Genomic DNA, 53,527 nt, shown 5'->3' with positions numbered 1-53,527 from the left:
GGAGAATGGTGGAAGCGTATTCTTCGCCGGAGTCGAACCCGTATCTTTTGGCACGCGCGGAAAGTTTCTCTCTAAGATCCGAATCGACATCAATCTCCATATTCGTGCAATATCTCCGCTGCTAATAAATATTGTTTTGATCGTCCCCTTCGCTCCGTCTTCCGTGTCATTGGTCGTCGGATTGATACTGCGGAGCGGTTACACTGGCCCGCTGCTGCAAGTCAATAAATGCCAAAGCGATCCCAACCCACATCCATCCAGCCTTCCCAAACCCAACGAGGAAGTTCGCTTCGACGACGACGGCTGTCATCGAAGTTAGAAGCGCGAGCGCGAGCAGCCTGTGTTCGATTAACTTCGAACCCGATATCAATCTTACAAGGAATCCGCAGGTGGTAGTAATAACACCGATAACAAATACAATCGCCGGGATCCCCGCACCAACCCCGATTATAAGGAATGCATTATGTGGGAGACGATTTCGGAAGAAGTGTTGCCGAATATTTCCCCATCCGACCCCAGTTAAGATGTTTTCTGATATCAGCCTATACGAGACTTTGAGCTGGCTGAGACGGTGAGCGAGCGATCCACCCCCGCTCTCAAGGCCGGTAAATAGGTGAAAGACGAAAGCAATGGCCAGCGGAAGCAAGACGATTCCAGCGAGTCGAAGCAGGGCTATCGGCGTTCGAGCTGAGCTATTTCTCAGCGGATACAGGTAGAATGCCACGTACACCATCGCTAACAGCGCTCCCCATGTACTACGGGACTGCAGAATAAACACAACATAAAAGAGAATCACTGCTACGCCCACGAAAGGGAGATATTGCCCGCTTCGTTTCGATGTGAAAACAACGTACGGTAACGAGCCAAGGGTGAACATTCCAATCTCGCCATGTGACAACTCTATCCCCGAAGTACGCGTAAACGGAATAATGTAGGAAGCAATCGACCGCGACGGCAGGAACTCGCCACCGAAGAAAACCCCCGTAAGCGAACTCACGATACCAATAACACTAATGGCCAGACTAGAGAGAAAAACTGCCGATAGAACAGTATGTAGCCGCTTCCAGGAGTCGACGTACAGGAGCAGCGAGACAACCAGCATGAGGTACCCCACCTGTGTTATGATCCGGCGATATGAGCCACCGTTGATGGCTTGCACGAGAACATTATACAATAGAAATGTGATAAATAGGATGACAACCAAATAAAGCAACGAGAGCCGCGAAATTTCTGCCCGCAGCAGTTGTCGAATTGTGAGGGCTGTGATTGTCATTAGGATAAGAATGTTTGTGGGGCTGACAAATACTATACCAGTCGGAATCGCGTACCCGGCGAATGGGAGAGAGAAAACCATACACAGCACCAGAAGATCTACTGTGTCGAAATCTTCAGTAAATAACTCAGTCTTCTTCGACGTTTCCATCGTGTTGGTCTTATTTTTCTTGAGTCAGAGGGTCACATGAACGTTTTGATATCACTGACAAATTGGCCTGTTTGATAGCTGTATCATTTGTTGGGTTCTGTAGAAACATCGATTAAAATTGTATTTAATTCAACGAAGATTGGGGTAGAGAACTGATAATGAAAACACACTGTTTATTGCTGGTATAACTGATAATTCCGAACCGCGCTCGGCCGTCACGGCCTTATATTCCGGCATAGAAGGTATATAGATATTGGAATGCCGTTAGATGCTTCTGTCGGTAAATAAAACGACGGTAACTTTCGCTCTCAAACAATTTCACTCAAACTGAGCGCGAAACGGTCGAAATCAGTATAGGCAAATATCCAAAATGCTTAATTAAACGCGGTCATCCAGTGGCAGGTCTTTTGATTGGAGTACTATGAACCAACGGGTATGCATGCGCATACCAATTGATTTTTTAATTTCCTGCGGCTGTTTCCCTAAATACTCAACAAGAGGCCGGCGCAAAGATCTGAGCGATGCTGAATCGTGGAGTTGAGGATATATTTCTAATTCGAGACCCGCCATATGCGCAAATAATTCATATTCTTCCACTGAATAGATCAATTCGTTTTGTTCCGGCGTCTCCGCCTGCCGTTCCTCGCGAGGAATGTTGTTATCCAGCGTGATCGACCACGGCCCTAGTAATCGGTTCGGACTCAGGAGGGGGTAAAGCGTCGGTTCGCGTTGAAGCAGGACATAACCATCATCTTTCACAACGCGCGATACCTCGTGGAGTAACTCGATTGGATGGTACGTGTGATGAAATGCTGAATCAAACACCACTATATCAAATTCGTTGGCACCAAAGCCCTCTAAGTTTAGGAAATCACCGATATAAAAATCGATTAAATTAAGATCTGCGTTGACGTACTCAAGTACCGGTGGTGCCACAGAGCGTAACCAATTTTCAGACAGTTCAACGGCACAAACACGGTCTACTTTATCCATTTGAGATAAGTGACCAGATAGCCAACAATGTCCAGCGCCAAGTTCGAGAATATCGCCTTCAATTGGGCCAACCCAATGTTCAAAATATTCTAGGGTGCGATAAGATTTATTCTTATCAACCCATTCTTTGACTTCTTTGAGGTTCTCTTTATCAGCAGATTCCCACGTCGCCTCTTCGTTTTTAGACAATTCTGTCTTAGAGAGATAAGATATATCCAAATCTTCATCACTTAAGCTACCACTCATTATCGTAACTGATTGATGCCACCAAGTAAATGCGTTACGTTATTGATGGATAATGGTCGATTCAGGTGGCCAACGGTAAAACTCCAGCAGAGGGGCTGAACTGAACAGAACTATTGACTACAACTTCCCGATTTGACAACGGTCTGGATTGTTCGTTCTCCGCTTGTTGCACTATTCGGCCAATTCTCGAAACAGCTGAAACGGTTAGAATTCAATCCCACACTCGCTAGCTCTGCATGCTGTCATCATTGTGTTTCAGTGTTGACTGATTAGTGAGGGCTCCCGCGTTCTCATACGCCAGCAGTGAGATCAATCATTATTTAATTCTTAGACCGACGATACTGCACCATGTCAACGACCGCCTGTTTCTACATCGGATCTGCAACCGCATTTAATGTTGGCTTGACGACAAGGAATATCGGTCTGATGATGCACGACGATCTAGACCTCCACCTCGTCGGTACTGCGGTCAACGAACTCGACGCTGACGTACGCGAACTGTTCTCGGTCCACGGGACAGCGTACGATTCGACCCGAATTGGTGGGATGCGAGCCCTCCACTCCTATCTCCGTACACACGGTCCGGATGTACTGACACATGTCGTACAGCCGCCGATTCATGGGACTATCGGGGCGACACTCGCCAGCCTGTACGATGTTCCCTTCGCATACCGCTACAGCGGCGACAGGTTCTTTGAATACCGAGTCGCGTCCGACCTACAGTCCATCAAATTCTTCGCGGTCAACAACATGCTTGGACGTCTCCCCATCGCCCTCTCTACGAAGTACGTTACTCTTGGCCCGGCCGGGACTAATCGGTTGATGTCCCTCTTTCTCGGACCGAACGAACGCGAGGTGGCCGAACTCCCGACGCCGGTGAATCTAGACCGGTTTTCCAACGTCGGGACGGAGTCGCCGTATGGTGTCGAGGGGCCTATTGCCGTATCAATCGGCAGAATAACCGATTTGAAGGGGGCCAAGTTTATCGAAGCGACCCTCCCGCGTCTGCTTACTCGCCGACCGGACCTACATGTAGTGTTTATCGGTAGCAAACGAGATGCAATTGGTGTCCCGCCAGCGCTGGAGCATCGGGTTTCTTTCACAGGCCCAATCGCTCCAGCAGCGGTCCCGAGATATTTGACATTCGCTAATGTACTGATCCACCCATCTCTTACCGAGGGCCTCCCCAGAGTCCTACTTGAGTCGCTCGCTTCGGGCACACCGGTCGTTGCTCGAGACGTCGGTGACGTGGCATCAGTTACCGAGAACACGTTCACGACGGCGGACGAGTTTCTCGATTTAGTTTCGCAGTTCGAGTCACTCCCGGTTGATGACGTCGAAAAGTTCTCAACTGATGTGTTGCGCCATAGATACGTCGAATTCTTCAGTTCGTTTGCCTGATCGCTCGGCCGAAGTCAGCCATGGTCAGCACATCGATTTCACCCTGCTCCTGTCGTGCTCCAGCATAAGCGATAAACCGCTCAACGATGTCCCGCTGGTGAGCGTTCGAGAGGTCCCAAAGGTGAGACCAGACGTGCAGCGTGGCGTCCGACCGGATTGCCCTATCGACGCCGCGGTAGAGCCGTCTGAGGTGCCACCGTTTTCGAAGTGAGACCGGGATCAGCCTGAACACGGGGTGCGGATCGATCTGCCCCATTGGCAGGTTCGGACACCCGAGCGAGATGTACGGCGTGCTCGGTGTGACGGCAGTCCCATCACAGACGCGTCCGTCACTCGGCTGGTAAGGGGACAAAGCGTTGTGATACAGGCGCCGACCTGCATTCATCTGGATTAGCCGACACGGTTCGGGAGTGCGAACCGTGTCGATACCGTTCTGTTTGAGCACACGCTCCGGTGCTGAACTGTGACGCGGCGGGACGAATGCCCGCGACCACGGGATGCCGAACTCGTCGTGGGCGTCCTGAGCACGTCGCAGTTCCCAGTCGACCGTTTCCGATGTCACCTCTCCACACGGCGTGTGCGAAAATGTGTGCGTGCACACGTCGTGGGGAACCGGACTCGAACAGATTGCATTGATCATGTCCGGTGCATAGAAGAGAGGGTCGGATTCCACGTCCGTCCCCGGATCAGCTTCGAACCACCCGTCACCAGGACGCCCCTCATGATTGCCACCGCACGTATCAAGCAAAAGGTGTCCGACGACATCAAACGTAATGGGGACCTCGGCAGATTCACACCAGTCTAAGAGACTACTCAGCGTCCTTGTTTCGGTGCGTCGGTCTTCACTAAGGTGGTCATACTCGTTGAGGTCATGTTTTGCCCATCCGAGTTCCACTTCGAGGCTGATAACGACGCTTCCCGTCAATCTCACGCCACCTCGCTACTCTGTTGCTTCGTCCGTAGCGATTCCATGGTCTCCAGTATCGCTCTCGTCGATGACTCGATAGAATACTTTTCGAGGGCCACCTCATCGTACGTTTCGAGTGGTTTCCATTCCGTTTCTCGAATTATTTCAGGGAGTTCGTCGACCGTTCCTGCGTGAAGGCGTGGGTAGTCAGTTTCTGGAATTGTCCCGACCGGCGTCGCGAACACATGCTTCCCCAGCGTGAGGCCTTCGTACACAACTGTCGGATGTGATTCGAAATCAGACGTGAGCAATACGGCATCCGTCGCTGCGACAGTTTCGAGTGCCAAATCGTGCTCCAACACCCCGGTAAAGCGAATGCGGTCGGAAAGCCCACGCTGTTCGACCGTATTCTCGAGCTGATCGAACATCGGTCCGTCGCCGACGACCACAAGTTTGTATCGGTCGGGAAGAGCGGCGACGATATCAAGGGCCGTGTCGGGGTTCTTTAGAGGGACGAGCCTGCCTACGAAGCTGAGAACGATGTCGTCGCTGTCGAATCCCCATTCGTGTCGGAATACTGCTCTGTCGCTTGACTCGTCAGCCACGCGGATTGCTTCTGCGTTCACGATACCGGGTGTCGTTTCGACGTTGTTTCCCGCCGTTCGGATGACGTTCGCAACGCGGGAGGCCTGACAGTAGACGAAGTCCCCCAGCCAGAATCTGAAGTTGAGACGCTCAAGAAAAAATTTCGGCGTCCACTGGAACTCGGATCTCGCGGACGGTGTTCCACCGACAAAATTCACGACCGGAACGTCTTGGAACCGCGAGAGCACCTTCGCAACCCAATGTAAGGAGAGGGAGCTCACGTATATCCCGTCGACATCATTTCGAATAGACCAGCGGTACGCATAAAAGAACGTGTACAGCGAAAACGCGAGCCGGTACAACACCGCGTGCGGTTCATACCCCTCTGCTGATGCTGGCTTCGCACGCATCGGTCGATGGATCTTCACTCCATCAACCTGGCTTAAACATCGCGTCTCGCTCGTCTTCGCCGTGAACACTGTGACGTCGTGCCCGTCTTGTGCGGCGATCTGGCAGATTCTCCACTGTAATAACGCACCCCCGTTGATTGCGGGATAGAAGTCCTCAGCAAATACAGCGAGTTGCATACTGGTGATTCGATGTTTTGGAAATATATGTCTGTCCATGCGATACTGGTCCCTCTCACTGGAGATTTACAGTGTGGCAAGGGTGTCATCCCCGGGTTTCGAACCGGTGCCCGACAATCAGCCGTTTAGGGGTCGCAAAGGAGGTCCAGTAGAAATCGCTATCACAAACCTCATAATCCGCTCCAGCAAAGTCTCTCCCACCTTGGCTCGTATTCTGGTACTTTGTTCTCGGCTTCCGTATCCGCTCACTGGGGGTGCGAAGCTCCGGATGTTTTACACGGCTCGTGAACTCGCCCGGGAGCACGATGTCGAATTACTCGTCATCGATCAAGAGCCGATCGACGAATCGGCTGTCGAGGCGCTCAGATCGGAGTTTGAGGCCATCCACCTCTTCACTTATCCACACTACAAATTCTATTTTAATACGCTACCGGGGCTCATCTCTTCGAAGCCGCTTCAAACGCATTATTATAGATTCGATGAGGTCGATGCCTGGCTCGACGATCACGCGCACAGGTACGATCTGCTCCACTGTAACCACGTTCGGACGACCGAGTACGCGTTCGGTCAGTCACCACCAGTGACCGCGGACCTCGTAGACGCGATATCTCGGACCTATCGCGAAGCCTCGAAGGACGCGACTGGATTTTGGCGCGCGATCTATCCGGTCGAATGGCGGCGGCTCAGGGAGTACGAGCGGTCCGTCGCGGATTCCTTTGACCACTCGTTCATTATCACGGAGGCCGACCGCGACTTTGTCACCGGTCGGCAGTCTTTTCCGTCGCTCTCTGTCCTCCCGAATGGCGTGAAGCCAGACCTCGTCGGACGAGGCTCCAGCGAATTCAGGACTGCACCCAACGATCCAAGGATTGTCTTTCTCGGGAAGATGGATTACTTCCCGAACGAAGACGCCGCGTTGTATTTTATAGAGGAAGTTTTTCCGACCATTCGGTCCAAGTACCCTACTGCCGAGTTCCAAGTCGTTGGAACGGATCCAAGCGACCGAGTCGCATCAGCAGACGCACGCCCGGGCGTGACGGTAACAGGGTTCGTGGACGACCCTGCAGAGTATCTTGATCGCGCTGACATCGTCGTCGCGCCGATGCGACACGGAGCCGGACTCCAGAACAAAGTCCTTGAGGCGATGGCGCTGGGGCGACCCGTCGTCGCTACCCCACTCGCAAGGGAAGGAATCAACGCGCTGGACGGGAAGCATATCGTCATTTCAGACAACGCGACGGAATTCGCCAGCGCCATCGATCAGCTACTATCCGACACTGATAAACGCCATGCTATCGGCACCGCCGCCAGAACACTGGTTGAGCAGCGGTACATATGGCCCCAAATCGGCTCTGAGTTGCGCGATCGCATCTCGGCCACCCTCGATAATCACGCCGGTACGGAGTGAGCGAGCTAAGCGAGTACACTTTGGCATAACGTTTTGCAATCATTAATTACAGCCTTCGATCTGCCATTTCAAGTATTTGAACCCGGCTGCAGACAGCAGTCATGAACTAATGGTTCTGGAAGAATCAGTCAAGTCGCTTTCAGACGCAGCGGACGCTGAGTATTTCAACCCCGGCCAACTTGTTCCGAATGGAACTCGCTGCTCAAATCTGTCAACGGCGGGTCCTTTGCCGGCGAATATGAGATTGGGAGACATAACAGCATGCACCACTTCGAGAGCTACGTCAGAATCGCCATTTTGAACGACCCATTCCATTGAGGTCGATGAGACAGCTGACAACTTGGAGTGCCGATTAACATTTTAATGCATTACATAGTCTTCACGCATTCGGCTAATTACGGAAGATTTTATTTAGGAAACGACGAGCTGAATATCCACGTCACGCTCTTGTAATCGAACTCAATTACGCGTAATAACTTCACGGTGAGCACGAAGGGTCTTGAAGATCGTCCGGAATATCATATTCGTTGTCATCGGTTATCAGCACCCCTGTCCCTCCTCACTTCAATCGCCTCCCACGGAGCGGGCACCGCTGGCTGCAGCGCAAGATTCCTCAGCATATGAACCAATCATTTTATTAAGTTCTGAGGATGAGAGCCCGCGGACTGATAAGGACCTACAGTGAGTCACAGTCGACGAGTACAGGGTCTACGTGTGCCAAACCGCTATTTCGGCGACGAGCGGCATCAATGGCGTCACGTGTGCTACTCAACTAAGATTACTTCTCTGAGCGGGAAGAATGAAGCCGAAACAGCCGCTCAGCAGTATTGATAAAATAAAGAAAGGTAGCTTCCGCGGCTCTATCCAAACATCTGGCGCATCATCGGATGCATCTCCATGAGCTGCTCTTCGGCGATCTCCTCGTACAGCTTGTACGTAATGGAGACCGTCAGTAGCAGCCCGGTACCGGAGACGCCGCCGATGGTACCCAGCATGTTGGCCATCACGGCGAGCAACCCAACCAAGGCGCCGCCGATGACAGTCACTTGCGGGATATACCGCTCGAGGACCTTTTCGATGACGCCGACGTTCTGTCGGAAGCCGGGGATCTGCATCCCGGAGTTGTGGATCTGCTTGGCCGTTGCTTCCGGGCCCATGTCGGTGGTTTCGACCCAGAACACGGCGAAGACTGCGCCGCCGACCAGCATGACGAACAGGTCGATTCCAACGCGGGTCAGGATCTGCCAGACCGGCTGAGCAGTCCCTTCCAGCCACCACATCCAGTCGCCACGGCTCTGGATGGGGGCGAGGAAGTAGAACAGGCCGCCGGTCGGCTGGCCGTTGGCGTACGTGCCAAGGAACGCTGGCATCGAACCCAGCTGGGCGTTCAGGATACGGCCCAGGAACTGGATGTTCGCCTGCAGTGCCCGGACGAGGATCATCGGCAGGACGCTCGCGTAGATGAGCTTGACCGGGAAGCGGCCACGGGCTCCTTTCACGCGGGCGTTCGACAGCGGGATCTCCACGCGGACCGATTCAGCGTAGACGACCACTGCGAAGATGAGGACCGTCGTGAACAGTCCCAGCAGTTCGCCCTGCAGCAACACGGTCTGGAGGCCATCAGCGGCCAGCACTGGCCCGGTGCCGCGCTCGCCGGTGATGAACAGGTACCAGGTGTAGATTATCCCTTCGTTGTTGCCGATAAACGGCGTCGTCAGGATGCCACCGATGAGTCGCTGGCTCACGCCGGCGACAATGAACAGGCCGATACCGGAGCCGACGCCCCATTTGGAGATGACCTCGTCCATGAACAGGATGAGGACACCGCCGACGAACATCTGGGCGAAGATGAGCCACTGGACACCGGCCGTACCGATACCCAGTGAGTTCGCGACCGCCGTGTCAGCCGGGAGGAAGCCGCCGGCAAACACCATCGGGAGCCCGGTAAGACAGATCATCACGAGTACCAGCAGCTTCTGGAGCCCCTGATAGAGGATCTGGTCTCGCGGGTCGTCTTGGGTGTTCAGCCCGAGCAGGTCCGCCCCACCGAGGAGCTGTAACACGATGGACGCCGTAACGATCGGACCGATACCCAGCTGCATGATGCTCCCCTGGCCGGAGGCCAGAATCGAGGAGAAGCGCCCGAACACCTGTTGACTGGCGTCGATGTCCAGCCCGAACAGCTTCACGTTCGTCAGGAAGAAATACAGCAGGAGTACGCCTCCTGTCCAGGTGAGCTTGCGCTTGAACGGAACGTGTCCGTCCGGCCGCTGGACTGCGGGCATCCGGACAAGCAGTGGTTCGGCGGTGTCCTTCCAGCTCATCGTTCGTTATTCCTCGTCCGCGTCCGCGTCTTCGTCTGTCTCGGCCTCGGCCTGGCGCTCCTGGCCGAGGTCGGTCAGTTCGACGCTCCCGCCTGCGGCTTCGACTTTCTCGCGAGCGCCCTCGGAGAAGTCGTCGGCGATGAGCGTGAGTTCGTGGCGAACCTGGCCGGCACCGAGTACCTTCACGTAATCGGCGTCGTCGGCGTCTTCGACCACATCACGGACATCGACGCGGAAGCCACCGTCTTCGACTTCGGCGACGTCGTCGGCGGCCAGCAGCGTCACGTTCTCGTCGATCTCGCGAACGTCGATAGTGGCGGCCTCTTCCTGCACCTTCTGCGGGCGCTTGAAGCCGCTCTTGCCGAGCGGTTCGTGGTTGTGGAACTCGTGCTTGTCACGGCCTGCGGCACCGCGACCACCGCGGTGGCCGGCACCACGTCGGTTCTTGTGCGAGCCGCCGCCGTGCGTGCGCGAGCCGCGCTGTCGTTTCTTTTTGCTCGTCATTATCGCATCGCCTCCAGGAGTTCGTCGATTCCCTCGGTGTCGTGTTTCCCGAGCTGCCCGCCCTCCTTGACGGGGTGTTTGACGCCGTCGTGGCCGCCACGGGGCGGGTGCAGACGGAGCGTCGGGGACAGTCCCTGCTCGCGTAGCGTCGTCTCCTCGGAGAGGAGCGCGAACGCGAGCCCGGAGATGTCGTCGTAGTCCGTGTTCTCGGCGACCCACTCGTCGTCCACGTCGGCGTCGCCCTCGAGCGGCTCGGCGCGCGTCGCCAGGACTGTCTCCAGCGTCTCCTGGCTCGGCTCACCGAAGGCGACGAAGTCGTTGACCTTCGTCACCATGCCGCGGTAGGCGTCCGTCTCGGGGACGAGCGTGCAGTGGTTCACGTGGTGGATGTTGAGCATCTCCAGCGTGTCCTGGATGTCGGTGTGCATGTTGACTTCGCCACGGAGCTGGACGAGCGCGTGCATCACTCGATCACCTCTCGTTTCTCGAAGGTCCGTTCGGGGACGCGCGCCTCGGCCGTGTTCTGCAGGGCGTTGAACGTCGCCTTCGCGAAGTTGACCGTGGTGCGCGTGTTCCCGCTACTGCGTGTCCAGATGTCTTCGATACCGGCGAGTTCGAGCACCTTGCGGACGGTCTCTCCGCCCGCGAGGCCCAGCCCGCGCGGGGCCGGCTGCAGCTCGACTTCGACGCTCCCGGCCTTGCCCTCGGTGCGCAGCGCGACCGTGTGCGGACGGCCACAGCCACACTCCCAGGACCCGCAGCCGCGGGAGACGTCGATGATGTTCAGCTTTGCGATGTCGATGGCTTTCTGGATGGCACCGCCGACCTGGTCGTCACGCCCCTCGGCGTAGCCGATGAGGCCGTCGCGGTTGCCAACGGCGACCACGCAGCGGAACTTAACGCGGCGGCCGGAGTCTGTCATCCGCTGGACCATGTTGATGTCCAGCACTTCGTCTTCCAGGTCGGGAACGAGCTGGTCGACGACTTCCGATTCTTTCAGCGGGAGCCCGGAGTTCAGCGCCTCCTGCATGGAGTCGATTTCGCCCTCGACGACCTGCTTGCCGAGGCGTGTCCGTGGCTCCCATCCGTTGTTAGCACTCATAGTTCGATGTCACCGTCCAGTAGGGTCTCTCGGAGCTCGTCGAAGTGCTCCGGGAGGTCTGCAGCGTCGAAGTCACCGCTGTACAGCGGCTCCTCGAGCTGCTCGTCGTACTCGGCGATGTGGGCACCGCGCGTGCGCTGCCAGTCGGCGAGTACGTCGTCGTTGTGCGGAATGTCCAGGCCGGCGTCGATTGCGCCTTCCTGTATTGCGAATACTTTGCTTCCGGGGGTCGGGCTGTTGAGTCCGATGTCGAGCACTGCCTCCTCGATGCCCGCTTCCTGCGCGCGAAGCCCGGCGAGCAGACCGGTGAGGTAGGCCGAGGGCATGTTGCCCGTCGGGGCCTCCCAGCCGTACTCGGCGAGGTCGCTCGAGTGAGCGGACGCGAGAGTGTCGTCGCCGTTGGGGCCAAGCGTCACCAGCTGCGCCCTGACGTGTTTATTGCTCTTTCGAGCAACGAGACGTGGCTTACCGGATTTCAACAGGCGCAACCGCTGATGGTAATCGGTTCTGGCCTCGCGGCGTCGCCGCATCGGTACTTTGTATCGTGGTCCTGTCGCCATTATGCGTCACCGTGGTTTGCGTCGATGTAACGTTCGAGATCGGCAACGCTATCGAACTCGCCACCGCCGGCCTTGTCGTACAGGTCGCGGTACTGCGAACTCGAAAGCGTTCCCTCGTCACGCAGTTCGCGCAGCTTCGTCCGCTGTGCGCGGATGCGTGACTCCCAGTCCTCCTTGGAGTTCTGCCGTGCGCCTGCCTTGCCCTTCCGGGAACCGGCTCCCTTCTGGTGGCCGTACGCACGCTTCTTCTGGCGCTCCCGGGCGCGTCCGCGGGAGTTGCCTTTCTTGTCTTTCGCCTGAATGGCGCCCTCATCGACCAGTTCGCGAACGTCCTCGCGGGTAATCGCATCGGCGATGTCGCCCTGTCGCTCGGGGTCGAACCAGACGCGGTTCTTCCCGACGTCGAGGACGTCCGACGCGAGTCGCTTCTGTGCGGAGAGGTCTGTCATCACTCACTCACCTCGACTTCGACGTAGGTGGGGTTGAGCACGCGGATGCCCGCGTCCTCGGCTTCCTCTTCGATTCGCTCGCGCTTGCGAGCGCCGACCTTCGAGGCAATACGGACGGCTTCCGTGTCCCCGTCGACGCCTTCGAGGTCGTCCACGTTGTGCACGCGGACCTCCTCGAAGCCCGAGGGGTGCTTGCCGCGAACCGCGGTCGGCGAGCGGAAGCCCGCCTCGACCGTGTCGCCCTTGCCCTTGATGCCGCGGCGCTGCTTCGAGAGCTGGCCGCGGGGCTTGCGCCACGAGGTCGAGACGCGCTTTTTCTTGTGGTGGTCCTGGCGGTTGAACTGCGGCTTGCCGACCCGGTGTCGCTGGGTCAGGAGCCGCGCGTCCTCGTCGGAGAGGTCCGGCGTCTTGTCGGTGAGCCCGCGGGCCTGGAGTTCCGTCTCCACGTCCTCGTCGGGCGCTTCCTCGCCGCCTTCCTCTTCGACTTCGGCTTCGGTCTCGGACTCGACTTCGAGTCCGCCGACGTCGGCCTTGATTCGGGCCGCCAGCGCGTTCCCGATACCGCTGACATCGGCGAGCGCGGACTGGTCGGCACCGCGAACGTCTTCGACCGATTCGAAGCCGGCCTCGCGGAGCGACTCCGCCTTGGACGGGCCGACGCCGCTGATGTCAGTCAGTTCGGTGTACTCTTCCTCTGCTTCGACGTCTTCTTCGTTATCCGCCATCAGGCGTCACCTCGGTTCGGTTTGCGGGTGATGTACACCCCGTCCTGGAACACGCGCACGTCCTTGTCGTTGATGCGCGTGAGCTGCTCGATGTCCGCGGCGGTCTGGCCGACGGCTTCGATGTCGGGACCGCTGATGGTCAGCTCCTCACCGTCGATTTCGACGTCCGTGTCGCCGTGGATCGTCGTGCGGCGGGGGGCCTTCTCGCCCAGGAAGTTCTCGATGACGACTTCGTCACCCTCGACGTCGACCTGCATCGGGAAGTGAGAGTAAAAGACCTCCATACCGTACTCCCAGCCCTCGGTCACGCCGTGGAACATGTTCTCGATGTGGCTCTGGAAGGTACCGATCGTCGACATCGTCTTGGCGTTGTCCTCATCGGATTCGATGACGACCGTGTCGCCGTCGACGGACACGTCGATGTCAGGGTACCAGAGCCGACGCGTGACGCTGCCGTTGTCCCCCTCGACGGTGATGTCAAGGTGGTCCTGCTCGGCGTCCACGTCCTCCGGAATCTCCAGTTCTACTCGTGGCATTGTTAGTATACGTACGCGATGACTTGGCCACCGACGCCCTGCTCACGAGCCTCGTAGTGGCTCATGATGCCGTGGCTGGTCGTAACGACGAGGGTCCCGTAGTCACGGGCCGGGAGGAACCGCTTCTCCCATTTCTCGAACTCGTCTGCGCCCGCAGAGTAGCGGGGCTTGACCGGGCCACACTCGTTGATGGCTCCTTTCAGTTCGACTTCGAACTCGCCGGCTTTGCCGTCGTCGACGAAACTGAATCCGTCGATGTACCCGCGGTCGTAGAAGACCTCGAGGACGCTGCCGATCTCGTTCGAAGCGGGCGATACTGTCTGCTCTAGGTGCCCGACGCTTTCGGCGTTGTTAAGCGCCGACAGTGCGTTGGCAAATGGGTCGTTCCCTGTCATTGTTAGCTGTACTTCCTGAAGCCCATGCCTCGCGAAATCTCGCGGAAGCACTGGCGGCACAGCCAGATGTCGTACTTGCCGACGAGTCCCTGTTCGCGACCGCAGCGCTGACAGGACTCGAGCTGGCCAGTTCGCTCACTGGATGCCGTCTCGGAATCGGGCTCGTCTGTGGTTTCACTTTCGCTCATTCGCTCACCTCCACGTCGTAGGTCGACTCGATGAAGGCGACGGCGTCCGCCGGGTTGAGTCGATGCTTCGTCGGAATCGAGCGTGACGCCTTGTCGCGCTTTGCGACGCGGTAGCCGGGGCGGACGAGGTTGACCGTCACGTCCAGCCCGTAGATTCCGATGCTCGGGTCGTACTCCTGGCTCGGGAACTCGGTGTGTTCCTCGACGCCGAAGCTGAAGTTGCCGGTGTCGTCGAACTGGCTCGTCGCCAGTTCGGCCAGCGGCAGCGCCGTCTGGAGGAACTCTTCAGCCATCTCATCGCGGAGGGTGACCTTCGCACCGATGGGATCGCCCTCGCGGATGTCGAACTCGCCGACAGTCCGCTTGGCCTTCGTTCGTACCGGCGTCTGCCCGGTGATTTCCCCGAGGATGTCCTCTGCGTTGGCGAGGTCACGGCCACCGTGGCCGATACCCATGTGAACGACGACCTTCTCGATACGCGGTTCGCGCATCTCGTGGAAGTCGCCGCCGGACTCACTCTCGGAGCTCATTCGTCATCACCTGTGAAGTTCTCGTCGATGACGACGACGTACTCTTCGACCGTCTCGAAGCCTTCGTCGCCATCCTGCGAGACTATCACGTTGTTCTGTGCCGAACCCGGCGTCACCTGAATCTCCTCGATTTCGCCGACTTCGCCCGCGTGGGCGCCGTCGACGGCGGTGACGAGCGCGCCCTCTTCGTACTCGAAGTGGGCGACGATTTCACCGTCCTCGTTGCCGACGACGATGGAGTCGCCAGCGTCGTAGGTCTGGGCGTCCTCGACGACGAGCGTCTCACCGTCGTGGAGGCCCAGCTGAACGTCGCCACCGGAGACGTGGGTCTTGGTGACGATTTTACCGAGCTTGGACTCGGCCGCGTCCGGGTCGATTGCGGTCAGCGCCAGCCGACCACCCTCGCCGGGGAACACGCGGTAGTACTCCTCGCGCTCGGTGAAGGCCAGGATGTCGAACATCCCGACGGGGCGTTCCTCGTCGGAGATGGCCTTCCCGTTGATGAGGACGTTGTCCTCGTTGAGGGCGTAGCGGGCTTCTTTGCGGTTGTCGGCGTAGCCGAGCACGTCCCGAAGAACGATGAGTAGGGGAACCCCGTCCTCACCGTGCGGGCCGGCGCCGGCTTTCACCGTAAACGTCGCGGTCTTGCGCTCTACGGGCCAACTGTTGGGCACCGAGAGTCGCTTCTGGTGGTTACTCATGCGGAATCATCCTCCGATTCGAGACGCGCCTCGCGCTTCTCGTCTTCGAGGTCCAGGTCCGTCACGCGGACGTTCGAGGTGTCAAGCGGTCGCGGGACTTCCTCGCCGTCCGTCTTCTCGAGCGTGACGTCTTCGACGTGGATGACGGCCTTGTCGAGGTCCACCTTGAGGACTTCGCCTTCCTCGCCGGCGAAGTCGCCGCGGAGCACCTCAACGGTGTCACCAGCGTTGACGCGGACGTTCCGCTGGCCGTACTCCTCGCGGAGGTCGGCCGAAAGCGTCGCCCGGACCTGCTTGTGCCGCTCGTGAAGCGGGGCACGTCGTTGACTCTTGCGTTGTTTGTCTGGTTGCTTGCTCATGGTTCTATACGATCATCGTCGCTGCTGATGCCACACTGCCGAATCGCTGTGCGACTTCCCGTGCGATGGGACCTTTCAGCTCGGTCCCGCGCGGGTCCTCGTTCTCGTCGACGATGACAGCCGCGTTGTCTTCGAACTTGACGCGGGTGCCGTCGGGTCGACGGATCGGCTTTCGCTGGCGGACGACGACGGCTTCGAGCACCTGACGACGCATTTCGGGCGTCCCCTTGGTGACCGAGACCGTGATCTTGTCGCCCAGCCCAGCTTTGGGGTGGCGGTTCTTCGTTCCCGAGTAGCCGTGGACGGAAATGACCTTGAGTTCGCGCGCTCCCGTGTTGTCCGCACACGTGATGAGCGAGCCCTTCTCGAGGCCTTGCGTGACGTCAGCACCGAGTGCTTCCATCAGGCATCACCGTCCTGTTCGTCGTTCGCGGCCTCGTCCGAGCCCGCGCTAACGACGACGTGGCTTTTCGTTTTCGAGAGCGGTCGACACTCTGCTATCGTGACCGTGTCACCGACCGCGAGATCGAGACAATCGGGTGCGTGAGCCGGAACGCGGCTCCGCCGCTTCATAAAGCGGTCGTATTTCGGCACCTTCACGTCGTACTCGCGCTCGACGACAACGGTCTTCTCCATGTCAGTGGAGGCTACCTCGCCGTTCAGTGTCTGTCCGCGCACGGAGAGCTCTCCGTGGAACGGGCAGTTCTGATCGGCACAGGTCTCCTCCGGTTCCTGTACGTTCAGTCCTAGCGCCATAGTGAATCTCCTGTGTTCTCTGTGCGACGAGCGGGACGCGCGACGAGTCGGCCCCCGTCGACCCGGACTCGCTGTCCGTCGACGGCGAACGAAAAGGTCGCGCTGTCCTTCGGCACGTGCCACACCCGGTCGGCCCCCTCGACCGTCAGCATCTGTGTCGTCTCCATGACGACAGTTCCGCTGATACCGACAGCGTCCGGATTGGACGCTGCGACGACCTCGCAGTCGAGGCCGACGAGTTCGTGTCGTGGGAGCGTCTCGGGTGTCAGTGGCATTATTCGTTCTCCTGCAGGTCGCCTTCTTCGCCCTGAATCGTCTTGATGCGGGCGATGGCCTTCCGCAGCTCCTTGATGCGACCGGGGTTTTCCGGCGCACCACCCGCGGCCTGCACGGCCCGGGCGTTCAGCAGTTCGGTCTTCAGGTCGTCGAGTTCCGCCTCGCGCTCGGCGGGCGTCATGTCCCGAATCTCCTGGACGTGGAGGACGGTCATTCGTCGTCAGCCTCCTCGTCCATTTCGTCCATCAGCTCTTCGGCTTCCGCCTCGACGTCCTCGTCGAGTTCCTCGTCGACAGCGTCTTCGAGTTCGTCGACGTCGACGTCCTCGACATCGTCGTCAGTCGGGACCTCGACGTCTTCCTCGACGATTTCCTCGTCGACGAACTCCTCGTCAGCCTCGGACTCGTCGTCGGCCCCGGTGGCCACGTCTTCGTCGAGTTCCTCGGCCGTCTCGCTGTCTTCAGGCTCGCCTTCGAGGAGTTCCTCGACGGACTCGCCGTCGGTGTCGGCCACGTAGTCCTCGACGTCGACATCCTCGTAGATCTCGAAGTCGTCGGGGAGCTCCGCGTCCGGCGGGATGATCTTGACTCGGACCCCGATGGTACCGAGCTTCATCACGGCGACGCCGACACCGCTGTCGACGATCTCCTCTGCGGGTTCGCCGTTGTGCTTGACGTAGCCGCGGTTGAACTTCTCCACGCGCGAGCGTGCACCCGTGACCTTCCCGGAGAGGACGATCTCTGCACCGAGTGCGCCCGACTCCATGATGCGGTCGATGGTGGTGTGGCCCGCTTTGCGGAAGTACCAGCCACGCTCGAGTGCGTTGGCCAGTCGGTCCGCGACGATGCGGGCGTTGAGGTCCGGCTCGTCGACTTCCTGCACGTCGACTTGCGGGTCGTCGAGGTTGAATCGGTCCTCGAGTTCCGTCGTGATCTTCCGGATGTTCTTCCCGCCCTTGCCGATGACCATCCCTGGCTTCTCGGCTTTGAGCACGATCTGGGTTCCCATCGGCGTCTTGGCGACGTCCATGCCGCCGTAGCCAGCGCGACCGAGTTCTTCTGCGAAGAACTCGTCTATCTGGGTCCGCTGAAGTCCGTCCTCGATGAACTGTTGTTCGTCGGCCATTAGTCTTCGACCTCCGGCTCTTCGAGGATGAGTTCGACGTCGACCTGCGGGCTGTTCCACGCCGAGGCACGCCCCATCGCGCGGGGCTTGCGACCCTGCTGCTCGCCGACCTTGTGGGCGGCGACGTGCGTGATCGTCATGGCCTCACCGTCGAAGCCCTGGTGGTCGGCGTTGCCGACCGCGTTCTCGAGCAGGTCGAGGAAGGCCTTGCTGGCCTTCTCCGGGTATCGTCCGGCGTCCCAGCCGTCGACCTTGCTTTTGTGGCCGACGCCCGAGTTGTGCTGTTTGAACGGAACGGGCTGGTCGCCCTCGATAACCGCCTCGAGGTAGTCGACAGCCTCGCCGGCCGTTTTGCCCTTGATTTCGCGGGCGATGGCCTTGCTGTGCTTGAAGCTCATCTGCCGCTCCCGGAGCATCGCTTTGGCCGTCGTGTCCGGGTCGGCTTCGACTGAGTAACTGATTCCCATGATTATTTGAGCGGTACGAACTTCGAGGAGCGTGTCGCTCCGATACCGGCCTGACCGTGTTCGACACTACTCCGGGTGAGCTGGAACTCACCGAGGTAGTGGCCGAGCATCTCGGGCTCGACTTTGACACGCTCGAAGTTCTGGCCGTCGTGGACGGCGAAGGTCAGCCCGACCATCTCCGGCAGCACCGGCATGTCGCGCAGGTGCGTCCGGATCGGGTCGTTGGCTGTCTCCTCTTCGCCGGCCTCGCGGGCCTTTTCGAGGAGCTTGTGTTTCTCCTCGGTCAGGCCGCGTACGATACTTCGCCGCTGTCGAGCGGGGAGCAGTTCCGCGACTTCCTCGAGCTCCATCTCCTGCAGCTCGTCGAGCGTGTGGCCGCGGAAGGAGAACTCTCCTTCGTGGCCGATTTGATATTCTGAGCTCATTCGTTGCCACCTCGACCAGTTCGCTTCGAGGCGATGTCCCCGACCTTACGTCCTGGCGGGGCGTTCCGCGAGATGGACTTGGGCTTGCCGGGGTGCTGGCGGCCGCCGCCACCGAACGGGTGGTCGACGGCGTTCATCGCCACACCGCGGACGTTGGGCCACTTCGTCCCTCGCGCTTTCATCTTGTGATGCTTGTTGCCAGCCTTCACGAACGGCTTGTCAGTTCGGCCGCCACCGGCGACGACGCCGATGGTAGCACGACACTGCGGGTCAAGCCGCTTCATCTCCCCGGAGGGGAGCTTGACGACCGCGACGTTGCGGTCGTGGGTGAGCAGCTGGGCGTTGACACCCGACGCGCGGGCGAACTTCCCACCGTCACCGGGGCTGGATTCGACGTTGCACACCGGGACCCCCTCTGGGATCTCGGCCAGCGGGAGCGTGTTCCCGGGTGCGATCTCGGCGCTGACGCCGACCTGTAGCTCGTCGCCTACCCCGACGCCTTCCGGCGCGAGAATAAGTCGTCGGTCGCCGTCTTCGAACTCGACGGCAGCGACCGGAGCCGAGCGGGCAGGGTCGTGCTCAATGTCGACGACCGTGCCGGCGATGACGTCGCCGTCCTCGACCTTGCGGTGCTCCAGATCAGCCTTGTAACGGTGCGACGGAGCACGGAACGTGGAGGTCCCGCGGCCGCGCCGTTGTCCTTGGATTCGTCGTCCCATCGTTAGAACACCCCAATTCTGGAGGCGACTTCCTGGGCGTCGTCGTCCTCAGAGAGGCGAACGACGGCCTTCTTCTCGCCGTCCATCGTGTTCTGCGTGTTGACCTGTTCGACTGTCACGTCGTACTGCTCCTCGACGGCGTCGGCGACTTCGCCCTTGGAGGCGCGGTCGTCGACGGCGAACTGGAGCTTGTTCTGGAAGTCCATGTCGTTCATGGCCTTCTCGGTGACGTGTGGGTGTTTGATGACATCCCAGCTCATCGCTCGGCCACCTCCGCGAGTGCGGATTCCGTGAAGACGGTGAGTCGACCGGGCGCGCCGCCGGGCGCGAGGTCTTCCGTGTTGACCTCGCTTGCGGTCGCCACGTCGGCGCCCGCGAGGTTGCGGGCGGCCGTCGACGGCTCGTCGCTGGTCACGAAGAGGATCGAGGCGGGACGACGGTACTTCCGTCCACGGGCCGAACCCTGTCCAGCCTTGATCTTCGTCTCGTCGGCGCGGTCGATGTCCGCGTGGACGTCGAGCGCCTCCAGCAGCGAGACGACTTCCTGCGTCTTGACGAGGTCCTCGAAGTCGTCGGAGACGACGACGGGCACTTCGTCACGGTCGAACTCGTGGCCGCGGTCGGCGACGAGGTCGGCGTCGGCCGTCGCGGCCAGCGCCGAGCGAACGGCCAGCTGCCGTTCCTTGTCGTTGAGGTCGAGCGAGCGGTCCTTCTCGGCTTTCGGCGGGTGGGCGCTTCGCCCCTTGACCGCCTGCGGGACGCGGCGGGCACGGCCGTCCTGCTTCGGGACGTGTGCCTGGCCGCGGCCGCTACCGAAGGACTCGGCCGGCGTTCGGAGGCCGGCGTACTCGTCGGACCCGTAGTCCTGCTTTCGGTTGGCCTGTGCGGCACGTACAGCTTTGCCGATGAGGTCGGACCGAACCGGCGTCTCGAAGACGTCCGGCAGGTCGACCTCGCCGTCTGTGTTGCCGTCCAGGTCGTAGATTGTTGCCTGCATAGGTTATCCCTGGTTCGATTCGTTGGAGACGTAGCGCACCTCGGGGTCGAGGCGCGGCTGGTCGTTCGGACGCACCGCGGGCCGGAAGCGCACCAGGCGCTTGTCCGGACCGGGTACGGAGCCCTTCACGAGCGTGTACGGCCCATCGACTTCGCCGTAGTTGACGAAGCCGCCATCGACGGTCGGTTCGTCGCCGTCGCCGATGTCGATGAGGCGCTTGTTGAGCTCGGTGCGCTGGTGGTAGCCGGTCTGCCCCTGCTGGGGGACCGTCGAGCGCACACGGGACGGGTTCCACGGACCGAGGTTGCCGATCCGTCGGCGCCATCCCTGGCGGGCGTGCTTGCCTTTCCGCTTCTGGACGCCCCATCGCTTGACGGGACCCTGCGTCCCTTTGCCTTTCGTGACACCGGCCACGTCGGCGTACTCGCCGGCGCGGAAGATGTCGTTCATGGCGTGTTCGCCACCGTCCTCGACGAGGTCGAGGGCGTGGTCGAGGCGGTCCGAAACGGACCCACCGCCGACGCGAGTCTCCATCACGTCGGGCTTTTTCTTCGGGACGCTCGGGACGGCGTCGGGGACGGTGTGCGTAATGAGTCGCACGTCCCCGAGGTCACCGGCCTCGAGTGCCTCTCGTACCTGTTCCTCAGCAGCGTCCGGATCGTGGTCCTCCGGAACGTCCAGGGTCCGGTCGAGTTCCGAGTGGAACTCGTCGGTCCAGACTTCCGTCAGCGGACGCTGACCGTACGGCGTGTCTTCGTACGCTCGCAGGGCGACGGCGCGCATCGGCGGCGTCTCGATGACTGTCACCGGGACAGTCTCCTCCATCCCCTCGCGGGGGGAGTTGGGTTCGTCGTTGACGAGCACGACGTGTGTCATGCCTGCCTTGTAGCCGGCGAACCCTTGGACGCCCGGCTGCCCGTCGTCAGACGGCCAGCTGTTGAAGCGAGGCGTCTCGCTCGTCGAGCGCTTGCGCGGGCCGAAGCCCAGCGAGCCTTTGCGTGGTCTGCTTGGTTGTGGCATTCGTTTACTCCGTGAGGGTTAGACAGGTGAGGGAGGCGAACAGAGCTTCTTCCGTTCGCACGACCTCACTGCCCTGGTTCGGAACCGTATTCAGCCAGAGGTCGAACCCTTCTGGTTCGTCGCTCGTCTGGTCTCCCCCGACGGCGTCCGGGGCAACGTCGAGTATCGACGGTAACCCGCGCTCGGGTGCCCCGAAGGCGACGGTCATGCCGCCCTCGGCGTCGCGCCGCTCGGCCAACTGGCCGAGACGGGTCGACGTTACCGGCTCGCCGTATCGCGAGGACGCGATAGTGAGCCCGGCATCGTCGCGCGAGAGTGCCGCATCGAGGTCCGCGGCGACAACGTCGAATCCCGTTGTGGGGGCGTCGACGAGTTTCGCCCGGACCGGCCGTCGCGAAGAGACCCTGACGGTCACGCGCTCCCCCTGTGCCACGTCCATATCCGCTGGGACGGGAAGGGAGATCGGGTGTTGCATGCCGCAATTGACCCGGACGCGCCCATCAGCTCCGACCTCGGTCACGATTCCCTGTCTTAACGACCCCGAACCCTCAGATCCGGAGCCGGTCTGTGAACGCACGCGGAGCGGCGGCAAGACGCCGACGTACTCCAGTTCGTCCCGCTTACCCCACATCTCCTTTCGGAGGTGCGGGGGCGTCGCGGCGTACCGCAGCACGGTTTCGACGAACCCGTCTTCCCACTTACCCGCCCCGTCAGGGTCGGGGTACACTGTCAGCCGGTCAACCCGGTAGACCGCGGCCGCGCGGGCCACGTAACCGAGCTTGCGAGTTGCCTCGCGTCTGTCTTCGGCTTCCCGTGCGAGGGAAGACGGCACGAGTACGCTGGTCGTCATGCCGTGACGCTTCCACGTCACGCCACTAGACTGTGCCGATATCTCCCCTTTCCGGGGTTAAAAAGGCCCCGTTTCGCGTTTGCGGTGCGTCGCGTTCACATGGTCCGTCATGCCGGTTCGGGACCGATGCAACCGTTCACTGGATTGCCGCTTCCGAAAGGCCATGCCCCGTGAAGTCATCACACGATACGGCTCTCAGACGGGGCGGCGATTGCCCTCACTTCCCATGGTTTTCCCCGGAAAACGGAAGGCTTTTTACTCTCACCCCCGCCAGATTTGATTGCAACGAGGCGTTGCGCGCTGGTACCGAGCGGCCGACGGCCGTGAGGGTCAGTGCAGAACGAAGCGAGCGCTGGTAGTGTAGTTGGTATCACGTGACCTTGCCATGGTCACAACCTGGGTTCAAATCCCAGCCAGCGCATTTCTCTTCATCCAAACTCCTGAGCGGTGCGTTTTATCGCGCCGCGTACTGGATGCTGTAATCGCACTGGATTTGAGCCCTGCCAGTCGCAGCGCCCACAACGAGCGTAGCGAGTGAGGACACGGGTCTGTTTTTCCGTCCAGTTCCCTCAGTGAATGTCTGTCAGCAACCACCGTTTCGTGGGCCTCACCATTTGTGCGTCCGAGTTCTCACTGTGTAGAGTTATCATCTATCCGCAACAAAACCCGGCAGTTAACAGTCTGCAAGCCAGTTAGAGGGTACGATGGATTCTGCTGGGGATATCAGTGTACTCGTCGTTGATGACAGTGATTTCTTTGTCGAGATAGCGTCGGAAAAGCTCAGTGACGCACACGGCTTCACCACCAAAACGGCAAGTACAGGACAGGAAGCGCTTGCGTCGTTACGAGAGCAGCGTGTCGACTGTGTCGTCAGCGACTACAAGATGCCAGGCATGGACGGGCTGGAGCTGTGTACCGAGGTGAGTGAGGAGTTTGACATACCGTTTATTCTACTAACCGGGCAAGGCGGGGAGGACGTAGCCAGTGACGCAATCGGGACCGGTGTCGATGATTACCTTCAGAAGAAGAAAATCATAGACGGAGAACGACTCCAGTTGCTCGCCACGCGGATACGCAACGTTGTCGGGCAACACCGTGCACAACAGAAGTACGAGAAACTGGTCGACAATACACCGGACGAAATCGTGGAGGTCTCCACCGACGGACGAATCCGTGCAGCGAACAAGTCGATGGCGCGGGCACACGATACCACGCGCCCGGAACTCATCGACTCGCAGTTGTCGGACGCACTCCCGGCCGAAATAGCGTCCGACCGCCTCGAATACGGTCAACGCGCCATTACCGCCGGGAGCGCGGTGACGTTTCAGGATTCCATTGGGGTACGTCACTTTCACAACATTGTCACGCCGCTCAGCGAGACTGGGGACACAAACACTGTCCAGTTCATCTCCAGAGAAATTACACAGCAGAAACACGACGAGCAGAAACTCAAAAAGACAAAGCGAGAGCTCGAACAGTCCAACGAGAAACTGGACAAGTTCGCGAGCGTCGTCTCGCATGACCTCCGGAACCCGTTGATGGTTACGAGGGCCAGAGTGGATTTCGTCCGAGATGATGCGCCCACGGAGCACGTCGAGACGATGGAGAGGAACCTCGACCGGATGGAAACGATGATAGACGAATTGCTGACACTCGCTCGTGTGGGCGAGAGCATCACCGACTTGTCTCGGGTCGCACTCGCTGCCGTCGCTGAAGACGCGTGGGAACACACCCAGACAGACGGCGGGACGCTCGAACTGAACCTTACAAGAGATGTCGCGGTTGAGACAGACCGTGACCGCCTGCTACAGGTTTTCGAGAATCTCTTTCGGAACGCGTTCGACCACAACGACACGCCGCTGACTATTCGAGTGGGGACACTCGACGATGCGGACGAAACTGAGCTTTCGGGCTTCTATATCGAAGATGACGGCCGCGGCATCCCCCCAGAGGACCGGACGACTGTTCTTGAACACGGGTACACGACGAGCAACGACGGGTCCGGATTCGGACTCTCTATTGTCACGGACATCGTCACCGCCCACGGCTGGGAAATCACCATCAGTGAGGGCCGCGACGGCGGGGCACGCTTCGACATTTCTCTCTGATTCTGTAATGCCCTACGTGGCGGATTCGTCCCACAGGTGCCACTCGTTGTTATGCTATCGAAATCGACAGTGTCAGTGCCTGACGAGTAGCGGCGAATTCACACAGCGTACTTCTCTGTCCCGAATTGGAAGGAACCTGTCGCATGGGGTCGCGTAGCCCTTCGTACACACCCGTCAGTCGTCGTTCCGGTTCGACGACCTATTACGTGCCGTCGCGGGAGAGCTGTCCACCAGAGGGTGTATCGTGCCAGCCGAGACCCTGTTATTTCGGTCAGCTGTTCTGAGGAGGTCGGGTGCCGTTTTGAGTATGGAGTACCATTATTTGTTGTCCCATCGTCAGTCCGGTTGTATGACAGACGAGACGGTCCACGAGTCACAGGAAACGCGGAGCCGAAGAGGAATTGCGTCGTACTTCCGACGGCTGGCGAACAGGCTCAGCCGCGGTGAGCCGGCCCCGGCAGATGAGGAACAGACTGTGACGGTCACGCCGCCGGCCGAATCCGAGTTCGAGGTTGAGGTCGAGCAGGAAGACGGCACTGTCACACTTGAAATCGATATGCAGTGGGACGAAGACGAGGGGGAGGTAGCGACTGACGTGGCTGCGAGCAAGGCGACCTTCGAGGTGTACGAGGACAATGCCGAGCAGTACCGCTGGCGGCTCGTCCACGACAACGGAAACATCATCGCCGACAGCGGGGAAGGCTACGCCTCCAAGCAGAAGGCCGAACAGGGGCTCGAAAGCGTCAAATCCAACGCACCCGGCGCGTACGTCGTCGACGAGTCCAAAGACGACGACGGTGTTGTCGAAGAGGGGGGCAGCAAAGCGACGTTCGAACTCTTCAAAGACAGCGAGGGCAAGGCGCGCTGGCGGCTCCGCCACGACAACGGGGAGATAATCGCGGACTGCGGGCAGGGCTATGCCTCCAAGCAGAAGGCGAAGCAGGGACTCCAGAGCGTGAAGACGAACGCTCGCGGGGCTCCGGTCGAGGAAGGCGAGTAAGCGCTTCGAACGGGAGTTTCTTCGGTCCAGTCCCCAGGCGAGTACCACAGCGGTTAGGTCGCGGGCACGCGTCGGAACCGGTATGACCTGCATAGGGTTTCTCTCGGTCGCACCGGTCATCGAAGGGAGCATGTCTTCCTACGTCGCCGACGCCGTCGCGGCGCTGGAAGCGTTCGACGTCGAATACGAGACGACGCCGATGGGGACCATCATCGAAGCGGAGGACAGCGAGGAGCTGTTCGCGGCCACCCACGCGGCTCACGAGGCCGTCGGCGAGCAGAGCGACCGCGTGAGCACGTTCCTGAAGATCGACGACAAGCGGACCGTCGACCAGCAGGCGCGGGACAAGGTCAACGCCGTTGAGGAGCATCTGGGTCGGGCAGCCAGAAGCGACGCGGCCGAAGGCGGAGATTAAAGGGAAGGGTGCCAAAGACGGCGTATGGACAGTCTCAATCGGATGGCCACGGAACTCGTTGACGAGGCCATCGACTTCGCCGACGAACTCACGATAGACGTACACGCGCTGGAGGGCGACGCCGCGGTGCTGGACTTCGGCGTCGAGGTCCCCGGCGCTGTCGAAGCCGGAATGTTGCTCGCGGAAATCCAGACGGCCGGGCTGGCGACGGTCCAGTCCACGATGGCCACCGTCGACGGCGCGCCGCTGAACCACGTCGAACTGTCGACGGACCACCCGGCGCTGGCCCTGCTGTGCTCGCAGAAGGGCGGCTGGGAACTGACTGTCGACGACTTTCAGGCACTCGGGAGCGGTCCCGCACGCGCGCTCGTCGCTGAGGAGGAGGCCTTCCAGCGCATCGGCTACCGCGAGGACGCCGACTTCGCCGTGCTGGCCCTGGAAACCGACGAACTGCCGGACGAGGACGTTGCGAGCCAGGTCGCCGAGCGCACCGGCGTCCCCGAGACGGGCGTGTTCCTGCCGTCGTTCGCAACCGCGAGTGTCACCGGGAGCGTCGTCGCCGCGGCCCGGGCCGCCGAACTGGCCGTCTTCCGGCTGGCCGAACTCGGCTTCGACCCGGTGTCGGTGCTGTCGGCCAGCGGCCGCGCGCCGGTCGCGCCGGTCGCCGGCGACGAAGCGACCGCGATGGCCCGGACCACGGACGCGCTCGCCTACGGCAGCGAGGTCCACCTCACTGTCGACGAATCCTTCGACCGCTTCGACGAGGTCCCGTCCGTCGCAGCCGAAGAGTACGGCAAGCCACTGGAGGGCGTCTTCGAGGGCGTGGACTGGGACTTCGCGGAGCTCCCCGTCGAACTGTTCGGCCCCGCGGCGGTCACCATCGACGTGGTCGGCGGCGACACGCACGTCGTCGGTGGGACGAGCGAGGGCGTCTTGGCCGAGAGCTTCGGCCTGTAATCGGGTATGCGTTACAAGGTCGCGCCACCGGCCCGCTCGCACTCGTTTCTGGAGAGCGCCAGAGACGCGATTCCGCTCGTCCCCGACAGCGAGGCCGACTGCTGTCGCGCGATTCAGACGGCGACTGACGTGTCCGACCGCGAAACGGCCCAAAAATATCTGGTTTTCCTACAGGCGCTGGGACTGGTCGCCGAGAGCGACCGGGGCTACTACCGGACGCGGACCGACCACGACCAGGCGGCCCTCGCAACAGCGTTCGAGAAATCAGTCTTCGGCGTCGACGTGCTCGTTGAGGCTCTCAATTCGGAGCCGGTAGATACTGATGATGCGTTCGATGCCCTTCGGGCTGAGATTCCCCGCTGGGAGCGAGAGCGTCACGCTGACTGGGAAGCCGTCTGGCAGGAGCGCACGGCGAATCTGCTGGAGTGGGCCGTACTGTTCGGACTCGCCGAGAAAACGACTGACGGCTACAGACAGCCGACTGAAGACGGGAAAGACCAGTGAGACAGCGGACCGCTACTCCGCCGGGTCGATGTCGGTGACGGTCCCGACGCCCTTCGAACTCCCCTCGCGGAAGACGAACTTCTGGCCTTCCTCGACGAGGTAGGAACGGAACTTGAACCGAACCCGGGCCTTGCCCGCGTCGCCCGGGAGCAACTGCCCGCCCTCTGGATAGAAGGCCGCGGCCTCGCTGACCGTTTCGAGGTGGACGACGGGTTCGTAGCCGTCGCCGATGCGGGTCGGATGGTTCAGCACCATCACCTCGGCCTCGAATTCCCGGACGGGCGAGGGGTCGGCGTCGGCCGGGAGCAGGACCATCCCGCGCTCGATGTCCTGCTCGCGGACGCCTTTCAGTGCGATACCAACGATGCGACCGGCCTTTGCCTCGTCGACCCGGTGGTAGTGCATCTCGATGGACCGGACCTCGACCTCGCGGAAGCTCCCGTCTTGCATCGGGCCGAGTAGCAGTTCGTCGCCAGCTTCGACCTCGCCGGATTTGATGGTGCCCGAGGCGACCGCGCCGACTCCCTGGACGTTGTACGTCCGGTCGACGTACATGCGGAAGTCGCCCACCTCCCCGGCGGTCTTTGGCAGGGCCTCGAACATCTCGTCTAAGTCGTCCAGCCCCTCCTTCGTGACGGCGCTTGTGGTGACGACGGGGACGACGGTCTCGGAGATTTCGTCGATGGCCGTGTCGACGCCGTGGCGCTCGACCCGAAGTGGCGTCTTGTCGACCTCCCGCAGTGCCTGTTCGACATCCCGTTCGACTTCTGCGACCCGTTCCTCGTCCACCAGATCGGTCTTGGTGATGGCGACAATCGTCGGGAGGTCCGTCGCTAGTAGAATCCCGAGGTGTTCCCGCGTCGTCTCGGTCACCCCGTCGTCGGCCGCGACGGTCAGGAGGCCGTAGTCGAGTTTCTGCCCGACGAGGCCGCGGATCGTCGTCCGGAGCCACGGCTCGTGGCCCACAGTGTCGACGAAGGAAACGAGCCGGTCTGATGCTTCGACGACCCGCGCTCGATCGTCCTTCCGGTGCGGATTGTCCATGCGGATCGGCTCACCGTCCTCATCGAAGCCGTAGACGCCGTAGGAGAGGTCCGCCGAGAGACCTCGGTCGACTTCGTGTGGTTGCACGTCGAGGAAGCCGCGTGTCCCGCCTTCCCCGTCGTCTGCGTCACCAGTGACCAGCGACCCCACGAGCGTGGATTTGCCGTGGTCGACGTGGCCGGCGGTTCCGACGACGATGTGGTCGTCGTCCGCGAGGACCGATCCCTCCGAGACGGTCGCGACACCGACGATGCCATCGGAGGCTGTCGACCCGTTCTCCGAGACGCCGTCGACGCCCCACGTTTTCACCTCTTCAATGTGTGCACCGGCTTCCTCTGCCAGCAGGCTGAGTACGTCCATCGACTCGGAGAACTCCGCCGGTGAGATGCCGGCCAGACCGCCGTCGTCGGTGACGCCGACGACGTACGTCGCCTCCCCATCCCCGGAGAGAACGCGGTGGCGGAGTTGCGCTGCAAGGGATTCGAGTCTGCCCTCTGACAGGTGGAGATCTTCGGTGAGCCGTTCTTTGAACTCGACGCTGCCGCCCTCCCGTTCACCGCGGTCAAGCGCGCGCCGGAGGACAGCCCGGTCGGGGCTCATACCCACCCGTTACTGTGGGGTAGATATAAGCCTTCCCCGGATTTACGGCTCCAGAGAACTCCTGAGAGCGGTGGCTGAGTGTATCTCTCACAGTATCAGTCGGACGGATATTTATACGCGAAGGCGCTGCCAGACCGGGTCGTGGACTGAGTCGCCACACGGAGTTTGCGGTTGTGTGACGCCGCTCCGTGTGCTGGGTTGCGCCGATGGCGTCACCTGTTTGCCCATCTGGTTAGCGACTGGTCTAAAAGTGAATCACACGACTGTCACTCCCGGTACGGCGCGACCGCTTCGAGAAAGCCGTCGCCGTAGGTCCCGTCGGTAACCCGGTCGGCGCGTTCGAGCGCTGTCTCGTCGGCATTGGCGACGGCCACGGCCTCTCCAGCCAGGTCGAACATCTGGGCGTCGTTCACTGAGTCGCCGACGGCGAGGAACGTCTCCGGAGCGAGGTCCAGTTCAGCACACACCGCTTCGAGGCCCGTCCCCTTGTCGACGACCGGGTCTGTAACGTGGTACGCGAAGCCGGTGTCGAGGACGACGAGCCCGCGTGCCGCGGCCAGGTCCTCCAGCGGTTCGAGCGGCTGGTCGAGCGACACGACGAGTTCCGTCTCGCGCCATCGGTTTGCCAAGTCGACCTGTCCGAATCCCAGGTCATGGCCCAGGTCGCGATAGGCCTCGCCGACCGCGAGCGCCGCCTCGTGGTCGCCTTCGAGCCTGAGCTCGTCGGTAGCTTCGACGAACACCACGCCGCCGTTCTCGGCGACGACCGTCCGTTCGATGCCGAGAAACTCACAGAGCGCAATTGGAAACGGCATCGCTTTTCCGGTCGCGATGACAACGCGTGCGGGCCACTCGCGAAGGACCGGCATGACGCGGGGGTCAATCGCTCGGCTTTCGTCAGTCAACGTTCCGTCGATGTCGACGATGAGCGGCGGCGTGTCGTTGTCCATACGTCCGGGTTCGGAGCGCTGCATATGGGAATTGCGGTCAGTCGTCAGTCAGCGTTTCGTAGGCCGCTTGCACCTGCTTGAATTCCCTTTCGCTCCCGCTGTCAGTGTCGGGGTGGACCTCCTTGACTTTCTCCCGGTAAGCCCGCTTGATCGTCCCCTGATCGGCGTCCGGCTCGATGCCGAGCCGCTGGTAGGCCTCCGCCGGACTCGGTCCCGACGACTGAACCCGCTGTCGGCGCTGCCGGCCGCCCGCTGCCTGGCGACGCTGTCGCTGCCGTCCCTGGCGACGACGCTGGCCACCCTGCGACGCTCGCGAGCGGCGCGCTCGGCGGCTGTCTCGCGGTGGTTCCCACTCCTCCCGTGGGCCGGCACCGAACCCACCGCGACGGGCGTTCCCCGTGTTCTGTGCCGCCTGTCGCTCGACCCGTTCGTAGAGGCTCGCGGCCATCTTCCCACTGAGGTGGTAGTACATGAAATACGTCGACACGCCGAACATGAGCGCCAGGAAGAGTACCGCGGGATTGATCACGAGGCCCACCGCTGTCAGGACGACTGTCAGGCCTCCAAACACCACTGCGATTCCCTTGGTGAGCCCGTCGTACTGCACGCACACTCCTTCGGTCCACAGACCTGTAAGCGTCCCGCCTCTCGCCTTCCATTCGGTCCGGCCTCGGACTGAATACCGGGCACGTTCCCGGATGGCACAGGGACGAACTGAGCTACCACCACACCATATCGACACCGCATGGACTGACAGGCCTGTTTTGCCAAAACCGCAGTACTGCGGTGCGTCTGACACAGCCTTACTCCCTCCCTACGCACTGTTAGCGAGCGTATATCACCACCCGCAAACCCCCGTCAGTTTCTACTGGATATCTCACTCACGTCTGGTGGTTCACAGGGACGGGGTTTCACTTTCACTTCGGTCTGGACAGTATTAAGGAGAATCGACGGCATCTATTCCGTTGTACGCGACTATCGTTTCACGCGTCACCAGCACAGTTCGTCGAGCACCGTAGCCACGACTCCGGAGATTGCTACGGCCGCCGCCGAATCGCAGACAAGAAGGATTAAACGCTATCGATGAATACGTATTCGCCGCCAGAAATGACAGGATCACGGGTAGCTACGACGAGGGGTATCGACCGACAGACGGCCGCTGTCGGGAGGAGGAGCGGGCGATGAGTAACAGCGACCTTTCCGCCGACGAGATCACGCTCCCGATCAAACGTACCGACGGTGACACTATCGAAGAGCGACTCACAGGCAACGCCTACCACAACATCCTCCCGGCTCGCTACCTCCGGAAGGACGCCAACGGCGACCTCATCGAGGAACCCGAAGACCTCTTCGACCGTGTCGCAAAGAACATCGCGCTCGCCGAGGCCGTGTTCGAGGCCAACAAGCAGGACGTCGACGTACACGTCTCGCCGGACCAGCTGAAGCCCGACCACCCGCGCCGCGACGAACTCGCCGACGAAGTGTTCGGCAAGGGAACGTCCGTCGACGACGACGTCGAGACCGAGCTCTCTGTCTACAACGTCAACAAATTCGCCTACGAGACGGTCGTCCCGGAACTGCCCGAGGGTGTCCGCGACCACGTCGAATCGACCGCCGACGCATTCCAGGAGCAGATGGAGCAGCTCTCCTTCATGCCGAACTCGCCGACGCTGATGAACGCCGGCGACGAACTCCAGCAGCTCTCCGCCTGTTTCGTCGACTCACCGGCTGACGACATCGACGACATCCACCAGACCGCCAAGGAGGCCGCACAGGTCTTCCAGTCCGGCGGTGGCATGGGCTATGCGTTCTGGAAGCTCCGCCCGTACGGCGACCCCGTCGGCTCGACCGGCGGCATCGCCTCCGGTCCCATCACGTTCATGCGGACCTACGACCAGATGTGCGAGACCATCGCCCAAGGTGGCGCCCGCCGCGGTGCCCAGATGGGCGTCATGCGCGTCTCCCACCCGGACGTCATCCAGTTCATCCACGCCAAGAACAAGGACGTCTCGCTCGCCGAGACGCTGCGCCTGAACGACCCGGACGACTTCACGCACAACTCCTTCGCCGAGGCGCTGGAGGAGGCTCGCGAACTCATCGACGACGACGGAAAGGTGCCAAAGCACCTCCGCAACGCCGTCGAGGGCCACCTCTCGAACTTCAACATCTCCGTCGGCGTCACCGACGACTTCATGGAGGCGCTGAAGGCCGGTGAGGAGTTCACCTTCACCAACCCGCGGACGGGCGAGGCCCACATCGCCACCGAGGAGACGAAGGAACTGTACGACATGTTCGGTCTCGGCGAACACGTCGAGGTCGGTGAGGAACTCTCGATTCCGGCCGAGGAACTCTGGGACGACATCGTCGAGGGCGCTCACGAGAACGGCGAGCCCGGCGTCATCTACCTCGAACGGGTGAACAAGCAGCACTCCTTCGACGTGGAGGAGCACCCCGACCACGAGATTCTCGCCACGAACCCGTGTGGCGAACAGCCCCTCGAAGAGTACGAGGCCTGTAACCTCGGGCACATCAACCTCTCGACGCTGGCCGCCACGGACGCGCCGGACTGGCGCGTCTGGTCGGAGGCCCACGCCGACGAGTACGACTCGACGGAAGCCGCCATCGACGCGTTCCTCGAGGACGCCATCGACTGGGACGAGTTCGACCGCCGCATCGAACTGGGCACCCGCTTCCTCGAAAACGTCGTCACGATGTCGGACTTCCCGGTCGAGAAAATCGAGCAGAAGGTCCGGGAGATGCGCAAGATCGGCCTCGGTATCATGGGCCTCGCCCAGCTGTACATCCAGCTCGGCGTCGCCTACGGGACCGAGGAGGCCAACGAAATCGCCCGCCAAACGATGCGCCACATCAACCACGGGTCCAAGGCTGCGAGCCACGAGCTTGCGACCGAGCGCGGCACCTTCGAGGAGTGGGACAACTCCAAGTACGCGAACCCGACGGACTACCCCGACTGGTTCGAGAAGCAGACCGGCGAGGACGCGGCGGACTGGGAAGACGGCTACCCGATCCGTAACCACAACACCACGACCATCGCCCCGACCGGGACGACTTCGATGATCGGCAACACCACCGGCGGGTGCGAGCCCATCTACAACGTCGCCTACTACAAGAACGTCTCCGACGACGTGCAGGGCGACGAGATGCTCGTGGAGTTCGACGACTACTTCCTCCGCGCGCTGGAGGACAACGACATCGACGTCGAGGCCGTCAAACAGGAAGCCCAGGAGCAGATGGCCAACAACGAGTTCGACGGCGTCGACGGGCTGACGACCGTGCCCGACGCTATCGGAGAGCTGTTCGTCACTACTGGCGACCTCTCGGCGAAGCAGCACGCGGGCATCCAGGTTGCCTGTCAGGAAGGCGTCGACTCCGCTATCTCGAAGACGGTCAACGCCCCGAACGACTCCACGACCGAGGACGCCGCCGAAGTGTTCGAGTACATCTACGACCACGGCGGCAAGGGCGTCACCTACTACCGCGACGGCACCCGCAGCAAACAGGTGCTGACGACGCGTGCCCAGAACACCGAGTTCTCGGACATGGACGCCGACGAGATCGTCGCCCAGATCGAGGAGGTCTTCGGCGGTATCGAGGGCTTCCTCGAAGACGAAGCCGTGCAGGCGGCTATCGACGACTCCATCGAACAGGTGCTTGGTGTCGCCGACGGGGACGCCGAGTACGCCGAGAAGCAGACTCGGCCGGACGTGCTCCACGGCGTGACCCAGCGCATCGACACCGGCTACGGGAAGCTCTACGTCAACATCAACGAGGACCCCGAAACCGACCGGCCGTTCGAGCTGTTCGCCAACATCGGCAACTCCGGCGGCTTCACCGCCTCCTTCACCGAGGCGCTGGCCAAGACCATCTCGACGGCGCTACGCTCGGGCGTCGACCCCGAAGAAATCGCCGACGAACTGCAGGGCATCCGGTCGCCGAAGGTCGCCTGGGACAAGGGCGAGCAGATCCAGTCCATCCCGGACGCCATCGGCACGGCCCTGCGTCGCTACCTCGACGGCGACGTCGACAAGGCCTACCCCGACCAGACCACGCTGGAGGAGACTGCCGAGAAGGCCGACGGCGAGACCGCCACGCAGACCCAGACTGACGGCGGTGCGGCCGCCGCCGCATCTGACGCAGGTGGCGACCAGCAGGACATCATCGACGCCGGCGAGAGCCCGGAGTGTCCTGACTGTGGCTCGCTGTCGCTGTACTACTCAGAGGGTTGCAAGACCTGCGAGTCCTGTGGCTGGTCCGAGTGCTGAGCCGAGAATAAATCACGCTACCCTCAAAATTTAATATATAATATATGAACGGGAGTACTTATACGAAGATGCTGCACGCCCCTCTGGTTCGTCGCCGCACAGAACTAGATTTTGAGGGTGGCGAGATCCAATCTTTTTATGTTCAGTTAGAATACAACCTTGCTCCGGAAGCGTCCAATGATGATGATTGGACGCAAATAGCGTGTTTCGACCACCAGCCAGAACATCCACTAGGCCACGATATAACTCGTGAGGGACTCCACATGGATATTCGGCATCCCGCTAAGCGGGACCGCAAGACCGTGGATTTCCCAGCAGTTGATTTAGCTGACGCTCCAAGATTCTGCGAAAAGTACTTAGACAAGAATTACCGGGAGATATCTGCTCGGTACGCTGGCTGGAGCAATCAGCAGTCTAGCGATTGGGCTAAGGCTCTTCTTCCTTAACTACAATATTCTGTTCATCGAAGTTTGGAATTTCATAGTCAGACGCATCGAACTCTTCCCGCGGTTTTCCAGTTATTTTCGATAATGCGTCTGCAGCATTGTCACAATCGCTGTCAGCCCGCTCTTTTGACTCAAGTGTCATATATGTCTCCCACCGGCTACTGACAATAACAATTGACTCGGGAAACATAAAACCCGCAGTGATTGCACAGTTCTGTATTGAGCCATATTATTGGGCGATTACTTCAATCAGTATAGCCGACCCAATGGTTACCGAAGCTCTGTCACGTCGTAGACGCCCGAAATGTCAGTCTCTTCGACAGCCGCCGTGATTTCTGTCCCTTCTTCGGCTGCCGAGTCCGCGACGAGCGTCACCGGTTCGATGGGCTGGCGGCGGAGAAAGGCCCCTATCCGTTCGAGCCACGACGGCTTTCCGCCCTTGCGGCAGACGATGACGTAGCGTGAGTCCGCGAGCGACGCCATCTTGGGCTCGAAGTCGTAATCCTCGTGCTCGGCCGGCTCCACGACGTGAATGACCTCGCCCGCAATCGTCTCGTCCATACCTCAGGTAGCGACTACAGCGGTATGTGCCGCTCGCTTTGCACTACGAATACTGCTTCGACACCCAGCCCGAGGGACCGCTGGGATAGGAGTCCGTTTCTTCTTCGGGCTGCACCTCGCCGCGCTGGTCGACCATCCGGACGACGACGGTGTGGCCGCCCGAGGGCAGGTCGTAGGTGTACTCCCACTGTCGCCACGCGTCCTCTGCGGGGCCGTTGCCGTCGGCCGCCGGCAGTTGGTCCGAGAGCGTCGCGTCAGCCCACGTCTCGCCGCCGTCGGTGGAGACTTCGACGCGCTGGACGCCGTGCAGGCCGGCGTAGGCGTGGCCACCGATGCGGCGGCGGCCGTCCGAAAGCGTCGACTCGTGGTGGAGTTTGGCAACCGGATTGACGGGGCCGGTCCCCTGCCAACCGCGTTTCTCCCAGTAGCCGTCGGCCTCCTCGTCGAGAATTTCGATCTCTGAGAGCCACTTGACGTTGACCTCGCCCCAGTGGCCGGGGACCAGTGCTCGGACGGGGTAGCCGTGGCCCCGCGGGAGGACCTTTCCGTTCATGCCGTAGGCGAGCATCCCGCCCCGGAGCGCGTCGATGGGGAACTCCTCGTAGTAGTCGTCCTCAGCCCGGAGCATGACGCATTCACAGCCGCTCTGAACGCCGGCTTCTTTGAGGAGGCTGTCGACGGGAACGCCGGTCCACAGCGCGGTGTCTGTCTTGTAGCCGTTGAGACTTTCACCGACACAGCGGAGCGTAACGAACCGGTTTTCGGCATCCATCTCTATGATATCCTCATAGTCGAGCGTGACCTCCTCTTCGACAGCACCGGTGATAGAGAGCGACCAGTCCGCGGCCGAGAGCTCCGGGTCGATGGAGTTGATGTCGACCTCGTAGAAGTTTTCGCTGACCAGCGGGTCGATATCGCCGAGGCCAAGGGAATAGTCTGCCGCGACGGCGAGCTTTTCGTCGACATCGTCGAGGTCCGCTCCCGGCGCATTCAGCACGGGCGCATCGTCACCCGTCGCGACGACCGACCGCTGGTTGCCAGTTGCGTAGCCGACCGTCGCCGCGCCGACGGCCGCGCCGACCGTCGAGAGCGCCCGCCGCCGTTTCGAGGAGATCGGTGACATCGGACCACCGAATCTGTCGAGTGTCTGTGCAAGTCCGACGACGGCGGCGGCGGGAACCGCCGGACCGGCCGCGAGGATGACCTCACCGGTGAGAACGACACTCACGGCCCAAGTTACGACGGCCGTTCCGACGACCGGGAGGGCGCGATTGTTCGCCAACTGGCCGGTGAGGATGGCCGCTCTGGCCGCCAGCGCGATGAACAGCCCCGCGAGGCCAATCGCGAGCAGGAGATTGAGCTGTTGGCCGAGGCTGCCGAGCGTCGAGATAGCGGTCGAGACGACGATACCGGGCATCGACCGGGCCAGCGCCCGCTCGATGGGCGAGGCGATGAACGCGGGTGCGTAGCCGGTCACCGCGTAGGACCCGGCCAGACCCGCGATAGCTGCGGCGACGCTGACCAGCAGCCGACCGCCGGGCGAGTCAAGGAGGTCGTCAGTCATGACTCAATCGAGGGTCTACCTCGCAAAAGGGATTGTTCCAATTTCGTCCGGATTCCGTTCCGAAACTCCGGAAGACACAAGCGAGCGGAGCTGTTCTACGAAATCATGGACGAGCAGCCCGGGGGTCGGCCCTGCCCACTCTGTGAACGGGCAATGTACCACCGACACTGCAAGTACGTCTGTCCGGAGCACGGCGTCGTATATGACTGCGCTGACACGTTCTACTGACGATACGCTCGCGGGTTTAATATCTTGGAACAACGAAAGAAGTGATATGAGTGGCCACGGGGAAGAGATATCGGTGCTGCACGTCGACGACGACCCCGACCTTGGCGATCTCGTTGCGGTCCATCTGGAGCAAACTCACAATGATATCTCCGTCTGTACCGTGCGAAGCGCGGCAGATGGGTTACAGCGGTTGTCCGAGCGTACGTTCGACTGTGTCGTCAGCGATCACGACATGCCGGGCATGGACGGACTCGAATTCCTGAAGGTCGTCCGCGAGGAGTACGAGGAGCTACCCTTTATTCTCTTTACTGGCAAAGGAAACGAGGAAATCGCGAGTGATGCCATCTCCGCTGGCGTCACCGAATACCTCCAGAAAGGAGTCGGGACGGACCAGTACACCGTCCTTGCCAACCGTATCGAGCGGGCTGTCGGGGAACGGCGGGCCAAGGTCGCGCTCGAAGAGTCCGAGCGGATGCTGTCGACGCTCATCTCGAACCTGCCGGGGATGGTGTATCGCGCACGGAACGTGCCCGATTGGCCGATGGAGTTCGTCAGCGACGGTGCGACGGAGTTAGTCGGCTACAGTTCGGAGGCGCTTGAGAGCGGCGACGTCTCCTGGGGGACGCTGATCAAAGAATCCGAGACGGAGCGTCTCTGGGAGACGGTCCAGACTTGTATCGCCGCCGACGAACCGTTCGAAGTCTCCTACCAGATCGAGACGGCCGACGGTGAGACCCGCTGGATGTGGGAGCGCGGGCGCGTCGTCGGCACTGACGACGACGGGGTCGAAATCCTCGAAGGGTTCATCACTGACGTAACCGCGCGCGAGGAGCGCGAGCGCGAACTCGCGAATCAGCGGGCATTTACCGAGAAGCTCATCGACTCCGTCGACGATATGTTCTACGTTGTCGGTCCCGATGGCAGTCTGGTCCGATGGAACGACACCGTCTCGTCGGTGACCGGCTACACAAACGAGAAGCTAGCGTCGATGGGCATTGGGGAACTCATCGTGGATTCCGACCACGAGAAATTATGGCGAGTGTTCGAGGAGACGCTGGAGACCGGATACGGAACCGTTGAAGCAGGTGTCGAGACGGCTGACGGCAGGGCGCTCCAGTACGAATTCAAGGGCTCGCTCATCGAAGACGAGCGCGGCGACCTGTTCGGGATTGCCGGTATCGGCCGGGATATTACGGAACGGAAACGCCGGGAACGGGAGCTCAGGGAGTACCGGACGCTGGTCGAAAACGTCGGGGACCCGATGTACGTCCTCGATACTGACGGGACAGTAGAGATGGTAAACGAGGCGATGGCCGCCCATCTGGGGTACGACCGCTCGGAAATCGTCGGCTCGGAACCAGTCCGTTTCATGCCCGAGACGGATGTCGAAAGAGCGACAGCACTCATCTGTAACCTGCTCGACGACGACGAGCGGACGTGGGGGGCCTACGAGATGCGGACGATATCCGCTGACGGGACAGTCCGGATCAACGAGGACAGGATCGCACCGCTGTTCGACGAGGACGGGAACTTCGACGGCTCGGTCGGCGTGATGCGCGAGACGACGGAGCGCAAGCAACGCGAACGGGAACTCGAACGCTACGAGACGATCATCGAGGCCGTCGGCGACCCGGTGTACACCCTCGACGACGAGGGTGTGTTCACCTACGTGAACGAGGCGATAGAGCAACTGACGGGGTTCGAACCGGACGAGCTGATCGGCGAGCACATCTCGACGATCATGACCGGCGAGGACATCAACCGCGGAAGCGAGCTCATCCGGACCATCCTGTCTGACCCGACCCGACAGAACGTGACCTTCGAAACGGATATTGTCGACCAGACCGGGAATCACACGCCTATCGAGATCCATATCGCGTTGCTTCCAGCCGCGGACGGGGAGTTCAACGGCACAGCGGGCGTCATCCGCGATATCAGCGACCGGAAAGACAGGGAGCGACAGCTTGCGGAGTTCGCGTCTGTCGTCAGCCACGACCTGCGAAACCCGCTGAACGTGGTCAAAGGGCGAATATCGGTCGCTCGGACGTCGGGCGACGTCTCGCACCTCGAAGCGGCAGAGTCCGCGGCCGACCGGATGGACGAACTCATAAACGACCTGTTGACGCTCGCCAGACAGGGCGATACGGTCGGCGAGACGACGATGGTCGACCTCGCTGCCCTCGCGAGCCAGGCCTGGATCGATGTCGAAACCGGCGAAGCCACGCTCGAAAAACACGGGACAGCGGCGGTCGAAGCCGACGCGGCACGGCTTCGCACGGTGTTCGAGAACCTGTTCCGGAACAGCGTAGAACACGGCTCCACGAGCAGTCGGACGGAGTCCGACGACAGTGTGGAACACGGACGTTGTGCAGACGGCGCAGCCCCGGTCACTGTCTCCGTCGGAACAACGGACGACGGATTTTACGTCGCCGACGACGGCGTGGGAATCCCACCGGAAGAGCGAGATGACGTGTTCGAGCGCGGCTACACCACGAGCGACACCGGGACCGGGTTCGGGCTGGCAATCGTCGTTGAGGTCGCACAGGCCCACGGCTGGTCTGTGTCGGTGACCGAAAGCGAGGACGGCGGCGCGCGGTTCGAGTTCACGACGAGTTCGGAGCGCTGACATGGCGGTAAGCCGGGCCGGCGAGTACCAGCACAGCCAGTGCCGCGGTGAACAACAGGACGTGCGGGAGCGCGTCGACACTGAGCCCCGTGAGCGTCAGCGACCGCAGCGACGCGCCCGCGGTGACCTCGACCGCGACCCACGGAATCTCGCCGAGGAACGTCCCGACCGCAAAGGAGCGCGGCGAGACGCGGGCGAACCCGGCTCCATAAGAGACGGGGTCCGCAGGCACCGGTGAGAGCCGTGCCGCGAGCACCCCCCGCGTCTCGCCGGTCACCTCGATAATCCGGCGGCCTGAGTCCCCCAGCCAGCCGAACATCCCGCCCTGTTCGCCGGCCCGGAGCGCGAACCGGTAGGGGATGAGGCAGGTGACGAGTGCGCCCATCAGTGCGACCGGGAAGCCGTATTTGACGCCGAGGACGAACCCGACGAACGCGGACAGCGGCATCGTCGGCCACGCGAAGAACGGGCGAACTAGGTACAGCCCGACGATGACGCCCGCGAGGTAGACAGGGTGGTCGGCGAGATGCGTCGTCTGGGCTACCACCCGCTCGGGGGTGAGCAGCGTTGTCGCGACGGCGACGACTACCACCAGCCCGGCGGTCCCGACCAGTTGTCGCTTCGCGAGGCGGTCCATCTACCCAATTGAGCGGTAGCAATCGACAAACGCTTTGTGGTATCTTTTAGGTTGTTCGGGGTTGAATCGGCGATTGTGTCCGAGAGGCGTGATCCGGTCGAACTCGGCGTCGAACTGCTCGCCCATCTGGAACACGGGGAGCTGTCCGTCGCCGACGCGCTCGACCGTATCGAGACAGTGACGACCAACCCACAGGTCCAGCGCGAGATACTCGATACTGCAGTGATGCGTGGCCTCATCGAGCGCGAGAACGGCGTCGTCCGCCCGCGGTCACAGGGGTCGTACGTGAACTTCGACAGCGACGTGGTCGTCCGCGAGGGGGAGTTCTCGTGTCAGCGCTGTGGCGCAGCTATCAGTACGGGCCACTTCGTCCAGTTCGACGGCGGCGAACTGGGACCGTTCGGGTCGACGTGTATTCGGAAAGTGTTAGGGCGGGAGTAGCGAGGGGCGCGAGCGAAGCGAGCGGCCCTCGGAATTACGAGCGGCGAACGAAGTGAGCCGCGAGTAGCGAAGTCGTGGACGGAGTGAGCGCCCCTCGTTGTGAAGGACAGGCAGTCAAAAACAGACCGTTCAGCGGCCCTGGCGGAGTTCCTTGATGAGCTGTTTGATGGTGCGCTCCTGCTTCTGGAGCTGTTCGTTCTGGGCCTCGACAGCGGCGGTCAGTTCGGCGACCTGTGCTTCGAGTTCAGCGATATCAGGGTTTGCCGAGGTGTCCGGCTCGACCGAGTCGGTGTCTACGCTGGTTACGTCACTGGATTGGGTATCCGTCGTGGCTTCGGCGGTGGTTCCCTGCTCGGTGGTCGCTGCAGTCGTGGCCTGTGTCCCGGCGCTCGCAGATTCAGCTTCGGAGCCGTCACCGCCCTCCTCGTCGTTGCTCACGAGCGGGTCGATACCGGATTCGAGGCCGAGACCGTTGCCGGATTCGTCAGCATTCTTCTCGGGGTCGGCCCCGACCTTGGCGTTGAGGTCGGCAAGCGAATCAACTTCGTGGTACGCGAAGAGAGCCTCTTCGAGTGTTTTCCGGACCATCGGTGCCTGCTCGGACGGGGCCTTGATGCGCTCTGGCCGCTCGTTGAACGAGAGCACGACAGCCGTGGCGACGCTGCCCTCCTCGAACTCCAGACCGGTCACGTCGTCGAAGGAGAACGCCTCGTAGTCGGCGTCCCAGGTGACGTTGCCGATGTGCTTGAGTAGCTGGCGGTCGGTGACGACCAGCGTCAGTTCGCTGAACCGGAACACGCCGGCGAGACTCTCGTCTGGGGCGATACCGCCCGAGACAGTGAGCTTCCCTTCGAGCAGCCGTTCGAGGACGGCATCGCCGCGGCTGCCGGGAACGGATAGTTCGAGCTTCTCACTGGTGTAGATGAGCGAGAACTTGGTCTTGCGGCGGCCTTCCGAAACCGTGAGCCGTTCGAAGTCGTGCGGATAGCTGGCGACCTTCTCGTCGCTGAGAAGGCCCTCACCGCGGTAGACGAGCGTCCGGGTCGGTGTGAAACAGGCCGCGTCTTCGTCGCCGAGGTTGACACCGCCCCGGATCTCCTCGTCCCCGAGTTCCTGCTGGACGAGGTCTGGTATCTCCATACTGCCTGCATACCTGCGTGGTGGCTTAAATCCGCGGGTCGATTATCAGCGCCGATCAGGCGGACAAAGCGTGGGACTGTGCCACAGTCCCGGCAGAGATGAGAACCTTCAAGACGGCTAACGGCCAACGGCTGAATGCACCCGCGCCCGGGTGGCTTAGCTGGACATAGCGCCGCACTCATAGGGTCTTTCGACTCATGCGGCAGTGCACCCGTCATGACCCCGGGGCGCTCGTCACGCCCCAGACCTGGGCCATGCGGAGATCGAGGGTTCGGAGCCCTCCCCGGGCATTTTCCAGATCACATCGGCCAGCAGCCAGCAGCATCGCTGACCCGTGTCGAACAAACGGTACGCGACTAGCCCGAGCAGGGCTGTTCCGAGCGAGCAGACGGTATCCTCGCCGAGTCGCTCCCGAACGCTGTCGTGCTTGTCACGACTGTTTGGAGACTTAGATGGTAATTTCGTGGGAAAAGAACCGCCAGCGGTCAGCCAGACGAGAGGCCGCCGCCGGGGAACTCCTGAAACACGGCCTCGAAGTCGTCGATCTCTGCGGCCGTGGAATCGGCTGTCTCGCGGAGTTCTTCGAGTCGCTCGCTGACAGTCCGGTACTCGTCGCTGGCTTCCAGTTGCGCGGTGTTCTTCTGCGTTTCAAGCGTCGCCTTCTTCGAGGCCACGGCGAAGTACTCCTGCACCTGATCGTCGTACGTGGTCCGGACGAGCATCTCCGAGACGGTGTCGAGGAGGTCCTCGCGGCTGACCGGCTTAGTCAGGTACTCGTCGAAGGGCATCTCGACGATGTCGAAGTCCGGGTCGACGGCCGTTACCATCACTACCGCCGGGTCGACACCCCGTTCTGCGATGGTATCGAGGACTTCGTCACCGCTCATATCGGGCATCTGCCGGTCCAGAAAGACGACGTCGACGGACGCGTCGACTAACTGGAGCGCTTCCGTACCGCTGTGTGCGGTCCGAACGTCGTGTGCGGTCAGCAGCCACGTCGAATACAGATCCGCGATATCTTGTTCATCGTCGACGACGAGAACCGTTGCCTCCTCCGTCTCAACACGCTTTTGCACTTGTTGTCCCTCCTGTCGACTCACGTACTGCTCTCACGGTGACTTTCCCGAACAGCAAGATAAAGGTACCCAGCATATTATCGATTCTGAGAACACTGCAGTTGGTCTGTTGACTTTTTCATGGAGGCGTGCTGTCACAGGGCAGTGACTCATGCCAGAGATGTTAACATAGCGGCGACCGTACCCTGTGTGTATGGTGACCGTCTCCGGACCGTGGACGAGCGGGGAGATGGAACAGTTTCTCAGCGCCGAAACGGTTCCACTCCGTCTCGGGTGCCGAACTCCAGCAGACAGGCCCTGGATGCTCTCGCTCTGGTACCGATTCGTTGACGGTGTCTTCGAGTGTGCGACCGGGGCAGACGCAGCGGTTGTCGACTACCTCGACTATGACGACGACGTGTCATTCGAAGTCTCGACGAACGAGCCGCCGTACCGCGGCGTCAGAGGTAATGGTACAGCGACGATGACAACAGACGAGGACAAGACGGTGCTCACCGACCTGCTGCACCGCTATCTCGGCGGGACCGACTCACCACTGGCCGAACGACTGCTCGCACCCGACCGCCGCGAGATCCAGATCACGATCACGCCCGACCGTCTCCACACCTGGGACTATAGCAACCGGATGTAACTGCCTGAACCAATGGGACACACAGACTCAGCCATGGAAACTGACCCGACAGACATCAAATCAATCGCGATAAGCGCCACCGACCTCGTCGCAGCTATTGAAGCGACTGCAGACGAATCAGAGACCGTGTTGCGCGTCACACCACCGTTCAGCGGCCGGATGCGGGCGCGTCTCCACGTCGTTCAGGCCGACGACGACGATGACACGGTTCACATCGAGCCCGACTCACTGCTGACTACGGATGCACCGTCGTATCCGACGCCCGATGACACCGCCGACGAACTCCGGGCCGCGGACGATGAGACGTACTCGGTGGAGCGCCATCGGACCTACCACGAGCAGCGACTCGCCGAGTGGCGGGAGTCGCTTCCGGACCACGTCGTCGATAGCACGACACTAAGCGACACAGCGCACGACGTAACTGTGTCACTACTCGGACCGTAATCGGTCGTACACGTCCACCGGAGGCGTCACCGGGACTGGGAGTGTTACAGTAGGTTATACCACAGTTACACCGCCGATAAAACGTCTAAGCGTCTTTCAGCCGGTAATAAAATGAACGGCTAGGGGCCGCTGTGCGTGAAACGAAGCGAAACGGGCGGAAACCTCTAGAGGTTATAAGCTATCTCCAGTAGAAGCCGTGGGTAGGTCCCCCATATGTCAAGTTCGTCCGCATACGAATTACTCGCCCAGTTTGATGAGTCCGTCCCGGAGTTCGACGAGTCGCTCGTCTCCGCCGTTCGAGGTATCGCGTTCTGGACGGCGATTGCACTCCCGTTTTTATATCTCCCGCTACTGATTACCGGCCTGAACTCCGGGGCGACGCGGATCGCGTTCGTCGCGCTCGTCGTCTTCAACGCCGTGGCGCTGCGTATCGGCCACGCACACGGAGGAGACGACTGACACGGAACCCTTCGGTGCCGGTCACCACCGTGGATATTGCGGCCCTCCACTCCGCATTGCCGCTGTGACCATACTTTCATCCACCTAGTAGTCGTTCGTATGCATATGTCACGGACAGCAGTTATCGCAGGTGTCGGTCCGGGCCTCGGGGAGTCACTGGCCAAAACGTTCGTCGATGAAGGCTGTCAGGTCGGCCTGTTCGCCCGGTCGGCGTCGTATCTGGAGTCACTGTCGGCAGACCTCGGTGACAACGCGCTCGCAGTACAGACTGATATTACCATCCCGGACCAGGTCGCAGCAGGCTTCGAGCAGGTCCGGGACGAGTTCGGCCCCGTCGACGTGCTCGTGAACCACGCCAGCGGCGGGGCGTGGAAGGGAACGCAGGAGATTTCACACGACGAGTTCCAGCGCGCGCTCGCCGTCGGTCCGGCGGGCGGGCTGGCCTGTTCCCAGGAGGCCGTCGACGACATGCTGACGGGTGACGGAGGGACGATAATCTTCACCGGTGCGACATCCGCCGTCCGGGGCCGCGACGGCGCAGTTGGGTTCAGCGCCGCCAAGTTCGCCGTCCGCGGGCTGGCCGAATCGATGGCCCGAGAACTCGGGCCCGAAGGCATCCACGTCGCCCACGTCGTCATCGATGGCCAGATTCTCCCGACGAACGCCGCCGACGCAGCTGACCGCGACACTCAGTCGTATCTTGACCCGGACGAAATCGCACAGTCGTACTGGCACCTCGTCGAACAGGACCGCTCGGCGTGGACGCTGGAACTCGACCTCCGCCCCCACGTCGAGGCGTTCTGAGCGTCTCACCTCCGTTCCGGCTATTCTTCGAGGAGGTCGACCCACTCTCTGAGCGGCCCCCGAATACCGTCGACTGAGATCGTCACGTCGCCGTCGAACCGCCACGTCGCTTGCGGGGAGTCCGAACCGAACCGCATCGGAATAGAGACCGAAATATCGTCGGCCGTGACGTGGAGCGCCTCGTCGCGGTCGACCGTCTCGTCGAGCAACCGTTCAACGGCCAGGCGGAGCTGTTCCGGGTCCGGGTCTGGAAGGTCTGTAGATTGACTCATACCTGTGGCTTGGAACCGAGGCTACCTCCGTGTTGCGTCGAACCGGTCGGTTCACCCCTGCTATTTACGGGTGTGTGGGACTCAGACGGTTTCGATGGAGCTGGAAACGCCGTACGCCCTCGGGGGGACCTACTACGTCGAGACGGTATCCGTCGGAAAACGGACGGACGACGAGACGGTGCGCGATTGCGTGGTCTGTGGCGGCCACGTCTACGCCGACGACTGGCACCTCGTCGTCGGAGTTCTGGATACGGCCGGCGGACGACAGCGCCACCACCACTGTAGCGACGACTGCCTGACCGAGTGGCTCAAGCTCGTGGCGGGTGCCTGAGCAGCGGTGAGTCCGCGGAGTCTTGACGGTGGAACCCGTCGGGAAGATATGGACGAGCGTACGGGCGTATTCAGGGTCTACCGCGTCGTCGAAGCGGTCCCGCACATCAATCTATTCGACACCGACGCGACGCGGCTCTACACCGTGTACCAGTCCGGCTACGGCGAACGCCAACCGGCAGTCGACGGCCTCCGAACGGGAGCCCTCGTCGAGGCGACGCTCGGCGGCGATCCCGACGATTCGGACGAGGCCTGGTCGCTACTTTCCTTCGAGCGGCTCGACCGCGTCGCGATGGACTTTGCTGTGGATGCTGAAGTCCCAGAAGTGGCGGCCGACCTCTGGGAACCGGGGCTCGAACGCCCGGCAAGCGCCGTGCTCGAAGAAGACGGCGAGCCGGTCGCGGAGTGTTTCGTGCAGTCGCGCGCGCCGTTGCCCGGCGGCACGTTCGTCCCGAGCGTGCTCACCGGCCTCGTGCCGATGGAATCACTGCTGACCGAACTCCCCGGTATCGGCGAACCGCCGACAGACGCTATCTTCATCGACCCCGACCCGCCCGACGCCGACTCGTACGCCCGCCCCTACGGCGTCGCCGTGTTGTTCACCGCCGCCGCTGACGACCTACTCGCTGAGTTCCGGGACCGATATAATCTCTCTGCCGACGCCGACAACAGGCCCGAGTACGACCCGTACGGGCTGTGAGGGGTCGGGAGTGCGGTCCACCGGAAGCCACTACATCGTGATGACGAGCGGTACTGGAACGAAACAGAGCATGCCCAGAACGAACGTGACCAGGCCGATAGCCCAGCGGCCCGGCCCCAGCGGCGTCTCGTCCAGCGGCGTCGCCGACCCGAGCCGACCGAACACCAGCGCTAGCAGCCCCCAGAATGCCCACAGTCCGGCCGCTCGGCCCCCCTCAAAGGCGACGAGGTAGCCCGCGAGCCCGAACAGGGCGACGGGGACGGCTAGCTGGACCAGCGACAGTCGGTCGCCGAACAGCGCCCGGGCGACGTGCGCGCCGTCGAGTTGGCCGACAGGCAGGAGGTTCAGGAAGGTCACGAACGCCCCCACCCAGCCGCCGATGACGACCGGGTTCGGGAGGAGTTGCGGGTTCGCGTACTCCAGTTGTTCACCCATCACCGCCGCGATGCCCTGCAACAGCAGCGGGTAGCCGAGTTCGATGTTCGTGACGATCCCACGGGTTACCTCCACCGGCGGGAGCGTCACGCCGATGGCGGTCACGACGACAGTCGCGGCGAGGCCCGCCAGCGGACCGGCGACGCCGATGTCGAACAGCGCCTTCCGGTCGGGGATGTGGTCGTTCATGCTGATGACCGCGCCCAGCGTCCCGAGCACGTTCGGAAACGGCAGGAAGTACGGCAGGCTCGCCTCAACCTCGTGGTAGCGGCTCATGACGTAGTGGCCGAACTCGTGAATCGCAAGGATTCCCAGTGCAGCGGCGGCGAAGGGCCACGCCTCGAGCATGGCTGTCGGGTCGTCGAGAACAGACAGCCCGTACCAGCGGGACCCGGCGTACAGTGTCGACAACAGCGTCAGGACGGCGAGCCCGACGTTCAACCACGGGATGCCGTCGACGCCGAGGGACCGCTCCCGCGCGATCAGGACCCACTCGCCCATCTCCCGCTTGAGCGCGACGCGATACCCGCGCTGACGGAACGCCGGTGCGATGCGGTGGATGACCTGTTCTGACTCGGTCATCGGCTCGCCGTAATACCGGACGCCGTCGTCGGCGGTCCTATCGACCTCGTAGACGTAGAACGTGTCTGCGAGCGCTTCCGGGTCCGGTAACTCCGGCGGCGAGGACTGGGTCGCCATTACTCGCGTTTGGGGTTCGACCCGTTTGAACCTGTTTGCCGCGGCACTAGAAGAGGGGCACACCGTCCATAGAGGACTCGGAGGGCGTTAGTCCGCGACGGCCTCGTCCGACCCGGTCGCGGCGCTGGGGTCCTGAATCCAGAGGTCGCCGAAAAGGTCGTCCTGCTGGAGGCGGACCTGGCCGCGATGGGCAAGAAAGAGCAGTCCGAGGAACGTCTCGACGCGGGTCCCGCCGGCGGTGTCGACCTCGCGGTACAGCACCTCCTCGCGGCCCTGGTCGTACTGCTCGCGGACGGCGTCGTGGACATCGGCGATGATGTCGTCGATGTTCTCGGCGTGAGCCGTCCCGGTCACATCCGCCGCTGACGGCTCCTCGTCCAGTCGCATGTCGTCGGCCCCGCGGTAATCCAGTTCCTGCGTCCCGCGGTCGTACCCGCTCGGGGAGTCGCTGGTGTCGTATTCCCGGGACTCCTTCCACCACGACTCCCGCTCGGCGTCCCGGAGGTCCCGAACGAGTTCGTCGAGCGTCTGTGGCATCCCACGGGCACGCCGGCGTTCGAGCCGGCGGTCCATCTCCGATTCCAGCGCGGCGAAGGGATCCGGGTCCTCGATGGGTGCGTCCTCGTGCATCGCCTGCTCCCACGGCTCGACGGGGTCCTCCTCGTCGTCGCCCTCGCCCAGCATCGCGTCGCTTTTCATCCGGATCAGAACGCTCGCGTAGAACAGCGCCCGGCCCGACGTGCGCAAGTCCGCGTCGTCGATGCGCTGGAGGAACTTGTCGGTGACCCGCACCACGTCGATGTCCCAGGGGTCGATTTCGCCGTCGTCGGCGAGCTGGACCAGAACCTCGACCGGTTCGACGTCCTCGTCGTCGCTGTCGTCGTCCGAGTCGCTTTCGGGGCCGTCCTGCTCGGGAGAGGGATCATCTGAATCGGGGGATTCGCCCAGCAGCGCCGCCGCATCGCCCGACTCACCGGGCGGGTCGCGGTCCTCGTGGCCGGTAATGTTGAGTGGAATGTCATCCGCTTGACTTTCAACCCCTTCATCAGTCATCAGCCGGCACCTCCTCGTCACCGTCACCCTCACCGCTGAGATCAATCCCAGTAACCGCACTCACGTTGTCGCCCTGCATCATCACGCCGATGGCGCGCTCGGACCGCTCCAGCATGGCCGAGCGGTGCGAGACGACGACGAACTGGGCGTCGCCGGCGAGTTCGTCGACCAGTTCGCCGACGAGGTCGGCGTTGGCCGCGTCGAGGAAGGCGTCCACTTCGTCGAGCGCGTAGAACGGCGCGGGGTTGTGCCGCTGGATGGCGAAGATGAACGCCAGCGCCGTCAGCGACTTCTCGCCGCCGGACATCGCGTTCAGCCGCTGAATCGGCTTGTCGCCCGGCTGGGCCTTCATCGTCAGCCCGCCCTCGAAGGGGTCGTCCTCGTCTTCGAGGTGAAGGTGCCCGGTGCCGTTCGAGAGCCGCTCGAAGATGTTCTGGAACTGGTCGTTGATCTCCGTGAACGACTCCATGAACGTCTCCTTCTTGCGGGCCTCGTAGGTGTCGATGCGCTCGCGGATGCCGTCGGCCTCCTCGACCAGCGTCGCCTTTTTGTCTTCGAGTTCCTGCAGGTCGTCGTTGACGCGGTCGTACTCCTCGATAGCCCGCATGTTGACCGGTTCCAGTTTCTCCATCTCCGTCTCCAGCCGGTCGATCTCCCGCTCGACCGTGTCGTGGTCGGGCACGTCCTCCGGGTCGTAGTCGCCGACCTGCGCTTCGAGTTCATCGATTTCCCACTCCAGACGCTCCTGAGTTTCCTGCTCAGATTCGAGGTCGCGCTCGATTTCGGAGACCGCGGCCTGTTGCTCGTCGCGGGCTTCCTTGGCTTCCTGCAGGTCGGCTTTCAGGTCTTCGCGCTCGGACTTGAGTTCGGCCAGTTCCTCTTCGAGGTCGGCGACGGCCTGCTCTTTCTCGGCTTTCAGCTCCTGTTTCTCGGTGACTTTCGCTTCGAGGTCGTCGATACGCTCCTCGTGTTCGGCCTTGCGGTTCTGGGCCGCCTCGATGTCGTCGTGGAGGTCCTCGATGGCGTCCTCGGCGTACTGCTTTTCGAGTTCGTACTCGTTGAGTTCGGCGTCGAGTTCGCCCTGGCGGTCTTCGAGCCCGTCGATGTCGTCCTTGATGGACTCACGCTGGTCCGTCAGGTCCGGCAGTTCCGAGTCCTCAACCTCGGCTTCTAGCTCGTCGATATCGCGCTGGAGCGCGTCGATCTCCTCGGTCTTTTCCTCGATGTCGGCCTCCAGTTCGTCCATCTGGTCGGCCACGTCTTCGCGTTCCGCGGCGATGTCTTCGAGGTCGGCTTCCAGCTGATCGATGCGGTCACGGGTGTCTTCCAGTTTGCTCTGCTTGCGTTCGATGCTCGTCTCGATGTCGCGGAGCTGCTCGGTCGCGTCGGACTCGCGGTCGCGGGCGTCGTCGAGGCGCTCCTCCACGTCCCGGAGGTCCTCACGCACGTCCGCACGCTCGTCTTCGAGTTCGTTGATGCGCGTGGCGACACGTTCGAGCTTGCCCGCGCCGCCCGAAAAGGAGTAGCGTGTGCCCGAGGAGGAGCCGCCGGTCATCGCCCCGGACTTCTCGACGAGGTCGCCGTCGAGCGTGACCATCCGGTAGTCGCCCATCAGGTCGCGAGCGGTGTCCATGCTGTCGACGACGACGGTGTCACCGAGCACGTACGAGAAGATGCCCGCGTACTCGCGGTCGAAGTCGACGAGGTTGTACGCGAAGTCGATGACGCCGTCAGCGCTGGGCAGCGATCCCAGCGAGCGGTTCTGCATCTGCGTTATCGGGAGGAACGTCGCCCGGCCGGCGCTGCGTGATTTGAGGTACTCGATACAGCGCTGACCAACGCTGTCGTCGTCGACGACGACGTGTGCGAGCCGCCCGCCAGCCGCCGTCTCACAGGCCGTGGCGTACTCGGGGTCAACGCCACCCAGTTGGCCGACGGTACCGTGAACGCCGTCCTGACCGGCGTTGAGGATCGCTGTCACGGCACGCCCGTACGAGGAGTCCCCGTCCTCGCCGGCTTTCGCCTCTAGCTGGGCGTACTCCTGCTGTTTCGCGCTGATTTCGTCTTCGAGTTCGTCCAGGTCCGACTGGAGTTCCCGCTTCTCGGCCCGGAGGTCGTCGACGACCTCGCCGATGGTGGCCTTGTTCTGCTTGGCTTTCTCCAGTTCCGTCTGCAGGTCCTCGATGTCGGCTTCGAGGTCGGGGATCTCGGCTTCGGCTTCCTCAATAGCCGCTCGCTTCTCGTCCTCGGCGTTCGAGCGCCGGCGGGCCTCGTCGAGCAGGCGGTCCTGCTCGCGCTGGAGGTCGTTCTTCTCGCTTTTGAGCGTCTCCAGCCGCGAGCGCTTCGCCTCCAGTTCGTCCTTGACCTCCTGAAACTCCTCGCCGACCTCGTCGATGCGTTGCTGGACCTCCGCGAGTTCGGACTCCTTCTCGGCGATGTCGGCTTTGACGTTGGATTTGGCGACCTTCGTCTCGCGGATGTCGCTTTCGAGGTCGTCGATGGTCTCCTGCTTGCGGTCGATCTGGACGAACGCCTGCCGGCGCTCGTTCTCGGCGGCCTCGACGGTCTCCTCGGCGGACTCGATCTTGTCCTCCAGACGGGAGATGTCGCCTTTGATCTCCTCGATCTCGCGCTTGATGGCGAGCTGTTCGTCCTCGCCCTTGCGCTCGATCTCCTGATTGAGTTCGTGGAGCTCGTCTTCCAGCCGGATGACCGCGCCCTGGCGCTCGTCGAGTTCAGTCTGCAGTTCTTGGAGTTCCGCTTCCAGCTCGTCGATAGTTTCCTCGACGGCCGCCAGTTCCTCGCGTTTGTCTTCGAGTTCGGCGGCTTTGCGATAGCCTTCGTACTCCTCTTTCTCGTCACGGAGGTCCTGGTATTTGAGCGCCGTCTCCCGCTCGTCTTCGAGCTGGTCGAGGCGCTCCTGTTTCTCCTCGATGCGGAGCTCGGCCTCGTCGATGCGCTCTTGCACGACCTCTAGCTCGTCGAAGGCGTCGGCCTTCTTCGCGTCGAACTGGGCGACGCCGGCGATCTCGTCGATGATCTCCCGACGGGAGCCGGCGGTCATGTTGATGATCTCGGTCACGTCGCCCTGCATGACCACGTTGTACCCCTCCGGGGTCACGCCGGCCTGGGCGAGCAGGTCCTGAATGTCTGAGAGGTTGACCGAGCGACCGTTGATGTAGTAATAGGAGTAGTAGTTGTCCTCGGTCTCCTTGACCCGGCGTTTGATGGCGATCTCGTCCACGTCGCCCACGTCCTCCGTGCCGGCGGCGTTGACGACCTGTGAACGTGACAGCGTCCGGTCGTCGTTGGCCAGAATTACCTCGACGCTGGCCTGGCGTTCGCCGTCGTACTCGGCGTCTTCGTCGGCGTGGCCGGGGTTGTAGATGAGGTCAGTGAGTTTCTCGGCGCGGATACCCGAGGTGCGAGCGAGTCCGAGCGCGAACAAAATTGCGTCGATGATGTTGGACTTGCCCGAGCCGTTCGGGCCGCTAATAGTAGTGAAATCTTCGTAGAACGGGATTCGGGTCTTGCGTCCGAAGCTCTTGAAATTGTCGAGGACGAGCTCTTTGATATGCATGCGGTGGTGTGGCCGACAGCCCTACGCGACGATGATGTCGGACTCCGAGTCCTCCTCGGTCTCCGACGCGGCCTCGGCTTCCTCCCTGTTATCAACCTCGTCGGTATCCTCGGTGTTAGGTGTGTCGGCCTCCGTCGGGGTGGCGGCCGATTCCTCCGAGTCGGACTCGTCAGCGCTGAATCCGTTGTCTTCGTCGACGCTGGCTTCGAGTTCCCGGATGCGGACCTTGCATTCGACGAGTTCGTCGGTCAGTCCTTCGACCGACGCTTCCAGTTCTCTGACGCGCGTTTCGAGTTCCTCGACTCGGTTGCCGCACATATCCGTAACCCAGCCATTGTGGACACTTATACCTACGTCAGACATTGGCAGTCCGAGTGATACGTCCGCTCCGAAGGGCCGAGTCCGTCCCGACACTGTACAGGGTCGTTAGCCTTTAGCCACGCGCCACCGAATCCCGGACAATGACTGCGCAAGCGTCCGAAGCCCGCGAACTCGCGGCCGTCATCGGGCTGGAGGTCCACGTCCAGCTCGAGACGGAGACGAAGATCTTCTGTGGCTGTTCGACCGATGTGGCCGATTCCGAACCCAACACCCACACCTGCCCGGTGTGTCTGGGACTTCCCGGCGCGCTCCCGGTCGTCAACGAGGGGGCGGTCGAGGCCGCCGTGAAGGTCGGCAAGGCCATCGACGCCGATATTCCGGAGGAAACCACCTTCCACCGGAAGAACTACTACTACCCCGACCTCCCAAAGAACTTCCAGATCACGCAGTATGACTCGCCCATCTGCCAGGACGGGGAGCTGGAATTCTCCGTCGAGAGCGAGCGCCGCAGCGTCGACATCCGCCGGGCACACCTCGAAGAGGACCCCGGGTCAATCAAGCACGTCCGCGAGGGCTCGGGTCCGCTTGAGTCCCGGACCTGTTCCATCGAGCGCGCGGACTACACGCTCATCGACTACAACCGCGCCGGGACGCCGCTGAT

62 protein-coding genes and 2 tRNA genes (2 of these 64 cut by a window edge) are annotated in these 53,527 nt (G+C 61.7%); 20 read left to right on the top strand and 44 right to left on the bottom strand.

Annotated elements, in window-relative coordinates; genetic code table 11:
- The 3 genes from Har1131_RS07160 to Har1131_RS07150 form a co-directional block, all read right to left on the bottom strand.
- Nucleotides 1-100, bottom strand: partial view of a hypothetical protein gene (locus tag Har1131_RS07160; protein ID WP_151145636.1) — the 5' portion only. 83 nt of this gene lie to the left of the window's left edge; only the first 100 of its 183 coding nucleotides appear in the window; the start codon lies at nucleotides 98-100; its stop codon lies beyond the left edge, outside the window.
- 66 nt (nucleotides 101-166) lie between these two features.
- A complete protein-coding gene (locus Har1131_RS07155; protein ID WP_151145633.1) occupies nucleotides 167-1,273 on the bottom strand; it encodes an O-antigen ligase in 1,107 nt (368 codons plus the stop codon).
- Nucleotides 1,274-1,801: 528 nt separating this feature from the next.
- Nucleotides 1,802-2,662 (bottom strand): class I SAM-dependent methyltransferase, encoded by an 861-nt coding sequence (locus Har1131_RS07150; protein WP_151145630.1) that lies wholly within the window; start codon nucleotides 2,660-2,662, stop codon nucleotides 1,802-1,804.
- Nucleotides 2,663-3,010: 348 nt separating this feature from the next.
- On the opposite strand from Har1131_RS07150, the gene Har1131_RS07145 reads away from it, so the two are divergent.
- A complete protein-coding gene (locus Har1131_RS07145) occupies nucleotides 3,011-4,063 on the top strand; it encodes a glycosyltransferase family 4 protein (RefSeq protein WP_151145628.1) in 1,053 nt (350 codons plus the stop codon).
- Here Har1131_RS07145 and Har1131_RS07140 read toward each other — a convergent pair.
- Together Har1131_RS07140 and Har1131_RS07135 are read right to left on the bottom strand one after the other, a co-directional pair.
- Nucleotides 4,047-4,958, bottom strand: a complete 912-nt coding sequence (locus tag Har1131_RS07140; protein ID WP_225308132.1) for a polysaccharide deacetylase family protein — start codon at nucleotides 4,956-4,958, stop codon at nucleotides 4,047-4,049. The two genes, Har1131_RS07145 and Har1131_RS07140, sit on opposite strands and share 17 nt — an antisense overlap.
- Nucleotides 4,959-4,990: 32 nt before the next feature.
- The gene (locus tag Har1131_RS07135; protein WP_191907470.1) at nucleotides 4,991-6,142 is read right to left on the bottom strand and encodes a glycosyltransferase family 4 protein; all 1,152 of its coding nucleotides are present in this window, start codon (nucleotides 6,140-6,142) and stop codon (nucleotides 4,991-4,993) included.
- Nucleotides 6,143-6,179: 37 nt separating this feature from the next.
- Here Har1131_RS07135 and Har1131_RS07130 point away from each other — a divergent pair, with 37 nt between their 5' ends.
- Nucleotides 6,180-7,550, top strand: coding sequence for a glycosyltransferase (locus tag Har1131_RS07130; RefSeq protein WP_151145617.1), 1,371 nt, complete (start codon nucleotides 6,180-6,182; stop codon nucleotides 7,548-7,550).
- A gap of 860 nt (nucleotides 7,551-8,410) precedes the next feature.
- On the opposite strand, the gene secY is transcribed toward Har1131_RS07130, so the two are convergent.
- The 25 genes from secY to Har1131_RS07005 are packed head-to-tail and all read right to left on the bottom strand — an operon-like array spanning nucleotide 8,411 to nucleotide 22,558.
- On the bottom strand, nucleotides 8,411-9,874 hold the full coding sequence (gene secY, locus Har1131_RS07125; protein WP_014040867.1) for a preprotein translocase subunit SecY: 1,464 nt from the start codon (nucleotides 9,872-9,874) through the stop codon (nucleotides 8,411-8,413).
- Between the two features lie 6 nt (nucleotides 9,875-9,880).
- Nucleotides 9,881-10,378, bottom strand: a complete 498-nt coding sequence (locus Har1131_RS07120) for an uL15m family ribosomal protein (RefSeq protein ID WP_008312927.1) — start codon at nucleotides 10,376-10,378, stop codon at nucleotides 9,881-9,883.
- On the bottom strand, nucleotides 10,378-10,842 hold the full coding sequence (gene rpmD, locus Har1131_RS07115; protein WP_050036837.1) for a 50S ribosomal protein L30: 465 nt from the start codon (nucleotides 10,840-10,842) through the stop codon (nucleotides 10,378-10,380). The genes Har1131_RS07120 and rpmD overlap by 1 nt, the downstream gene beginning before the upstream one ends.
- Nucleotides 10,842-11,480, bottom strand: coding sequence for a 30S ribosomal protein S5 (locus Har1131_RS07110; protein WP_004957374.1), 639 nt, complete (start codon nucleotides 11,478-11,480; stop codon nucleotides 10,842-10,844). The genes rpmD and Har1131_RS07110 overlap by 1 nt, the downstream gene beginning before the upstream one ends.
- The gene (locus Har1131_RS07105; protein ID WP_023843357.1) at nucleotides 11,477-12,040 is read right to left on the bottom strand and encodes a 50S ribosomal protein L18; all 564 of its coding nucleotides are present in this window, start codon (nucleotides 12,038-12,040) and stop codon (nucleotides 11,477-11,479) included. The genes Har1131_RS07110 and Har1131_RS07105 overlap by 4 nt, the downstream gene beginning before the upstream one ends.
- The gene (locus tag Har1131_RS07100) at nucleotides 12,040-12,489 is read right to left on the bottom strand and encodes a 50S ribosomal protein L19e (RefSeq protein WP_014040870.1); all 450 of its coding nucleotides are present in this window, start codon (nucleotides 12,487-12,489) and stop codon (nucleotides 12,040-12,042) included. Before Har1131_RS07100 ends, Har1131_RS07105 begins: the two co-directional genes overlap by 1 nt.
- Nucleotides 12,489-13,214 carry a 50S ribosomal protein L32e gene (locus tag Har1131_RS07095; protein WP_008312922.1) on the bottom strand — a complete coding sequence of 242 codons (726 nt, stop codon included), beginning with the start codon at nucleotides 13,212-13,214 and terminating at the stop codon, nucleotides 12,489-12,491. The genes Har1131_RS07100 and Har1131_RS07095 overlap by 1 nt, the downstream gene beginning before the upstream one ends.
- Entirely contained in the window at nucleotides 13,214-13,750 is a 537-nt protein-coding gene (locus Har1131_RS07090) for a 50S ribosomal protein L6 (RefSeq protein WP_004591564.1), read from the bottom strand. Before Har1131_RS07090 ends, Har1131_RS07095 begins: the two co-directional genes overlap by 1 nt.
- A gap of 2 nt (nucleotides 13,751-13,752) precedes the next feature.
- Nucleotides 13,753-14,145: a 30S ribosomal protein S8 gene (locus tag Har1131_RS07085; protein WP_004516956.1), complete on the bottom strand. Its 393-nt coding sequence runs from the start codon at nucleotides 14,143-14,145 to the stop codon at nucleotides 13,753-13,755.
- Between the two features lie 2 nt (nucleotides 14,146-14,147).
- On the bottom strand, nucleotides 14,148-14,333 hold the full coding sequence (locus Har1131_RS07080; RefSeq protein WP_004591563.1) for a 30S ribosomal protein S14: 186 nt from the start codon (nucleotides 14,331-14,333) through the stop codon (nucleotides 14,148-14,150).
- Entirely contained in the window at nucleotides 14,330-14,863 is a 534-nt protein-coding gene (locus Har1131_RS07075) for a 50S ribosomal protein L5 (protein ID WP_004591562.1), read from the bottom strand. The genes Har1131_RS07080 and Har1131_RS07075 overlap by 4 nt, the downstream gene beginning before the upstream one ends.
- Nucleotides 14,860-15,564: a 30S ribosomal protein S4e gene (locus Har1131_RS07070; RefSeq protein WP_023843358.1), complete on the bottom strand. Its 705-nt coding sequence runs from the start codon at nucleotides 15,562-15,564 to the stop codon at nucleotides 14,860-14,862. Before Har1131_RS07070 ends, Har1131_RS07075 begins: the two co-directional genes overlap by 4 nt.
- The gene (gene rplX, locus Har1131_RS07065) at nucleotides 15,561-15,923 is read right to left on the bottom strand and encodes a 50S ribosomal protein L24 (protein WP_050036840.1); all 363 of its coding nucleotides are present in this window, start codon (nucleotides 15,921-15,923) and stop codon (nucleotides 15,561-15,563) included. Before rplX ends, Har1131_RS07070 begins: the two co-directional genes overlap by 4 nt.
- Before the next feature lie 4 nt (nucleotides 15,924-15,927).
- Nucleotides 15,928-16,326, bottom strand: coding sequence for a 50S ribosomal protein L14 (locus tag Har1131_RS07060; RefSeq protein WP_004516961.1), 399 nt, complete (start codon nucleotides 16,324-16,326; stop codon nucleotides 15,928-15,930).
- Nucleotides 16,326-16,679 carry a 30S ribosomal protein S17 gene (locus Har1131_RS07055; RefSeq protein ID WP_008312918.1) on the bottom strand — a complete coding sequence of 118 codons (354 nt, stop codon included), beginning with the start codon at nucleotides 16,677-16,679 and terminating at the stop codon, nucleotides 16,326-16,328. Before Har1131_RS07055 ends, Har1131_RS07060 begins: the two co-directional genes overlap by 1 nt.
- The gene (locus tag Har1131_RS07050) at nucleotides 16,670-16,954 is read right to left on the bottom strand and encodes a ribonuclease P protein component 1 (protein ID WP_050007739.1); all 285 of its coding nucleotides are present in this window, start codon (nucleotides 16,952-16,954) and stop codon (nucleotides 16,670-16,672) included. Before Har1131_RS07050 ends, Har1131_RS07055 begins: the two co-directional genes overlap by 10 nt.
- Nucleotides 16,954-17,169: a 50S ribosomal protein L29 gene (rpmC, locus tag Har1131_RS07045; protein WP_004516964.1), complete on the bottom strand. Its 216-nt coding sequence runs from the start codon at nucleotides 17,167-17,169 to the stop codon at nucleotides 16,954-16,956. Before rpmC ends, Har1131_RS07050 begins: the two co-directional genes overlap by 1 nt.
- A complete protein-coding gene (locus Har1131_RS07040) occupies nucleotides 17,166-18,080 on the bottom strand; it encodes a 30S ribosomal protein S3 (protein WP_064287665.1) in 915 nt (304 codons plus the stop codon). The genes rpmC and Har1131_RS07040 overlap by 4 nt, the downstream gene beginning before the upstream one ends.
- Nucleotides 18,080-18,547 (bottom strand): 50S ribosomal protein L22, encoded by a 468-nt coding sequence (locus Har1131_RS07035; RefSeq protein ID WP_014040875.1) that lies wholly within the window; start codon nucleotides 18,545-18,547, stop codon nucleotides 18,080-18,082. Before Har1131_RS07035 ends, Har1131_RS07040 begins: the two co-directional genes overlap by 1 nt.
- A gap of 2 nt (nucleotides 18,548-18,549) precedes the next feature.
- Nucleotides 18,550-18,972 (bottom strand): 30S ribosomal protein S19, encoded by a 423-nt coding sequence (locus Har1131_RS07030; protein WP_121303385.1) that lies wholly within the window; start codon nucleotides 18,970-18,972, stop codon nucleotides 18,550-18,552.
- Complete coding sequence (locus Har1131_RS07025; protein WP_004957415.1) at nucleotides 18,969-19,691, bottom strand: 50S ribosomal protein L2; 723 nt, start codon at nucleotides 19,689-19,691, stop codon at nucleotides 18,969-18,971. Before Har1131_RS07025 ends, Har1131_RS07030 begins: the two co-directional genes overlap by 4 nt.
- A 2-nt stretch (nucleotides 19,692-19,693) precedes the next feature.
- Complete coding sequence (locus Har1131_RS07020; protein WP_004591553.1) at nucleotides 19,694-19,951, bottom strand: 50S ribosomal protein L23; 258 nt, start codon at nucleotides 19,949-19,951, stop codon at nucleotides 19,694-19,696.
- Nucleotides 19,948-20,688 (bottom strand): 50S ribosomal protein L4, encoded by a 741-nt coding sequence (gene rpl4p, locus Har1131_RS07015; RefSeq protein ID WP_121303386.1) that lies wholly within the window; start codon nucleotides 20,686-20,688, stop codon nucleotides 19,948-19,950. The genes Har1131_RS07020 and rpl4p overlap by 4 nt, the downstream gene beginning before the upstream one ends.
- A 3-nt stretch (nucleotides 20,689-20,691) precedes the next feature.
- On the bottom strand, nucleotides 20,692-21,708 hold the full coding sequence (gene rpl3p, locus Har1131_RS07010) for a 50S ribosomal protein L3 (RefSeq protein ID WP_129755373.1): 1,017 nt from the start codon (nucleotides 21,706-21,708) through the stop codon (nucleotides 20,692-20,694).
- A 4-nt stretch (nucleotides 21,709-21,712) separates the two neighbouring features.
- Complete coding sequence (locus Har1131_RS07005) at nucleotides 21,713-22,558, bottom strand: putative RNA uridine N3 methyltransferase (protein WP_121511699.1); 846 nt, start codon at nucleotides 22,556-22,558, stop codon at nucleotides 21,713-21,715.
- 349 nt (nucleotides 22,559-22,907) lie between these two features.
- On the opposite strand from Har1131_RS07005, the gene Har1131_RS07000 reads away from it, so the two are divergent.
- The 6 genes from Har1131_RS07000 (at nucleotide 22,908) to Har1131_RS06975 (ending at nucleotide 27,542) form a co-directional block, all read left to right on the top strand.
- Nucleotides 22,908-22,979, top strand: a tRNA-Gly gene (locus tag Har1131_RS07000).
- Between the two features lie 283 nt (nucleotides 22,980-23,262).
- Entirely contained in the window at nucleotides 23,263-24,666 is a 1,404-nt protein-coding gene (locus Har1131_RS06995; protein ID WP_064287668.1) for a hybrid sensor histidine kinase/response regulator, read from the top strand.
- Between the two features lie 349 nt (nucleotides 24,667-25,015).
- Nucleotides 25,016-25,666, top strand: coding sequence for an HVO_2922 family protein (locus Har1131_RS06990; protein ID WP_050007733.1), 651 nt, complete (start codon nucleotides 25,016-25,018; stop codon nucleotides 25,664-25,666).
- Nucleotides 25,667-25,748: 82 nt separating this feature from the next.
- The gene (locus tag Har1131_RS06985) at nucleotides 25,749-26,081 is read left to right on the top strand and encodes an MTH1187 family thiamine-binding protein (RefSeq protein ID WP_064287669.1); all 333 of its coding nucleotides are present in this window, start codon (nucleotides 25,749-25,751) and stop codon (nucleotides 26,079-26,081) included.
- Between the two features lie 24 nt (nucleotides 26,082-26,105).
- On the top strand, nucleotides 26,106-27,038 hold the full coding sequence (gene mch, locus Har1131_RS06980) for a methenyltetrahydromethanopterin cyclohydrolase (RefSeq protein ID WP_050036844.1): 933 nt from the start codon (nucleotides 26,106-26,108) through the stop codon (nucleotides 27,036-27,038).
- A 6-nt stretch (nucleotides 27,039-27,044) separates the two neighbouring features.
- Nucleotides 27,045-27,542: a hypothetical protein gene (locus tag Har1131_RS06975; RefSeq protein WP_014040880.1), complete on the top strand. Its 498-nt coding sequence runs from the start codon at nucleotides 27,045-27,047 to the stop codon at nucleotides 27,540-27,542.
- A gap of 12 nt (nucleotides 27,543-27,554) precedes the next feature.
- Here Har1131_RS06975 and Har1131_RS06970 read toward each other — a convergent pair whose 3' ends face one another.
- The 3 genes from Har1131_RS06970 to Har1131_RS06960 all read right to left on the bottom strand — a co-directional run bounded on the left by Har1131_RS06970 (nucleotide 27,555) and on the right by Har1131_RS06960 (nucleotide 30,743).
- Nucleotides 27,555-29,186: a GTPBP1 family GTP-binding protein gene (locus Har1131_RS06970; protein WP_064287671.1), complete on the bottom strand. Its 1,632-nt coding sequence runs from the start codon at nucleotides 29,184-29,186 to the stop codon at nucleotides 27,555-27,557.
- Between the two features lie 266 nt (nucleotides 29,187-29,452).
- Entirely contained in the window at nucleotides 29,453-30,136 is a 684-nt protein-coding gene (locus tag Har1131_RS06965; protein WP_014040882.1) for a phosphoglycolate phosphatase, read from the bottom strand.
- Between the two features lie 37 nt (nucleotides 30,137-30,173).
- The gene (locus Har1131_RS06960) at nucleotides 30,174-30,743 is read right to left on the bottom strand and encodes a J domain-containing protein (RefSeq protein ID WP_151145614.1); all 570 of its coding nucleotides are present in this window, start codon (nucleotides 30,741-30,743) and stop codon (nucleotides 30,174-30,176) included.
- Between the two features lie 574 nt (nucleotides 30,744-31,317).
- Between Har1131_RS06960 and Har1131_RS06955 the strand changes: the two genes are divergently transcribed.
- The gene (locus Har1131_RS06955; RefSeq protein WP_050036847.1) at nucleotides 31,318-34,419 is read left to right on the top strand and encodes an adenosylcobalamin-dependent ribonucleoside-diphosphate reductase; all 3,102 of its coding nucleotides are present in this window, start codon (nucleotides 31,318-31,320) and stop codon (nucleotides 34,417-34,419) included.
- A 426-nt stretch (nucleotides 34,420-34,845) separates the two neighbouring features.
- Here the strand turns inward: Har1131_RS06955 and Har1131_RS21665 are convergent, their stop codons facing one another.
- The 3 genes from Har1131_RS21665 to Har1131_RS06945 all read right to left on the bottom strand — a co-directional run bounded on the left by Har1131_RS21665 (nucleotide 34,846) and on the right by Har1131_RS06945 (nucleotide 36,990).
- Entirely contained in the window at nucleotides 34,846-35,007 is a 162-nt protein-coding gene (locus Har1131_RS21665) for a hypothetical protein (protein WP_191907469.1), read from the bottom strand.
- A 128-nt stretch (nucleotides 35,008-35,135) separates the two neighbouring features.
- A complete protein-coding gene (locus tag Har1131_RS06950) occupies nucleotides 35,136-35,426 on the bottom strand; it encodes a hypothetical protein (RefSeq protein WP_151145611.1) in 291 nt (96 codons plus the stop codon).
- Between the two features lie 43 nt (nucleotides 35,427-35,469).
- Nucleotides 35,470-36,990 carry a sulfite oxidase gene (locus tag Har1131_RS06945; protein WP_151145608.1) on the bottom strand — a complete coding sequence of 507 codons (1,521 nt, stop codon included), beginning with the start codon at nucleotides 36,988-36,990 and terminating at the stop codon, nucleotides 35,470-35,472.
- A gap of 105 nt (nucleotides 36,991-37,095) precedes the next feature.
- Here Har1131_RS06945 and Har1131_RS22645 point away from each other — a divergent pair, with 105 nt between their 5' ends.
- The gene (locus Har1131_RS22645) at nucleotides 37,096-37,218 is read left to right on the top strand and encodes an HVO_2523 family zinc finger protein (protein WP_004591539.1); all 123 of its coding nucleotides are present in this window, start codon (nucleotides 37,096-37,098) and stop codon (nucleotides 37,216-37,218) included.
- 46 nt (nucleotides 37,219-37,264) lie between these two features.
- The gene (locus tag Har1131_RS06940) at nucleotides 37,265-39,844 is read left to right on the top strand and encodes a PAS domain S-box protein (protein WP_151145605.1); all 2,580 of its coding nucleotides are present in this window, start codon (nucleotides 37,265-37,267) and stop codon (nucleotides 39,842-39,844) included.
- Here Har1131_RS06940 and Har1131_RS06935 read toward each other — a convergent pair.
- Entirely contained in the window at nucleotides 39,822-40,481 is a 660-nt protein-coding gene (locus Har1131_RS06935) for a TVP38/TMEM64 family protein (RefSeq protein ID WP_050036849.1), read from the bottom strand. The genes Har1131_RS06940 and Har1131_RS06935 overlap by 23 nt on opposite strands.
- Nucleotides 40,482-40,532: 51 nt before the next feature.
- Here Har1131_RS06935 and Har1131_RS06930 point away from each other — a divergent pair, with 51 nt between their 5' ends.
- Complete coding sequence (locus Har1131_RS06930) at nucleotides 40,533-40,922, top strand: DUF5830 family protein (protein ID WP_008312872.1); 390 nt, start codon at nucleotides 40,533-40,535, stop codon at nucleotides 40,920-40,922.
- Between the two features lie 129 nt (nucleotides 40,923-41,051).
- Here the strand turns inward: Har1131_RS06930 and Har1131_RS06925 are convergent, their stop codons facing one another.
- Complete coding sequence (locus Har1131_RS06925) at nucleotides 41,052-42,062, bottom strand: SlyX family protein (RefSeq protein WP_151145602.1); 1,011 nt, start codon at nucleotides 42,060-42,062, stop codon at nucleotides 41,052-41,054.
- A gap of 145 nt (nucleotides 42,063-42,207) precedes the next feature.
- Between Har1131_RS06925 and Har1131_RS06920 the strand changes: the two genes are divergently transcribed.
- Nucleotides 42,208-42,352: transfer RNA gene (locus tag Har1131_RS06920), tRNA-Met, on the top strand.
- 195 nt (nucleotides 42,353-42,547) lie between these two features.
- Here the strand turns inward: Har1131_RS06920 and Har1131_RS06915 are convergent.
- A complete protein-coding gene (locus Har1131_RS06915; protein WP_014040891.1) occupies nucleotides 42,548-43,138 on the bottom strand; it encodes a HalX domain-containing protein in 591 nt (196 codons plus the stop codon).
- Nucleotides 43,139-43,331: 193 nt separating this feature from the next.
- Between Har1131_RS06915 and Har1131_RS06910 the strand changes: the two genes are divergently transcribed.
- The 4 genes from Har1131_RS06910 to Har1131_RS06895 all read left to right on the top strand — a co-directional run bounded on the left by Har1131_RS06910 (nucleotide 43,332) and on the right by Har1131_RS06895 (nucleotide 45,476).
- Entirely contained in the window at nucleotides 43,332-43,769 is a 438-nt protein-coding gene (locus Har1131_RS06910) for a hypothetical protein (protein WP_008312770.1), read from the top strand.
- Nucleotides 43,770-43,802: 33 nt separating this feature from the next.
- On the top strand, nucleotides 43,803-44,213 hold the full coding sequence (locus Har1131_RS06905; RefSeq protein ID WP_014040893.1) for a hypothetical protein: 411 nt from the start codon (nucleotides 43,803-43,805) through the stop codon (nucleotides 44,211-44,213).
- Between the two features lie 213 nt (nucleotides 44,214-44,426).
- On the top strand, nucleotides 44,427-44,672 hold the full coding sequence (locus tag Har1131_RS06900) for a hypothetical protein (RefSeq protein ID WP_014040894.1): 246 nt from the start codon (nucleotides 44,427-44,429) through the stop codon (nucleotides 44,670-44,672).
- 105 nt (nucleotides 44,673-44,777) lie between these two features.
- Nucleotides 44,778-45,476, top strand: a complete 699-nt coding sequence (locus Har1131_RS06895) for an SDR family NAD(P)-dependent oxidoreductase (RefSeq protein WP_064287718.1) — start codon at nucleotides 44,778-44,780, stop codon at nucleotides 45,474-45,476.
- A 20-nt stretch (nucleotides 45,477-45,496) separates the two neighbouring features.
- Here Har1131_RS06895 and Har1131_RS06890 read toward each other — a convergent pair whose 3' ends face one another.
- Nucleotides 45,497-45,748, bottom strand: a complete 252-nt coding sequence (locus Har1131_RS06890; protein ID WP_014040896.1) for a hypothetical protein — start codon at nucleotides 45,746-45,748, stop codon at nucleotides 45,497-45,499.
- A 94-nt stretch (nucleotides 45,749-45,842) separates the two neighbouring features.
- Here Har1131_RS06890 and Har1131_RS06885 point away from each other — a divergent pair, with 94 nt between their 5' ends.
- On the top strand, nucleotides 45,843-46,079 hold the full coding sequence (locus Har1131_RS06885; protein WP_014040897.1) for a hypothetical protein: 237 nt from the start codon (nucleotides 45,843-45,845) through the stop codon (nucleotides 46,077-46,079).
- Nucleotides 46,080-46,127: 48 nt separating this feature from the next.
- Entirely contained in the window at nucleotides 46,128-46,778 is a 651-nt protein-coding gene (locus Har1131_RS06880) for a hypothetical protein (RefSeq protein WP_014040898.1), read from the top strand.
- Between the two features lie 30 nt (nucleotides 46,779-46,808).
- Here the strand turns inward: Har1131_RS06880 and Har1131_RS06875 are convergent, their stop codons facing one another.
- The 4 genes from Har1131_RS06875 to Har1131_RS06860 all read right to left on the bottom strand — a co-directional run bounded on the left by Har1131_RS06875 (nucleotide 46,809) and on the right by Har1131_RS06860 (nucleotide 52,863).
- Nucleotides 46,809-47,912, bottom strand: a complete 1,104-nt coding sequence (locus Har1131_RS06875) for a site-2 protease family protein (RefSeq protein WP_129755422.1) — start codon at nucleotides 47,910-47,912, stop codon at nucleotides 46,809-46,811.
- A gap of 87 nt (nucleotides 47,913-47,999) precedes the next feature.
- Nucleotides 48,000-48,965, bottom strand: coding sequence for a ScpA family protein (locus Har1131_RS06870; protein ID WP_014040900.1), 966 nt, complete (start codon nucleotides 48,963-48,965; stop codon nucleotides 48,000-48,002).
- Entirely contained in the window at nucleotides 48,958-52,545 is a 3,588-nt protein-coding gene (gene smc / locus Har1131_RS06865; RefSeq protein ID WP_050036854.1) for a chromosome segregation protein SMC, read from the bottom strand. Before smc ends, Har1131_RS06870 begins: the two co-directional genes overlap by 8 nt.
- Before the next feature lie 21 nt (nucleotides 52,546-52,566).
- Nucleotides 52,567-52,863: a hypothetical protein gene (locus Har1131_RS06860; RefSeq protein WP_064287723.1), complete on the bottom strand. Its 297-nt coding sequence runs from the start codon at nucleotides 52,861-52,863 to the stop codon at nucleotides 52,567-52,569.
- A gap of 143 nt (nucleotides 52,864-53,006) precedes the next feature.
- Between Har1131_RS06860 and gatB the strand changes: the two genes are divergently transcribed.
- A protein-coding gene (gene gatB / locus Har1131_RS06855) for an Asp-tRNA(Asn)/Glu-tRNA(Gln) amidotransferase subunit GatB (protein WP_151145599.1) crosses the window boundary here: on the top strand, nucleotides 53,007-53,527 show its 5' end (the start). The gene runs 997 nt beyond the window's last position; the window shows 521 of its 1,518 coding nt (coding positions 1-521); it begins with the start codon at nucleotides 53,007-53,009; its stop codon lies beyond the right edge, outside the window.

Source organism: Haloarcula sp. CBA1131 (genome assembly GCF_008728975.1).
GTDB lineage: Archaea > Halobacteriota > Halobacteria > Halobacteriales > Haloarculaceae > Haloarcula > Haloarcula hispanica.
Note: the sequence above shows the minus strand (reverse complement) of the source record. Positions and strands in the feature narration are given on the sequence as shown.

Bases quoted from the DNA above. Each gene is read 5' to 3' on its own strand.
- Har1131_RS07130 (WP_151145617.1), top strand. From the start codon at position 6,180: ATGCGATACTGGTCCCTCTCACTGGAGATTTACAGTGTGGCAAGGGTG.
- Har1131_RS07005 (WP_121511699.1), bottom strand. From the start codon at position 22,558: ATGACGACCAGCGTACTCGTGCCGTCTTCCCTCGCACGGGAAGCCGAA.
- Har1131_RS06900 (WP_014040894.1), top strand. From the start codon at position 44,427: ATGTCAAGTTCGTCCGCATACGAATTACTCGCCCAGTTTGATGAGTCC.
- Har1131_RS06935 (WP_050036849.1), bottom strand. From the start codon at position 40,481: ATGGACCGCCTCGCGAAGCGACAACTGGTCGGGACCGCCGGGCTGGTG.
- Har1131_RS07090 (WP_004591564.1), bottom strand. From the start codon at position 13,750: ATGCCACGAGTAGAACTGGAGATTCCGGAGGACGTGGACGCCGAGCAG.
- Har1131_RS06940 (WP_151145605.1), top strand. From the start codon at position 37,265: ATGAGTGGCCACGGGGAAGAGATATCGGTGCTGCACGTCGACGACGAC.
- Har1131_RS07095 (WP_008312922.1), bottom strand. From the start codon at position 13,214: ATGGCGGATAACGAAGAAGACGTCGAAGCAGAGGAAGAGTACACCGAA.
- Har1131_RS07080 (WP_004591563.1), bottom strand. From the start codon at position 14,333: ATGAGCGAAAGTGAAACCACAGACGAGCCCGATTCCGAGACGGCATCC.
- Har1131_RS06985 (WP_064287669.1), top strand. From the start codon at position 25,749: ATGACCTGCATAGGGTTTCTCTCGGTCGCACCGGTCATCGAAGGGAGC.
- Har1131_RS07150 (WP_151145630.1), bottom strand. From the start codon at position 2,662: ATGAGTGGTAGCTTAAGTGATGAAGATTTGGATATATCTTATCTCTCT.
- Har1131_RS07040 (WP_064287665.1), bottom strand. From the start codon at position 18,080: ATGGCCGACGAACAACAGTTCATCGAGGACGGACTTCAGCGGACCCAG.
- rpmC (WP_004516964.1), bottom strand. From the start codon at position 17,169: ATGACCGTCCTCCACGTCCAGGAGATTCGGGACATGACGCCCGCCGAG.
- Har1131_RS07070 (WP_023843358.1), bottom strand. From the start codon at position 15,564: ATGAGTAACCACCAGAAGCGACTCTCGGTGCCCAACAGTTGGCCCGTA.
- Har1131_RS06965 (WP_014040882.1), bottom strand. From the start codon at position 30,136: ATGGACAACGACACGCCGCCGCTCATCGTCGACATCGACGGAACGTTG.
- Har1131_RS06990 (WP_050007733.1), top strand. From the start codon at position 25,016: ATGACAGACGAGACGGTCCACGAGTCACAGGAAACGCGGAGCCGAAGA.
- Har1131_RS06995 (WP_064287668.1), top strand. From the start codon at position 23,263: ATGGATTCTGCTGGGGATATCAGTGTACTCGTCGTTGATGACAGTGAT.
- Har1131_RS07050 (WP_050007739.1), bottom strand. From the start codon at position 16,954: ATGCCACTGACACCCGAGACGCTCCCACGACACGAACTCGTCGGCCTC.
- Har1131_RS06975 (WP_014040880.1), top strand. From the start codon at position 27,045: ATGCGTTACAAGGTCGCGCCACCGGCCCGCTCGCACTCGTTTCTGGAG.
- Har1131_RS07020 (WP_004591553.1), bottom strand. From the start codon at position 19,951: ATGAGCTGGGATGTCATCAAACACCCACACGTCACCGAGAAGGCCATG.
- secY (WP_014040867.1), bottom strand. From the start codon at position 9,874: ATGAGCTGGAAGGACACCGCCGAACCACTGCTTGTCCGGATGCCCGCA.
- Har1131_RS07055 (WP_008312918.1), bottom strand. From the start codon at position 16,679: ATGGCGCTAGGACTGAACGTACAGGAACCGGAGGAGACCTGTGCCGAT.
- Har1131_RS06890 (WP_014040896.1), bottom strand. From the start codon at position 45,748: ATGAGTCAATCTACAGACCTTCCAGACCCGGACCCGGAACAGCTCCGC.
- mch (WP_050036844.1), top strand. From the start codon at position 26,106: ATGGACAGTCTCAATCGGATGGCCACGGAACTCGTTGACGAGGCCATC.
- Har1131_RS06970 (WP_064287671.1), bottom strand. From the start codon at position 29,186: ATGAGCCCCGACCGGGCTGTCCTCCGGCGCGCGCTTGACCGCGGTGAA.
- rpmD (WP_050036837.1), bottom strand. From the start codon at position 10,842: ATGCACGCGCTCGTCCAGCTCCGTGGCGAAGTCAACATGCACACCGAC.
- Har1131_RS06945 (WP_151145608.1), bottom strand. From the start codon at position 36,990: ATGACTGACGACCTCCTTGACTCGCCCGGCGGTCGGCTGCTGGTCAGC.
- Har1131_RS06950 (WP_151145611.1), bottom strand. From the start codon at position 35,426: ATGGACGAGACGATTGCGGGCGAGGTCATTCACGTCGTGGAGCCGGCC.
- Har1131_RS07100 (WP_014040870.1), bottom strand. From the start codon at position 12,489: ATGACAGACCTCTCCGCACAGAAGCGACTCGCGTCGGACGTCCTCGAC.
- Har1131_RS06910 (WP_008312770.1), top strand. From the start codon at position 43,332: ATGGTGACCGTCTCCGGACCGTGGACGAGCGGGGAGATGGAACAGTTT.
- Har1131_RS07075 (WP_004591562.1), bottom strand. From the start codon at position 14,863: ATGAGCTCCGAGAGTGAGTCCGGCGGCGACTTCCACGAGATGCGCGAA.
- rplX (WP_050036840.1), bottom strand. From the start codon at position 15,923: ATGAGCAAGCAACCAGACAAACAACGCAAGAGTCAACGACGTGCCCCG.
- Har1131_RS06925 (WP_151145602.1), bottom strand. From the start codon at position 42,062: ATGGAGATACCAGACCTCGTCCAGCAGGAACTCGGGGACGAGGAGATC.
- smc (WP_050036854.1), bottom strand. From the start codon at position 52,545: ATGCATATCAAAGAGCTCGTCCTCGACAATTTCAAGAGCTTCGGACGC.
- Har1131_RS07145 (WP_151145628.1), top strand. From the start codon at position 3,011: ATGTCAACGACCGCCTGTTTCTACATCGGATCTGCAACCGCATTTAAT.
- Har1131_RS21665 (WP_191907469.1), bottom strand. From the start codon at position 35,007: ATGACACTTGAGTCAAAAGAGCGGGCTGACAGCGATTGTGACAATGCT.
- Har1131_RS07060 (WP_004516961.1), bottom strand. From the start codon at position 16,326: ATGGAAGCACTCGGTGCTGACGTCACGCAAGGCCTCGAGAAGGGCTCG.
- Har1131_RS07120 (WP_008312927.1), bottom strand. From the start codon at position 10,378: ATGACGAGCAAAAAGAAACGACAGCGCGGCTCGCGCACGCACGGCGGC.
- Har1131_RS06955 (WP_050036847.1), top strand. From the start codon at position 31,318: ATGAGTAACAGCGACCTTTCCGCCGACGAGATCACGCTCCCGATCAAA.
- rpl4p (WP_121303386.1), bottom strand. From the start codon at position 20,688: ATGCAGGCAACAATCTACGACCTGGACGGCAACACAGACGGCGAGGTC.
- Har1131_RS07030 (WP_121303385.1), bottom strand. From the start codon at position 18,972: ATGAGCTCAGAATATCAAATCGGCCACGAAGGAGAGTTCTCCTTCCGC.
- Har1131_RS07110 (WP_004957374.1), bottom strand. From the start codon at position 11,480: ATGAGTGCTAACAACGGATGGGAGCCACGGACACGCCTCGGCAAGCAG.
- Har1131_RS06860 (WP_064287723.1), bottom strand. From the start codon at position 52,863: ATGTGCGGCAACCGAGTCGAGGAACTCGAAACGCGCGTCAGAGAACTG.
- Har1131_RS07105 (WP_023843357.1), bottom strand. From the start codon at position 12,040: ATGGCGACAGGACCACGATACAAAGTACCGATGCGGCGACGCCGCGAG.
- Har1131_RS22645 (WP_004591539.1), top strand. From the start codon at position 37,096: ATGGACGAGCAGCCCGGGGGTCGGCCCTGCCCACTCTGTGAACGGGCA.
- Har1131_RS07085 (WP_004516956.1), bottom strand. From the start codon at position 14,145: ATGACAGGGAACGACCCATTTGCCAACGCACTGTCGGCGCTTAACAAC.
- Har1131_RS07135 (WP_191907470.1), bottom strand. From the start codon at position 6,142: ATGCAACTCGCTGTATTTGCTGAGGACTTCTATCCCGCAATCAACGGG.
- Har1131_RS06905 (WP_014040893.1), top strand. From the start codon at position 43,803: ATGGAAACTGACCCGACAGACATCAAATCAATCGCGATAAGCGCCACC.
- Har1131_RS07025 (WP_004957415.1), bottom strand. From the start codon at position 19,691: ATGGGACGACGAATCCAAGGACAACGGCGCGGCCGCGGGACCTCCACG.
- Har1131_RS07155 (WP_151145633.1), bottom strand. From the start codon at position 1,273: ATGACAATCACAGCCCTCACAATTCGACAACTGCTGCGGGCAGAAATT.
- Har1131_RS06880 (WP_014040898.1), top strand. From the start codon at position 46,128: ATGGACGAGCGTACGGGCGTATTCAGGGTCTACCGCGTCGTCGAAGCG.
- Har1131_RS06875 (WP_129755422.1), bottom strand. From the start codon at position 47,912: ATGGCGACCCAGTCCTCGCCGCCGGAGTTACCGGACCCGGAAGCGCTC.
- Har1131_RS07035 (WP_014040875.1), bottom strand. From the start codon at position 18,547: ATGGGAATCAGTTACTCAGTCGAAGCCGACCCGGACACGACGGCCAAA.
- Har1131_RS06870 (WP_014040900.1), bottom strand. From the start codon at position 48,965: ATGACTGATGAAGGGGTTGAAAGTCAAGCGGATGACATTCCACTCAAC.
- Har1131_RS06895 (WP_064287718.1), top strand. From the start codon at position 44,778: ATGTCACGGACAGCAGTTATCGCAGGTGTCGGTCCGGGCCTCGGGGAG.
- Har1131_RS06885 (WP_014040897.1), top strand. From the start codon at position 45,843: ATGGAGCTGGAAACGCCGTACGCCCTCGGGGGGACCTACTACGTCGAG.
- rpl3p (WP_129755373.1), bottom strand. From the start codon at position 21,708: ATGCCACAACCAAGCAGACCACGCAAAGGCTCGCTGGGCTTCGGCCCG.